The sequence below is a fragment of the Leisingera sp. ANG-M1 genome (genome assembly GCF_000813745.1).
Lineage (GTDB): Bacteria > Pseudomonadota > Alphaproteobacteria > Rhodobacterales > Rhodobacteraceae > Leisingera.
The window spans coordinates 170,347-228,017 of sequence record NZ_JWLC01000021.1 but is presented as its reverse complement, the minus strand read 5'-3'; the positions used below and the strand labels follow the sequence as shown (position 1 = coordinate 228,017).

Sequence of the window (57,671 nt, the reverse complement as noted above, 5' to 3'; positions counted from 1 at the left end):
AGGGGAGGTGGCTGAGGATTTGACACGCCAACCGGTGGTGAAGCTCTTCACGCCTTGGGGGGCCGCAACTTGGTTGCTGAGCGAGATTGATCCGGAAGACCGGGATATCGCATTTGGTTTGTGTGACTTGGGAATGGGCTGCCCGGAGCTGGGGAGTGTTTACATCCCGGAGCTGCTGGCCATTCGCGGGCCTTTCGGCTTGCGGATCGAACGTGACCTTCACTGGGGACCGAACAAGCCTCTGGTCGACTATGCGAAGGAGGCGCGCAAGCACGGGGCTATTCAAGCCTAAGATAAACCTGAACTTGCAAGGGGATAAGGCCTGCCCTAACCGTGTAGCCAATACCCCCCTGATCTTTAGGGCAGCTGACCGGCCAGCGCTGGTCAGCTGAGCCTGCAATATTGAATTGACAGCGGCGGAGCTGGCGCTCGGATTACTGAGCCCAGAGGCCGGATAAGTTGAGGACCATTTTTCCAATGAGTGAGATTATGAACACCTTGCGCCAGACCTGGCGTTCTGCCCAACTCTACATTGGCTTTCACCGGGATCAGAAGGGCGCCCGGCGTTCGCAACCGAAAGTGTGGCCGCCGAAGAATGCCAATGCCAGCATTCATAGCGATCCCAGCGAACAGGAAGCCTTTGTTGTGGTCAAAAGCGCGCAAGGGGATCCGGAGCAGGATGTTCAGATCAAACTGCGCTCGGACAAGATAGTGCTCCGCCGCGATTTCCAGGACGCTTGGAACGGGGTTCTTGTAACGGAAGACTTTGTAACCGTTGCGGTGGCAGGGATTTCCATCCGGATCAATCATGACGGCTCAATCACCCGCGAAAGCGGGACAGATACCACATGGGTTGAAGCGGATGGATCCGTTCTGAAGAAAACCGAGTTTGCTGAGGCCAGCATTTCGGCCGATGGAATAGATCTGAAGCGCCGCACATCCGACAGCATCGCCGCCGTTGGCAAAGACGGGGTGATTGCAAAGCCGCGGTAGGGCAGGGGGAAACGAGTTGTTTCTAAAGATCCCCTATCGGCTTAACCGGGTTCACTTCGCAAAGCACCCGGGCTTCCTCCTGAAGCAACTGTGTGAGGATCGGCTTACAGGCGTCTTTGGCAATGCCAAGACCGAACGGGTCGAACCACTGATTGAGAACCCGCGCAATGTCGCCTGTGTAGGTGGCTGTGTGCCTGATGTAGAGCCCACCTGAATCCGGTGCGGGAACAACGGGTTTGACCTGTCCGGCGGCCAGAGATTTGAAGCGATCAGCCGCCTTGATCCGCAGTCCCTTCAAGATCGGCTCTAATGGCTGCCCATGTGCTTCAGCCAGCTGCTGAAGCCGCTTGGACAGGTCTTTGCCGAGGTTCAGGCGGAAATTGACCTGAATGGCCTTGCCTGTTCCTGGATGGAGCCGCCGCGCGCCAGGTAGCGGGTCAGTTGCCGGTGTCTGTTCTGACGTAACCGGCAATGAAGTGACGGTTTCAATCTCCTCAACCGGGATGTCCGGCTGCGGGCTGGTTTCTTTGCTGGAATCCGATAGCGGACGTTCAATCAACGCTTCCTTCTTGGCATAGAGATCATCGGTGCCGGTCAAAACCAAACGGCGCTTGTCCTTCTTCATGGTCTCGGTCCTTTCATGAGCTCAAGACAAGCCGAGAGCAATTCCTCAGCTTCAGCGACCGCATTCAGAATGTGCTTTGGGTTCTTCGCGAATGCTTCCGACTGGTCGTTGTGGCGGGTCAAGATCCGGCCCAGCAACCCTTCGCGATCCATCATCTTGTACGCTTCCCGTTCCTGCAGGCTGGCCGAAAGGAGCTTCAGATGCTCCTCCGGCTCGCTGTGGCTGACGCCAACAAGCGGGGATGAATGGACTGTTCGAACCAGCCTGGCATCCCCAGCTGACGGCCGCGACGGCAGCCGGTTCAGCACAACCCTGAACTCTGGCAGAAGATGAGGAGAGACAGTCCTGCTTCGCATGCGGAACAAATAATTTGCGGTGCCGCGGGCCGTCTCCAGGTCTGATTGTGACAGCAGCATTGGGCAGAGGATCAGATCTGCCAGTGTAGCGTAGGCATCATGATCACGGCTGGCATCTCCAGCTGTGTCTATCAGCAGGAGATCAATTGCACCTTCAGCCGCAAGTTCCCCTGCGATTTCCTCTGCTTCCTGTGCATCGTGGGTCTGATAGGCTTCGAATGCCGGCGCCCACAATCCGGCTTCCGCCGAGCGCATTGCCCAGTCTGCCAGGTTGCCGGTCTGGTCCGCATCTATGAATGCGCAACGCAATCCAGTTGCATCGCCGGCGCTGAGCAGGGTTCTGGCGGCTGTGGATTTCCCCGCACCGCCTTTCTGGTTCATGAGAGTGATGGTGTGCATTCGTGCTCTTCAATGTCTTGTATTGGTAGCGGTCTAGGGTGGTGCTGGCGGGCTGTTTTTTTTGCCAGCTGTCATCGTGTCATCGTGTCATCGTGTCATCGTGTCATCGTGTCATCGTGTCAGTTTGCTTGTTTGCTTCTTTGGCGTTCTGACAGTCTGCCGTTTGTCACTTTGTCTTCTTGCTGCATTGTCAGATTGGCATCCTTCCCATCCTGCGCTTTGTCATTCTGTTAGCTTGTCACTTTGTAATTTTTGATTTTAGTTCAATTGTTTAACTGCCATATGTCCGCATGTCAGAGTGCCAGAATGGCCCCATGGTATGTGCAATGACAGAAATTGAGCAATATTCAATATTGCAGTTGATCACACCTGAATTGGTTGCTAGCGAAGGGTTGAGAGGAAGAGTGACGCTGGCAGGATATGCCTAATGTCCACACATTTTGTCAGTCGGGGTCCATGCGGAAGCCAAAGCGAAAAAGATTGACGATCGAGCAGCGCCAGGAGCTGGCACAGCGCCATGCTGCTGGAGAGGATGTTCGGGTGCTGTCCGAAGCCTTTGGCGTGTCGGACCGGCAGGTCTATCGGGTGGCTGCAGAGGGTCAGGGCGACACGCGGGGCAGGGTGCTGGTGTCGAAACACGTGACCTTCCGGGCCCCCAAAGAAGAGATTGATGCCTTTCTGGCCAGTGCGGGTGCAGTTGGGATCACCGGCAAGAGCCAGGCCTTCCGGGCTTTGGTGCGGATGGCATCAGGCCTCTTTGAGCTGTTTCCGGATCAGTTGGAGCGGTTCAACCGTTCTGCCTGGCTGATCGGCAAAGAAGGCCAGCTGCTCAACCAGCTTGCCAGAAGCGTTCACCGGGGCAAGCTGCGGCTCACAGATGAGGACCGGGTCTTGCTGGCAAAATGCCTGGATGCGAACACAAGGCTCTACAGTGAGCTGCGCGCAATTGTCGACGAGGCCAAGTCGCGACGTGGCTATGCTCTCTCGCAGCTGTCTGAAGTGAAAGGGCAGGGGGATGGGTAACCAGGACCGTTTGAGCCTCTACCATTCCGTCATGGGAGAGCTCTGGGAGGAGGAGCATCGGCGGGCCGGATCCGCCCGGGAGAAGGCGGCTGCACGCCAGGTCCGCAGCTACAGAAAATCGGGGCAACCCTCCGTGCGCAATATCGCCAAGGCAGCACGGGGCTCCCGGGCGGCTGTGTTCAAGCGGATCCGCAATGGCGGATGCAAGACCCGCCGCTCACTGGGCAGCCAGCTCGACTATGTGAATGACAAGGCGGTCTTCACCTTCTCCACCTCAACCAATCTGCTGACCAGCGGCGCCACGCTGAACGCGGAGCAGAAGGAGCAGATCGTCGAGCAATGGAGCGGGACCTGGCGGGGTACAGCAAAGCTCGGGTTCACCAGCCATATGCTGCTGAGCTTTCCAAAGGATGTCACTGCCGATCAGGTCCGCGACATCGCCATGGACTGGTGCGAGCATTTCTTTGAAAGCGGCTACTATGGCGACGAATGGGATTATGTCGCGGCCATTCACACCGACAGGGAACATCCACATGCGCATATCCTGCTGAACAACCGGGGCAGGGATCAGGGGCTGTGGTTCTCCTGCTGGGCAGGGGGCGTCATGTCTCCCCAACTGATGCGGGAGAAACAGGCGGAGATTGCAGAGCAGTACGGCGTTTCGCTGGACGCCACCACCCGGCTGGAGCGGGGGATTTTTGCCAGGCCTGCGGGGCTGGAGGAGATCTATGCGGCCAAAGCAGAGGGGCGCAGTGCCAGGGAGATTGCGCTGACACCGCAGGAGGAAGCTATGGCGCAGGCCGCCGTCACCGACTTTGCTAAAGAATACCGGAACGTGGCGGACCTGCTGAACCGGGGCGATCGCTCGGAGCTGGCCTCTTCAGTGCGCCAGATGGCTGCAACGCTCGATGCGGGGCAGGCATGGGATTTGGAACAGGGTGATTTTGACATGAGCGGGATACAGACCGTAGGCGAGGCTATTGAGTATGCGGAACGGCGGATTGATGAGATCCGGACGCATGCCGAAGGCCTCGCGCAGCCGGAACGCACAGCGTTTGAGCTCAGGGCCGCTCCGGTGATTGCCAGCCTGTCGAAGATGGTGCCGGATCCGGATCTGCGCGTCAGCTACAATCAGGAGCTGGCGGACCCCTATCCGCCAGGAGCGGGCGTCATTGGCCTGGCAGATGCCCTTGCCGACCGGGAGAATAGCAAAGAGCTGTCTCAAATCCTGCAGGACGGCCAGGAGCTGGGGCTGAATACGGATGAGACTCTCGCCCGTCTGGAGGCGGGCGGGACCCGGAACCACGGGCTTGCCAAGGAATGGGTGGATCGGGATCTCTCCGCCATCCTCAGCAGGCAGGGACTTCGCCTTGAAGAGGCCACTGAAGAGCAGCTGGATGCGGCGTTCGGCACACTCGACCATTTCCAGATGCGTCTTGCCAATGCACTTGGTGCGGAAATGAAGAGCGCCTTCGCAGCGCTGGAAGGGGAAGATCTTGTCCGGAGTGCCGGGAGTGCTGCCGCGGAGGACAGCCGCACCGGCAGTGCCTATATCCGCCAGTTGGCTGAAGAGCTGCGCAGCGGTGATCTTGAAAGCAGCCGGGAAGAGGCGCTGCAGAAAACACTGCTGGGAGAACTGCACAGGGAGTTGGGAGACAAAGGGCTGGCGGAGCTTGACCGGGGCAATTGGCAAGTCCTGGAAGAGGTGCTGCCGGGCAAGGGGGATCAGATTGCAGTGACCCAGGCCTATCTGGAAGCAGCAGCTGAAGAGCGCGGGGAACCGGAACTGGCAGAGACCGCTGCAGAGCTTCAGCAGGTTAAGAGTTCAGAGCGGGCAAAGGAAATCGCAGCCGGATTGCAACGCGATTGCGGGCTGGACGATGAGTTGGACCTCTGAGGGGGCTTCCATGAACAGCCCTCTGAAACTTGGTCTCCTTGTCCTGTTCGGCGCCGCTTGCGGCGCCATGGCTGGAACAATCCTGGGCAGCGCTTATCTGGCCCTTGCCCTTCGGCAGGGCACTGACGGTTTTGACATGTTCAGCCTGTGGGCGGCGCCTGGTTCTCTGTGGGTGCTGCATCCCGATGCCTACAAAACCGCCTTTGGGATGGTTGGTCTTTTTGCACTTGGCATGGGGCTGCTCGCCTTTGTCTGGACGTATCGTAAACAAAGGGACGACTACGGCTCTGCCCATTGGCAGACAAAGAGCGAGCTTAAGAAGAATGGGATGCTACGCCCATTGGGGGCCGGTTTTGTCTGTGGAAAATTTGGTTCGCCGAAGTCATCTGCGCCTTTCGTGTCCTCAACTGACATCCCGCATGTGATGATGGTGGCGCCAACCCGGGCCGGGAAAGGGGTGGGCTTTGTGATCCCCAACATTCTTTCGTTTGGCGGCAGTGCGGTAGTGCTCGACGTGAAAGGGGAGAACTTCGAAAAAACCGCCCGCTACCGGATGGCAAACGGCGATGAGATCTACCGGTTCTCCCCCTTTGACTGGGCCAACGGCACCCATCGCTACAACCCCTTGGAGCGGATTGCCAAGTCCGGGTCTTTTGCGGAGCAATTCACCGAGGTCAGTATTCTCGCCGATTTGTTCCTGGACAAGGACAACAAGCAGTCGGACACATTCTCGGAAGCCGGGAAAACCATCTTTGTGGCGGCTTGCCTTCTGGCTTTGCAGCGCGGCAAGGCCACTCTCGGTGAGGTATGCCGGATTGTCTCTGATGGCTCCGACAAGAACTCGCAATACCTGGCCTATGCGGAAGAGGCCAACGAGCCCACGCTGGAAATGCTCTGGACAAATGCAGCCAGTGCATCGGACCGTCTTTTGACAAGCAATATACAGGCGCTGAAAACCGCCGGTCTCAAACAATGGGACAATCCAGCAGTAGTGGCTGCCACCAGCGAAAACGACTTCGACTTTTTGACCTTCCGCAAGAAACCGCAATCGCTTTACATCGTGGTGACCGAAGACCATATCCCCACGTTGTCGCCGCTGCTGCGTTTGATATTTGCGGATCTCATTGCCAGCCTCCGATCACACGAGCCTGCACGGGATGAGCCCTGGCCGGTCATGATCATGATTGACGAATTCCAGCAAATGGGAGCGATGCCATACATCGAGCGGGCAATCCATACATTGGCCAGCTATGGCGGCCGTGTCGCAATGATTGCTCAATCCCTATCTGCTCTTGATAAGATTTACGGGCAGGAAGGCCGGGAGAGCCTGGAGAATGGAGCTGGTCTCAAACTGTACATCACGCCACGCGATGCTCGAACGGTCAGAGAAGTCTCGGCTGCAGTTGGGAAAACCACGCGGGAAGCTGTTACCGCCTCCTACGGCAGAGACAAATGGTTTCTGGGAGCGCAGTCGACTGCCAGTCGGCTTGAGGAGCGCCCGCTTCTGTCGGAAACCGAGGCTAGGTTCATGGATCCGGATGAGGTAGTCATTCTTGCCCTACCTCAGCATCCCATCAAAGTCCGGCGGATCAAGTACTTCGAAGATCCGGTGCTCAGTGAGATGATGAATGCGCAAGTAGGTTGGGAGCTGCCGTATCCGCCGTCGCAGAGGATCGTGGTAGAGGAAAGTACTTCCTCGGAAGACGCACAAGGGAAATTGGTTAGGAATACCATGCCCAAGAAGAAACTGCGGGTTGGCAGAAGGTTGCAGCTGACAGCTGGCACGAAGGTTGCTAGAGAACAAGGTCCTTCCAGTTTGGACAAGAATGGTGATGTCCCTGAAAGCTGGCAGTTGCTGATCGCTGAGGGACAGGAGTTGTTGACTGTCACTGAGAACTGACCCGGTATCCCCCAAAATTGTCACTGAGAATTGACCCATGCGAACACACTGTCCCGACGTTTTGGTGCGGGGAGATTTGGAGTGATCGACTTGGGATTTTTGAGTGTCATACGAGGTTGGGCATTGCGAGACAAAATGCCAATCAGAGAGATTGCCCGACGCACTGGCCTGTCTCGTAACATCATCAAAAGTATCTGCGTGAAACCGGGGAGAAGCGCTATGCGTCATGACCCGGCAGGAGCTTCGATTGTGATCATGCTGCGGAGCCTCAGGAAATCGGAAGTTCGCTGCGCGTGCGGCGTTTGCCTCCCCGAAAGGCAGATTGTCTCATTTTAAGTGTAAAAAAATCGCCCTGCTTCTGCAGGGCGACTAAGTGGGCCGGAGACACAGGGAGAAAAATTTCCGACCGGGAAGTATCAGCTACTTTAAGGTAATCATTCGTTTGCTCACATTTACTCCGCGGCGACCTTGATGACCGGAGCCATCCGCTCAAGCACTTCGTCGCTGAGGTGGCACTTGATCTGGTGGCCGTCCTCTAGCTGGCGCACCGGCGGCACTTCGCGCTCGCACAGGCAGCCAGGCACTTCGGACTTCCAGCGGCAGCGGGTCTGGAAGGGGCAGCCTGGGGGCGGGTTCATCGCCGAGGGGATATCGCCTTCGAGAACGATGTGCTCCTTCTCTACCGAGGTGTCGGCAATCGGAACTGCCGAGAGCAGCGCTTCAGTGTAGGGGTGGTAGGGCGGCGAGAACACCTGGTCGGTATCGCCCAGCTCCACCACATGGCCCAGATACATCACCATCACCCGGTCGGACAGGTAACGCACGATCGACAGGTCGTGGGAGATGAACAGCAGTGTGGTCTTCTCGTTGCGCTGGATCTCCATCAAGAGGTCGGTGACCGCTGCCTGCACTGACACGTCAAGCGCTGAGACGGGTTCGTCCGCGACCACAATCCGAGCGCCGCCGGCAAAGGCGCGGGCAATGCCAACACGCTGCTTCTGGCCGCCCGACAGCTGCCGCGGCATCCGGTCGGCAAAGGCGCGGGGCAGTTTCACCAGGTCCAGAAGTTCCAGCATCCGCTGTTTACGCTCGGCCTCGGAATTGCCGATGCCAAAGATTTCCAGGGCCCGCATGATCTGGCGGCCGACGGTCATCGACGGGTTCAGCGTGTCAAACGGGTTCTGGAACACCATCTGAACGTCGGAGACGGTCTTGGTGTCGCGTTCCTCGATCGGCACCTGTTCGATGTTCTGATTGTCGAGCAGGATTTGGCCTTCGGTGGCGGTCTCCAGCCCCATCAGCACCTTGGCAAATGTGGACTTGCCACAGCCGCTCTCGCCGACGATGGCGAGGGTCTCAGATTCCCGGGCCTCGAAGCTGAGGGTCTCGTTCGCCTTGACCACCTTCTTCTCGCCGCCGCCGAACAGGGCGTTGGCGGCAACCTCGTAGTATTTCTTGAGGTTGTCCATCTTGAGGACGACTTTGCCGGGCGCGGTTTTTTCCTTCTGCTCGCCCACTTCCAGCGGTGCGTTCCAGTCGATCTCCTGGAACTTGAGGCAGCGGGTCTCATGCCGGTCATTGCCATGAACCGGCGACATCGGGATCACCATGTCCTGGTCGCAGCGGCCTTCCTCGAAATAGTCGCAGCGCGGGCCGAAGTTACAGCCGGGCGGACGCTCGTGGGGCAGGGGGAAGTTGCCGGGGATCGCCACCAGCGGCCGCGAGTTCTTGTCGGCGCCGGGCAGCGGGATCGAGCGGAACAGCGCCTGGGTATAGGGGTGCTGCATCTCGTCGAACACATCCTTGATCGAGCCGCGCTCAACCGCTTCGCCGGAATACATCACGCAAAGACGGTCGCAGGTTTCCAGAACCAGGCCCAGATTGTGCGAGATGAACAGCATCGAGGTGCCGTATTTCTTGCCCAGATCCTTGACCAGTTCGACCACCGCGGCCTCGACGGTCACGTCGAGCGCGGTGGTGGGTTCGTCCAGGATCAGCAGTGCGGGCTTGGACATCAGCGCCATCGCAATCACGATCCGCTGCTGCTGGCCGCCCGACAGCTGGTGCGGGAAGGAGTTCAGCATCCGCTCCGGGTCGGGCAGACGCACATCGGTGACCACTTCCAGCGCGCGGGCATAGGCCTCTTTCTCGCTGACGCCTTCGTGGATCATCGGCACTTCCATCAGCTGTTTGCCGATTTTCATCGCCGGGTTCAGCGAGGCCATCGGCTCCTGATAGATCATCGCGATCTCATTGCCGCGGATGTCGCGCAGCTCTTCGGCGCTCATCTCGGCCAGGTCGCGGCCCTTAAACTTGATCGAGCCGCCAACGACGCGGCCGTTCTTACCCAAGTCCTGCATGACGCCAAGTGCCACGGTGGACTTGCCGCAGCCGGATTCGCCAACCAGGCCCACAGCCTCGCCGGGCTGCACGGTGACCGAGAAATCCATCACCGCGGGAATTTCGCGCAGGCGGGTGAAGAAGGAGATCGACAGCTTGTTGATCTCGAGGATCGGGCCGTCATAATCTGCCATTTTGCTCATTTTTTGTCTCCCTGTTGAGGCTGGAAGGGACCGGATCCCTTTCATCTGGCCTCAAATATCCCGGGGGGCTGCCAACTGTGGCGCCACTGGTTCAAGCCCAGTTGGCGGCGGGGCTGGCCCCCCGGATTTCTTGGATCAATCCTTCAGGCTCTCTTCGCGCAGGCCGTCAGCCAGCAGGTTCAGACCAAGAACCAGCGTCAGCAGGGCAAAGGCAGGCGGCAGAGCCGGGTGCAGGTAGATCGACAGCAGCTTGCGGCCGTCATTGATGGTCGATCCCCAGTCCGGGCTTTCCGGCGGCAGGCCGAGACCGAAGAAGCCCAGGGTGCCGAGAAGGATGGTGGTGTAGCCGATGCGCAGGCAGAAATCGACAATCAGCGGCCCGCGTGCGTTGGGCAGGATTTCCCACAGCATGATGTACCAGGGGCCTTCACCGCGGGTCTGGGCAGCGGCCACATAGTCGCGGGTTTTGATGTCCAGCGTCAGGCCGCGCACGATGCGGAACACCGTGGGCGAATTGACGAAGACCACCGAGACGAAGACCACCAGGATGCCGCCGGGAATGTCGAACAGGTCCATTGCCTTGGGCAGGCCCGGGATCGAGTAGACCGGGGTGTTAATCAGGTAGCCGCCGTTGGAGACCAGCTGCAGGTAGAACCAGATGATCGTGCCCAGAACCACCGGCAGCAGCCAGTTGCGCACTTTGGGGCGGGTGTAGAACCGGGAGTTCAGCAGTACGCCGACAAAGATGATCGGGAACACGAACAGCACGATCGCCATATAGTTCGGAACGCCGGTGGCGACGATTTCCGGAGTCACCAGCAGGTAGAACAGCAGGATAACCGGGAAGGCCAGGATCAGGTTGGCTGCGAAGGACAGGATGGTGTCCAGGCGGCCGCCGTAATAGCCTGCAGGCAGGCCCAGGGTGATGCCGACCATGAACGCGAACACAGCGGCCATCGGGGCGATCTTGATGACTTCCCAGGCACCTTTGACCAGGCGGCTGAAGACGTCGCGGGCGAGGTTGTCGCCGCCCAGCAGGTAGTAAGCGTAATCGCCTTCCTCAGCACCTCGCATCGGGGTGCCGGGGACCTTGTTCTTCATACCTGATACCTGGGTCAGAGCGTCGTGGGTCACGATCATGTCCATGGCTCCGTAGATGCCGGTGAACACCCAGAACATCACCAGGCCAAAGCCGATCATGCCGATGGGGCTGTCGAACAGCTTGCCGTAGAGGCCCAGCTTGCGTTTGAAGCCGATGGAGAAACCGTAGAGGATCACCAGCGAAATCCAGACCGGAGACAGCTGGTAAATGATACGCCCAGCAATTTCGAGTGTGCTAAGAGGTTCCATACTCTGCTGCCTTCCTTAAGAGATCCGGATACGCGGGTTCAGGTACACATAGCCGATATCGGAGATCAGCTGAGTGACCAGCACCACGACAACTGAGACCACGGAGACGGCCAGCAGCAGTTCGATGTCATTATTGCCGGCAGCTTCCACCAGCACCCAGCCGAAGCCCTTGTAGTTGAACAGGGTCTCGACGATCACCACGCCGTTCAGCAGCCAGGGGAACTGCAGCATGATGACGGTGAAAGGGGCGATCAGCGCGTTGCGCAGGGCATGCTTGATCACGATGTTGTGGAAGCTGACGCCTTTCAGACGCGCGGTACGGATGTATTGCGCGGTCATCACCTCGGTCATCGAGGCGCGGGTCATGCGGGCGATATAGCCCATGCCGTAGAGCGCAATGGTCAGTACCGGCAGGAAGAAGTTTTCAAAGGTCGGGTTGTCCATCGCCGAGGTGGCGGTGCCTTTGAACCATTTCAGGCCGACAGTGGAGGATGTGAAAACGGCGATGAAGATAACGCCGGACACATATTCCGGGGTTGCCGTGGTCAGGATCGAGGCGGTCGACAGGCTGCGGTCGGTGGCAGAGCCTTCGCGCATGCCGGCCAGAACGCCGATGAGCAGCGCCGACGGCACCATGATCAGGAGCACGCAAAGCATCAGGAAGCCGGTGTTGCCCAGGCGTTCCGAAACGATCACGGAGACTTCGTCCTTGAAGCGGGTCGAATAGCCCCAGTCGCCTTGCAGAATGCCGCAGAAAGTCGATGCGTTTGCAGCCTCTTCCGCGGTCACGGTGCCGGTGATGCAGCGCCCTGTGAAGCCCTCCTCGGTCTCCCGGGTCCAGCCCGGCAGAACACCCAGCCACTGGCCGTATTTCGAGACCATGGGGCCGCCATAGCCGTTGGCATCCAGCCAGCTGGCCACAGCTTCGTCCGACATCCGGAAGTTGCCCTGGGTTTTGGCGAGTTTCTCAAGGTTCGGGTATAGGTTCGTCAGAAAGAACACGATGAACGTCAGGCACAAGGCCGTCAGCAGCATCACGCCCGATCGGCGGAGAATAAAAAGTCCCATGGGGTCCCCTGTCAGTCTGGCGCATCGGACCCGGCTGGTGGTGCGGGTCTCTTATCATCTAAGCTGGGTTGCACCGCCCCTGATGGGGCGGCGCTGGTGTTTGCAGTTTTGCGGAAGGGTGCTTACGCAGCCCAGCCCCACTTGTAGTGGTGATGCTCGAAGGACAGATGCATCTCGGCGTTCAGGATGCCCTCGCGCATATGGCGGTACACCGAGCGCCAGTAGGGCTGGATGATCACCGCTTCCTCCTGCATCAGGGCTTCGCCCCGGGCGACAATCTCGCGGCGCTTGTCGGCGTCGGAAATCGCCAGCGCCTGGCTCAGAATCGCGTCGAACTCCGGGTTGTTGAACCCGGTTTCGTTCCAGGCTTCGCCGGAGCGGTAGGCCAGTGCCCAGACCTGAACCCCCAGCGGGCGGTGGTTCCAGTTGGTCGAGGAATAGGGGTATTTCGACCAATCATTCCAGAAGGTCGAGCCGGGCAGAACCGTCCGTTTCACCTTGATGCCGGCATCGCGCAGCTGCGCGGCCACGGCATCGGTGGTGTTGCGGCGCCAGTCGTCGTCGATCGAGAACAGCTCATGCTCGAAATCCGCCAGACCGGCCTCCGCCATCAGCTCGCGCGCTGCTGCCGGGTCCACCTTCTGGGGCGGCAGTTCGGCATAATCCGGGTGGATCGGACCAACATGGTGATTTTCGGCCGGCTCACCGCGGCCGCCTAGCCCCAGCTCAAGGCAGACGGAATTGTCCACCGCCATCTGCAGCGCCTGGCGGACGCGCTTGTCGGCATAGACCTTCTTGCCCTCGACCTCAGCTTCCTGATTGGTGCGGATGACAATGGTGTTCATCGTGACCACTTCGGATTTCTGGTAGCCCAGCCCGTCCATCACATCGATGAATTCACCAACCGATTCAAACAGCATGTCGACTTCGTCGGATTCCAGCGCTGCGAGCCAGGAGGAGGGGTCGGTGCCGAAATCAATGTATTCGATGGTGTCCAGCGCCGGTTTGTCAAAGACCGCCTCTCCCCACCAGGTATGATTTTCATTGCGCGTCAAGGTTGAGCGAACGCCCACTTCCAGCGTGCTCATGAGATAGGGACCGGTGCCCACGTTGCTGAGCATGTCGCTCGTCTGGAACGAAGAATGCACAATAGCGGCCGGGTAATCCGCCATGCCCGCAATCAGCGTGATGTCCGGGCCGGGCAGATTGAGGCGCAGAGTATGGCTGTCGACAACTTCGATCGCGCCTTCCACGGCCTGGCCGCTGTCAGCATCCACCAGAGTGCTGAAACGGCCGGCCATCGAGTTGCCCTCAACCGATTTGTCGCACCAGCCGGCGATGTTGCGGGCCACGTCGTCGGCGGTGAAATCATCACCGTTGTTCCACTTGACGCCCTGGCGGACATTCAGGGTGTAAACGGTAGCGTCTTCATTGACTTCCCAGCTTTCCAGCAGCATGCCGGTGAAGGTGCCGTCGTTATTGTATTCCACTAGGTATTCAAGCGTGCCGCGGGTGAAGTTGGCGATCTGAGGCCAGTCGTAAGTGCGTGGGTCCTTGAGAGACCGGACTTCCTGTTGCACGCGGATGGTTCCGCCTTGCTTCATGTCGCCGGCAGCTTTTGCCGGAGCTGCCATACCAATCATGCCATAGGCCGCGGTTGCGGTAACGCCAAGCGCGGTAGCGCGGGTCAGGAACTCCCGGCGATGAAGCTTGCCGTCCAGCACTTCTCTCGCGTGCATCTTGGCAGCCCAATGGATCGTGGGTTCATTGATTGCGTTTTTACTCATTTGAGTCTCCCTGGTTGATTTTCGCTATGCGATCATGAATGATCTATTAGTGGCTAGAGGTTTGATTTTTCGTATTTTTATTGCGCAATATCAGCTAGATTCTGATAAGTTTCTGCGTTGCGTTGGCGCGAGCAGCTTGATCTTTCTCGGCCCGTTCGAAAGCTCCCTTTCACGTTTTCGGACATTGCTTTTCTTATGGTGCAGGTAAACTTATTCGACCCCAAACGGTAAAACCTTTGCCATTGCAAAAGAAATTCTTATGAGAAGCCTGCTGCTACGTTCAAATGGAAGTGGGACGGCAGGAGATCGGGCTGGACTCCTAGCAACTTCTGTGGTTGCCGCCCGTAACCTCCAGACTTGGCCCCCAGACACTACCGTTGCTTAGTACGACCAAGCTGGACAATAGAGACTAACGGCAAGCAAGGGTTAGGTCCAAAATCCCTCATTTGATGCGTAGGGCGTGGTTCTGAAACCGGTGTACACAGCACTTCGGTTACAACAACACAATCTTGTTTGAACGGGTCGGTTCATGTTTTGAACGCCTCGGTCGAGTTGCCGGTTATAACACTGTGCGTATTGGTTGTTACGCCGGTTCGTTGCATCAATTCCGCAGTGTTTCAGCCTCAAGCCTTTCTGTGTAGGCCCCGAACGGTGTCCTTCAGGTCGCGGGATTTGTCTCGGGTCCGGCGGGTCTCGGCGCCAAAGGGCGAGGCTGCGAGCATCTCCATCACGCGCGCCGCACCCCGGTGGAAATGTCCGGGCAGGGCGATGTCGTCAAAGCTGCGGGCGATCTGGTACATCTCGTCCTGCCAGCGCGCCGCGTCGCAGGGCAGGCGCGGGATGTTGACGCGGGCCCGGTCGGCCAGCGCGCTTTGGCTGGTATCGACCTCGGACAGGAACGTGTCCAGTATCCCATGCGCCTGCGCCGCCATCATAACGTTGGCCAGCAGCGCATTGCTCCCCTTGGTCATCGCGGCATAGGTTGTCCAGCCCCATTTCTATGTGCCAATTCGAAGTAGAGTTTCGGGGGCTGGGGGGCGCATGTTAAGTGCCTGATGCGGGCGGGTTTGATTGTATTGTCTGAGCCAGCAATTGATGACGGCCTGGGCCTGTTTCGTTGTTGTGAACCATTCAGCATTGAGAACCTCGTGGCGGAGAGTGCCATTGAACCGCTCGTTGTACCCGTTCTCCCAAGGTGACCCCGGATTGATCCGGATCGGGTTCACGCCAACTTTCTCGAGCCAGCTCTGGGTCGCCTGAGACGCGAACTCCGGGCCGTTGTCGCTGCGGACGAACTCAGGCTTCCCGTGGCGAAGAAACAGGCTGTAGAGCACCTCCAGGACGTCTTCGGAACGCATCCGGGTTCGGACTGTCACCGCGAGCGCCTGGCGGGTGTATTCGTCCAGAACTGTCAGCATTTTGTAGCTTCTGCCATTGCTGAGCTTGTCGTGAACAAAGTCCACGCTCCAGACGTGATTAGGATGCTTCGGCCGGAGCCGGATGATTGAACTGTCCTTGTGGTAGAGGCGTCGCTTCCTCTTATGCCGCCGCGGAAGTTGCAGCCCTTCCTCGCGCCAGAGGCGCTCTACCTTCTTGTGGTTGACCTGCCAGCCCTCGATCCGCAGCAGTTCGGCTATCTTGCGGTAGCCGTACCGGCCATAGTTCTTGGCCAGGCGGATCACGGCAAGCCGCAGGTCGTCATCGTTCTTTTCGACGGCCTGATACTGCATGGAGCTGCGTGCGAGGCCGACCACTTTGCAGGTCCGGCGCTCTGAAGTGGCAAGCTTCTGGCGCGTGTGAATGACAGCCTGACGAAGCTGACTTGCCGTCAGGCCTTCGGCTTTAGGTAACTCAGGCTTTCCTTGAGGATCAGCTTGTCCAGTTCCAGCTCCGCCACAATCTTCTTCAGCCGGGCGTTCTCTTTTTCGAGGCTGCGCAGCTCCGATAGCTGAGACCTGCCCATGCCACCGAACCGGCGCCGCCAAGTGTAGTAGGTCGCATCGCTGACACCGACACCACGGCAAGCACTGCGTACGTCGCTGCCATCCGCCAGCTTCAGTTCAATCTCACGCAAAAGCTTCAGGATGTCCTCGTCCGAATACCGTTTCCGAGCCATCTTCCGTCCCCCTTTCCTAGGCAAAAGTAGTGGCACAGGTTTAGGGGGCAAAGACAGGATCACACCATCAAACCGTGGGATCAAACACCTAGTCGTAGAGAGATTAAGTCAAAAAGGTCTGCATCCGCAGGCCTTTTTGCGTTCTAAGATTACCTTCTCCAAACTGCTCAGACGCGAAAGTCGTAGAAACGGCTGGCTGTCGGCTTTGATGATTTAGCGTTCTCCGACGGGAGCAATGTGCCAAGGTGGGTCTGCAACGATCCACAAAGCCGGCCGCAGTGTTTCTGGCCCTATAAAAATTACCATAATCAAAATTATGGGTATTAACATTTCTAGTGGGGAGCGCTGTCGGAGTACGTAAATAATGAGACCGAATTAATGAGACTCACCGGCCCATGGTTTCAAAAGCTTAAGGATCTGTGGTTTTCAGCCGGTTTGCCTGTCGTAACGAGTACCGCTGTTTGCGCGCCCGAGCAATTTCAGTGCCAGGTACTTCTCCGTAGGTAATCCAGCGAGTAGCAACGGTTTCCGTGCAGCCATGTTCGGCTCCGTACACTTAGCCGGTCGATCTAGGTCAATCAGCCACTTGTCTACCTGGTCACCCACGGCCCAATGCAGACATCTGCCACTACCCAGCCGCCGCATTGCAGCGGTCGTCAGAGCGGACATTGGCAACCGGGTGCAGCATTTCATCCCAAACTATGCCTCCCGGGGGCAAAGTGCGCTTTCGCTGCAATCTGCCTGAAGGACCGCATAATGCACGTCAATCCAGACTCTGCGCTCTTTGCGAATTCCGTTTGGTGAACGCTCTCTTTTTGGCCTTGTTGCCGCAGCGGCTCATGCTGCACCACCGCCGCTTTCCTGGCCGTGAATGGTCGACAAAATACACCGAACAGCCTTCTGCTGCGCATAGTCTGACTTTTGCGAAATCACTGCAGGTGAAGAGGTCGATTGCATCCCGCGCAATGACACCGAGTACAGTTTGCGCGCTGAGATCAGTGTTTGCTTCCAATGTCCTGCCCGACACACCCAATTGCACTGCGGGAGGCGGCAAGGCCGCAAATTCATTCAGCACTTGAATATCCTGGGCAGCCGGCTCCTCGCCGGAGTAAAGCCTGTCTATCACCCCAATAAGCGCCGCCCGAAGGCTTTTGGCCGCGCGCAATTCGTCATCGCTGGGTCCGCAGGCAACCGCTTGACCGGCAACAGTTGCCAGCCATCGCCCGAGATCCGCAGTGCCGCTGATTCTTTCGAAGGGAGCCCCGGCGCGATCACCAAGCGTTGCCATCCAATCGAGAGAAAGACGACCGGTTTCTGTGTGAAAATTCATGTCTTTAGATGGCATTTCCCGGCCTCCGAAAATTGGAACTTGTATAACCGGTTCCGCATCAGTATTCAAGGAACCAGTATAACAGGTTCATCTTGCGGTCGCGGGCAACAGCATGGCGCTGCTCCTGCCCTCGGATGGCCTTACCGCCACGGAAAGGATGCGTAATGTCCTGGCTTGATCTGCAAACAATCAAAGCTGGCAAACTCGAAATCGCCTATCACGAGTTTGGCCCGCGTGACGGCGCCCCGGCCGTTCTGCTGCACGGCTTTCCCTACGATGCCCGCGCGTATGATGAGGCGGCCGCCTGGCTCGCCGAACAAGGGATTCGATGCCTGGCGCCCTATCTTCGCGGTTTTGGCCCGACCCGTTTTCTGTCGCCTGAATCCATGCGTTCCGGACAACAAGCTGCGCTTGGTGCTGACCTGCTGGCATTCATGGACGCGCTCGGGATCGAACAGGCATGCCTGGGGGGCTACGATTGGGGTGGCCGTGCTGCCTGTATCGTTGCTGCGCTCTGGCCGGAACGCGTCAGCGGCCTCGTAAGCTGCGGACAAGGCTACAACATCCAGGACATTCCCAATGCCTGGAAACCCGCAGCACCGGAGGTGGAAGCCCGCTATTGGTACATGTACTACTTCCATACCGCGCGCGGGCGGACCGGTCTGGAGCAGCAGAGACGCAAGCTGTGCCGTCATATCTGGTCGCTTTGGTCGCCAAGCTGGGCGTTTGACCACGGCACCTATTCGGCAACAGCAGATTCATTCGAAAACCCGGATTTCGTGGAGATTGTCATTCACTCCTATACCCACCGCTTTGGCGGTGTCTCCGGTGATCCGGATTACGAAGAGATCGAAGCGCGATTGGCCGAACAGCCCACCATCACGGTACCCAGTATAGTCCTTCAGGGACGTGACGATGGCCTTGACCCGCCCGCAATCGAGGATTTCGACCGTCCTCACTTTGATGGACGTTATCAGCGCCGGATCATTGAGGGGGCAGGCCATAATCTGCCCCAAGAAACCCCCCAGGCATTCGCGCAGGCCATTGCAGAATTGGCTGGCAATGTTAGGTGAAGATGGCGTGAAGCCCTCCTAATAGTAAAAGACAGCCGGTTGCCGAAAGGAATGACGGCTTGGTGTTTAACCTGGTGGCATTCAAACGCTATGCAGCGTCCGGTAAACGGGCTCACAACTGACCTCGGATGCAACGCAGCATTAGTGCAACAGGGGCAATAGCCTCCGGCCAGAACGACCGGCCCTTTGCCGCCGTTGGCCACTGCGTTCCTCCGCTGCAATGCGGCCCGTAATTGCGGACTTTCGCTGCGACGCCGAAATCTGATGCTGGGTGAATTCACACACTGCGGGACAAAGCTGCCTTTTGCTGACGCCGCTATTACTGACGCAGAAAAGTTCTGCGGATGCGGCATGTTCATCGCCGCGTTGCCAACCGTATCGCTGAATCAGTCATTGAACGCCACGACGAGATCTATTGCTCAATCTGGTCTATAGCCGTGGCCAGGATCGATCATCAAGACGCACTGGATGTGGATCTTGTGCAGTGCCCGCTCCATATTGCATTCACTGCTATGCGTTCAACGTGCCGGGGCCTCAACAGAGAAGAGCCGTTCTACGTCTTCGAAGATCTCCTCCCACTCCATACTGTCAAACGTCGTCAATTCCATGGATTGCATGGTTATGAGAGATTCAAGGACTATGAAGCGTAGGCGGGCTTGCCGCGCTTGTTCGCCTGACAGGTTAAAACGGTCTATCTTTTCAGCGATCCAGTTACGGGCCGCCTCGCGATGCTCTACGTTTTGCGACATAAGGAACATCATCGCGGCGTTTTGGCGAGGTTTTCGGCTATGCAACTTTCTTGTGGCCAGAAGAAACAGGGAAAGCGGGTCAGATGGCTCGGTCTCGCTGCTCTGCAACTCAGAAGTTTCGGCCTCCAGATCATCGGACCATCTCTCGAACAAAGCGTCAATCAGGGCCTCTTTGGTTCCGAAATTTGACTGTATTCCACCTTTCGTTACACCCGCTGCTTTGGCGACATTTCCAATCGAAAGCGCATGGGCTCCCTTCGAAATGATGACCTCGTAGGCCGCATCCAACAGATCGTCTAAGTCCAGCTTTTTGTAACGTGCCAATTCTTGCTCCACCTGACTCTCATTCCGGTACCCACCACCTTTCGCTTTACTGCGCTGCGATTTCAACGACGGTTTTTGGATCGCTCGTCGTTGTGGTCGTATTGTTTCTACTCTCTTTAGGAGAGAACAGCAGGAAGATTGATGGCAGGGCGATGAGTGTGAAGAGCGTGCCGATGCTGATCCCTGCGACGATGACAATCCCGATGCTGTTGCGAGCCTCGGCACCTGGGCCTTCGACCAGCAACAGAGGGATATGCCCGACGATGGTTGCGATTGTTGTCATCAGGATTGCCTGCAGTCGCGATTGCGCCCCTTCGTTAATTGCCGTGACCCTATCCGTGCCTTGTTCGATCAAGCTACTGGCGAACTCGGTAATTAGGATGCCGTTCTTGGCAACAAGACCCACGAGCGTGATGATTCCGATCTGGGAATAGATATTGACCGAGGTCAGTCCGAGGAACGCGATCATCACCGCCCCTGATAAGGCCAAAGGAACAGAGCCTAAAAGGATGATCAGCGGTAGCCGGAAGCTGTTGAATTGCACCACCAGCGCCAGGTAGACGATGGCAAGCGACATTGCCATCGTTACAATCAGGCTATTCCCCTCCTGCTTGATCTGGCGCGATACACCGGCGTAGTCCAGCGTGTATCCCGGCGGCAGGATGTCGATAGCAGCCGCCTCCAGAACGGCAAGCGCCTGAGCCTTGGTTGTGCCGGGCACCACGCCACCGGTAACACGGAAGGCACGCTGTTGGTCGAATTTACCCAATGCACGCGGTTGCGCCGTCACGCTGATATCAGCGAGCGCTGCAAGGGGGACAAGCGTGCCGTCGCTGAGCCTGATGCGCAGCGCCGCAAGAGCGGCCGGATCCGCGCGAGTCTCATCAGCAGCCATGGGGATCACCTCATAGGCGCGACCATCAGCGTCGAACCGGTTCACATACCGATCTGACAGTTGCGCCGACAGCTGCTCGGTGATCGAGCGGCTGGTCAAACCAAGATCTGCAAGACGCTTGTGATTGTAGTTCAACTGCACAATCGGAAGGTCGGTTTTCAGGTCGGTGTCAACGTATAGGAACTTGCCGCTTTCAAACCCGGCAGCAAGAAAGGCATAGGCCAACCCTTGCATTTCTTCATAGGTACCTGGCCCTTTCACCACCATTTCAACGTCGAACTGACCTGCGGTCGGCAGCGATGCTGAAAGGAAAGGCAGAACCTTCAACTCACCAAGACCGGCAAGCGCGCCGTACAGCTGCGGCAGAATATCCTTGATGTGCTGCTCACGCTCGAAGAAGTCTTTGAACTCGATTCCGCCGAAGCCACCCTCCTTGGTGATGATTTGCCAAAAACTGTCGCTATCGGGCAATGACATTCCCAATGCGACAAGCTTGTCCATTCCCTCGTTGACCGCCTCAATAGAGCTCCCTGGGGCGGCTTGGATCACAACGTTGATGCTGCCCTGATCCTCGACCGGTGCGAGCTCTTTTGCGGAGAACATGTAGAACGGCACCACAAGCATCGAGAAAACCAGCGAGAACGCCAGGATCTGACCCCGCCAATTCAACAATCGTCGCAGCAGTGCTCCATAGGCTCGCGCCAACCGGTCAAAGGCAGCATTCACCTTGCGAGTCAGCCAGGCTTCCTGTCCTTTGTCACTCGTCAGAGCAGCGCTCATCAGTGGAGAAATGGCGACAGCGACAATGCCGGAAACAGCGATGGCCGTTGCAATGGTAAAGGCGAACTCCCGGAAAAGCGCGCCAGAAAGGCCAGCGGTAAAACCGATGGGTATGAAAACCGCTGCCAGTGTGAAGGTCATTGCTACGATAGGTTTGAACAGCTGACGCGAGCTTATCAACGCAGCTTCGATGCCCGATTTACCCTCGCGTTTGTGGCGGGCCACGTTTTCCACCACCACAATGGCGTCGTCGACCACAAGACCCACCGACAAGACGATTGCCAGAATGGTCAACAGGTTGAGTGTAAACCCCATTGCCATCATGCCAATAACAGCCCCCAGGATTGACAAGGGGATCGCCGCCAGCGGTACAAGAGCCACACGGATCGATCCCATCATGAACAAGATCACGATTCCAACCAGAATCACCGTTTCAGCCAGGGTCTTGAAAATTTCGGTCAGGGCCGAGCGCATGTAGACGGTGCTGTCATAGACGATGGAAATTTCCAGTCCCGCCGGAAGGCCAGCGTTAATCTCGTGGAGCCGCACATAGAGCTCGTCTCCAATCGCGATTTCATTTGCACCGGGCAGAGGCCAAATCGACAAGAACACTCGCTTTTCCTGACCATCGCGGGCATCGACGGGCGCAGTGTCCTCACCCATTTCAATTCGCGCCACATCCGAAAGTTTCAACTGATATCCATCGAGATCACGCAACACCAGCGCTCGGAAATCCTCTGCTGTTTTCAAGCTGGCATTAGTCAGGATGTTTAGTGTCTGTTGATCGCCTTCCAGATTTCCTACGGCCGCCACGAGGTTATTGTTTTGAAGCGCATTCATGACGTCTCCAACAGACAGGTTGAAGGCTGCCAGGCGCGACGTATCCATCCAGACACGCAGAGCCGGTTTGCGCCCTCCTTCCAACCCTACACGCTGTACGCCATCAATAGACGATAGGACCGGCAAAACATTACGGTCCATATAGTCCGTGATCTCATGACGCTGCCAATATTCGGAAGAGGCCGCCAAGTAGAAGGCAGCTGCCGCTCGATCGGCCCTCTTCACTGAAACGGCCGGGTCGTCGGTCCCGACCGGCAGTTCCGATCTTACCTTGTTCAACTCCGCAGACAGTTGAGCAAGTGCCAGGGAGCTGTCTTCTCCAAGTCTGAGCCAGGCGGTAACAGTGCTCTGCCCCGCAACGGTAGTGGAATCCACGAAATCCAAGCCTTGAATGGCGTTGGTTGCTTTTTCGACTGGATCCGTGATGAATCCTTGCACAACCTCTGCGGACGCACCGGTGTAATGGGTTTGCACTTCGATCGCAGCGCTTTCAAGCACCGGGAACTGTACGACCGGCACCTTTGTAACTGCAAAAAAACCTCCCAGCCCGAGAATGAGCGCCACAACCATGGCGAGAACGGGCTTGCGAATGAAAATGTCCATATGTCCGCTCCTTACCAGCTGTTGTCGTTCGATGACGCGTCAGGCAGTTCATCGACCACATAGGTCAAGACACCTGGATACAATTTGAAGGAACCGTCTGTGGCGATCAGAAGCCCTTGTTCCAGACCGCCCTCGATCAAAACCCGCTCACCTTGATAGTGGACGCCATAAACATCTCGTCGCACCGCCCGATAGGTTCCTTCGGTTTCGGCTGGCTCCAACAGGTTGACAAATTGACCATAGGCATCCGATTGAAGCGCTGTGACTGGCAGATCCGCGACATTCAAGATGTCTCCTGTCGGCACGGTTACTTCGACGTAGGCACCATGTGCCAGAGCTTCGTGGGGCCCGGTGACTGAAACACGATAAAGTTGTGTCCTTGACACAGCGGCAATACCGGCATCCCGAGACACCACCTCGCCCTGTAAGGTATCATGCTGATTGGCGCTTACCGCTATGCCTGCCCCAACCGGCAAAGTGCCAAGAAACTGTGGAAGACGGAAATCGACCCATACCGTTTCGCCCTGATCAGTGATTTGCGTGACTTCGCTGCCGCTGGTTAGAAACTGCCCGACTTTCAAGTTGCCCGGGTCAGTCAAACCACCAAAGGGCGCGCGAATAGTTTTCTCCGCGATCGACTGTTCGATCACAGCAACAGCGGATGTAGCCATGTCATAAGTTGCCTGCGCTGCGTCCAGGCGCGCTCTGTTGGCGTTGCCACTCTGTAACAGCTTTTCGCTTCTCTCCAAGCCAAGCCGCGCCAGCTCAGCCTCAGCCCGGGCACCTTTCAAGCGCGCCTCTTCTTCCGAGATATCGAGCTGAACGAGCAATTGCCCGGCCTCAACTGCCTCACCTGGCTGGAATCCTACTTGCACGATTTGTCCGGAGCGTTGGCTCTGTAGAACAACCCTGTTCGGAACGACAACCTCGCCAGACATCTGCAAGGTTGGGACAAATGCAGTGAAAGCAGCAGTTATGGCCTCCACTGACTCGGAATGCTCGGGGTAGCTCTCTGCAACTGCAATGGCCGACGTGATCTGAGAGAACTTGAAAAATCCCAGACCGCCAATCACGGCGATTAGGACGACGACCACTACGGTCGAGCGCAAGAAAGACATGGTTTTACCTTGGTATGAGGGCAAGGGTCATCACCCTTGGCGTTACCGTTTAAATACGATCATAATCAAATAAAGTCAAGTGCTGTGACTTGTTATGCAGTCGCAAAAATTTCGCTGCAGTACCTATGAAATCAATTAGATTGCGGATGCGAGACTACATCCGTGCGCTGTTTTTTGAGTTTGGATTTTGAGTGAGAGAGCGTCCCACCATTCCGAACCAGATTGGCTTACTAGTCTGAAATTTCAGAAACCATTTTCTCAAGGCGCTGAAGAACACCGTCCTTTACAGCCTTCGGCAATGGCTTCGACGAAAGCGCTTCGCTGACCCAAAGCCCATCTGCCGCCAATCGGACCAGAAACAACGCCATAGCTTTGTCGTCCTGGGGATCGGGCATATCAGGTGCCCAACGATCAAGAACGTCCTGCCACAGCTTCTGAACAGCCTCATCCATGGCACTTTCCATGAGCAGAAGCATTTCAACACGATTGGCGGTCGTGGCACCTTTTGCATAGGCTAGGGTTTTTTCTTCTGCAGATGGAGGGTGTGACGCATTTTCAAGTGCATCGACCATCGTCTGGTTCCACCGCTCGCTGATCTGCTCGTGAACCGCGTAAACAAGATCATCCCGCGATGGAAAATGATAGAGCAATCCACCGCGGGTAATCTGTGTCTTCTCAGAGACGGCATCATAGGTGATCGCCTTGATGCCGCCCTCTTCGATCAAATCAACGATAGCGTCGAGAATTAACGCTCGTTTGCTACTTCGCAAGGATCAGAGCCTCCAGTCCCTAGCTTTCCCATTCTTCGTCACCCCAATCTCCGTCGCCCCAATCATGGATCGTTGACGACGACCCAACACCATAGTCCCGCAGCAGCACAGCAGTCACCAAAGCGCCAATCGCCAGAACACCTGCGATGACATAAAGCACCATTACATAAGCCTGATCGAATGCGCGAGCAGCTTCAGCAAAGATTTCCTGCCCATCTTCACCCCTTCCTTCTGCGATAGACCAGGCTGCGATGATGCTGTCACTCGCAGCAGCCGGTGTCCCCTCCGGAAATGACGCTCCGAATGAATACAATGCGGCAGTAAGGCTGCCCAATAGTGCCACTGCAAGCAACGAACCAAGCTCGTAGGAGACTTCCTCAACGGCACCCGCCATCCCAGCGCGCTCAATCGGTGCATTTCCAAGGATTGCGGTCGACGCAACGGACAAGGCGGCGCCGACACCGAAGCCCATGATGACCAGCCCGCAAATCAGCCACGGCAGGCCAATCCCAAATCCGATTGCCGTAATAACAGCTGCAACCGAGCATGTTGCCAGACCACCGGTAATCAAGATTCGCAGTCCGATACGATGCAGATAGGCACCGCCAATCAGGCTAAGTGGGATACAGGAGATGGCGATGATCGACACGAGGTATCCGGCTTGTATCGGGGTAAAGCCCTCAACGATTTGGAATCTTTGCGTCGTCGTCAACTGAATGCCCGCGATTGCGAAAAGCGCAAAGGCAGCTGCCAAAACGCCTGACATCAGAGCGGGATTTTTGAAAACCGAAAAGTCAAGAAGCGGATAGGTAAGGCGCTTCTGCCTACGGACAAAGAGTATTGCAGCAATCACCGAAACAGCTACGGCAGCCAGGCCGAATTCGATGTTCTTAGCCTGCGTGAGTTCTTTGATCGCAACAACAAATCCGGCAAGCATGACCATAGCTTGGGCAGAGGAAACAAAATCCCAAGTTTTGGACGGATCGGGTTCCACGCGAGGAGCCAATATCAATGTGCCTACAAAGGCTGCCGCAACAACCGGTATGTTGATCAGGAATACTGAACCCCACCAGAAATGGCCGAGCAACAAGCCGCCAATGATCGGACCAAGAGCGGACCCTACGATCGCCAACATTCCCCAAATTGCATAGGCGAGGTTTTGTTCACGTTGATCATCGAAAGTGACACGGATGAGCGCAAGCGTTGCTGGCATCATCATCGCGGCACCAACAGCCAAGAGTCCCCTCGCAGAAATCAAGATTTCTGGTGATGGAGAAAAGGCAGCTAGGGTGCTTGCCGTTCCGAAAACGGCCAAGCCGATGAGAAAAATTCGCCGGTGACCAACGCGGTCACCGAGTGTACCCGCGCCCAGCAAAAGTCCGGCCATTACAAGTGGGTATGCGTTAATGATCCAAAGCAACTCGCTTTGGCTCGCGCCCAGATCCTGAGCCAGAGTTGGTAGCGCAGTGTAAAGGATTGAGTTGTCGAGGGTGATCAGCAGAAGGCCGGATGAAACGACCAGCAGCAGCCACCAGCGAAGGGGATTTTTTGAAGACATAGCACGATTCCAATGTTGTGATGCCGCAGCAACTAAACAGTACGTACTGTAAAGTAAAGAAGGGGTGCGAAACTCGTGGTGTCAGCGAAACATGCACACTTTGCCAAGATTCAGCCAAAGCCCGTACCGATCTTTGAGCCGATCGCTTCTGATATGCTGCAGGCCGCCTGAACGGCAGCTTTTCCTGCCGCAGAGCGGCGCCAATCATCACGCTCTCGCAGCAAAATCTGTACTGCGTGCGAAGGTCGCTAGAAAAACAAACTCACAGTTGGGACTCGTTCCAGACCTCGGGTGCGATGCAGCACCAGGCCGAAATTCTAACTACCTGGCGGCGCGGACGGCCCTTTACGGACATTCGTCACAACCCTCCGCAGCACTGCAGCGGTCGCCAGAGCGGCCATTGGCAACCGGGTGCAGCATTTCATCCCAGGCAATGCCTCGCGGGACCTTCCGGCCATTCGCCGCACGCGCTTTATAGGCTCACCAGAGCGGCAGTTAGCGCGGATAGCGGGCCTTGCAAATTCGCCGTGGATCGTACGGCTTACCACAACGATTGAGTCTGCGGTCTAGCTTAACGACTGCAACAGCGCGCGCGCCTCCCAGAGATCTTTCGTCTCAAATCCTTCAGTAAACTTACTTAAGATCGCCGTAAGCTTATCAGCGGCTTGGTGGCGCTCTCCCTGCAAATCGAGCAGCTTTGACAGATCCCGAACTGCTCGCAACTCGAGGGCAAGCGCTTCTTGTTGCCTTGCGATTTCGATTGCGCGGTGCAGGTCCGTTTCTGCCAAGGCCCGGGCATTTGCGTCCACGGCAAGGTTGATTTGAGCGCGGGTTCGGTGCAACTCGGCGGCGGCAGAGATATCTTCGCTTTGTGCCATAGCCTCAAATGCCAGTGTCATTGCGTTCGCTGCGGCAGCGTGTTCGCCAACCTTCGCATATGCCTCTGCCGCCAGAGACCGGTGCATCGGATCAAACCGGGCCGACCCGATGCGGCGTGCCTCGTCGAAGCCAGCTTCGATATCCGCGAGACCCGAACCTTTGCCCTGTCGATGCAGTGCCGCCCCCAGATGAATCAGGGCCCACGCATGCCAGAGAGCGAGCGACATCTCCTCCGACACCCTCAGCGCTTCCCTTGCGGCTTGTTCGGCCGCGTCGTTACGACCAAGCCAGAGATTGACCAGCGTGGCCCCCATGCAGAGAGCGAGACCCGTCGTGTTAGGGTGCTGTATCTCACGTGCCCAACTCAATGTATTCTCAAGTTCTTCCGACGCCTGATCGGCAAAGCCGAGATGCCAAAGGCACCACGCGCGATAGTTACCCCCAGCAACGCGCGGATCGTGGCCAAATCTGAACTTGAGTTCGTTGTGGGCGTCGGGCTGGTACAGAGCCAGAGATTGTTCTGCCAAAGCCAGACTTTCTCGAAATCGTCCAGCGTGAAACCGTTCCAACGACAAGGCGCGCAGACTGATCAAGCGCGGACCCGTATCTGGCCGGGAATGTGCAACGGTTGAAAAACGCTCGGCCAATTCAGGTGAACCGCCAACAGCGATGTACCGCGCCGCCCAAAGACCGTAGATTGCCGGTAGCTGTAGAGTGGCATCGCCGGCCTCGTCCGCCAAGTCCATCGCTCGGCTGAATGCGGCCACGGTCGCCTGACCCTGATAGCCATCACTGGCCATCAATGCCTGACCGAGCTCCAGCTGGATAGCCTGTTCGCGGCGGCGCCAGCGCGGATCGCTCCCAAGTTCACCGCAAAGTCGGACTGCCGCATTGAAATCGGCAATGGCTTCGCGAAAAGCGGGACGCTTAACGGCCGCGCGCCCAGCCTCTTCCCAAGCATCCAGCGCGTCTTCCCGATGACCCGCGGCTTCCGCGTGTTGTGCTCGAACCTCAGGTTCTGCGCCGCCACGCGAAACCAAGACGTCGTAGAGCAGGTGATGCAACGCCACCCGGCGACTTCTCAGAAGGCTTTCATAAGCTGCGTCACGCACCAGCGCATGTTTGAAGAGATATGTTGCATGCACGCCGGTTCTACGGCGGAAAACGAGCTCGGCGTCGACAAGCCTGTCGAGTGCTCCCTGCAGCGTTGCGTCGTCCTGCTCGGATAATGCTGCCAGCGTCTGGTAGTCAAATGCGCGACCGATAACTGCTGCCGTCTGGGCGACTTCTTTCACGCCATGAAGCCTGTCAAGCCGAGCCATCAGCGAGTCATGCAGCGTCGCCGGGACAGCGACGTTATCCAGCGAAATGCCAGCGTCGTTGGTGATTCCAGTCGTTCCAAGCATGCCCGTTTCCACGATGGCCTTTGTCAGCTCCTCAACAAATAACGGAACACCATCTGTGCGTGCCGCAATCTCGTCGACCAGATTTTCCGGCAAGCTGCGTCCCTCGATGACGCGTTCGATTATTGATCGCGTAGCCGCACGAGCCAGCCTGTTGAGTGCGAGCCGGGTCATGGTGGGGTGACTAGCCAGGTGTGCCGAAAATGTTGGCCGCGCTGTGACAACGAGCAGGACCCGCAAATCAGCGAGACAATCAAGCGCCAGCACGATAAGTTCCAGCGTCGTTGGATCTATCCAATGCACATCTTCGACCAACCAAAGCACCGGTTGTTGCTGCGCAAGGCCCCGCAATTGTTCAACCATTGCCGCAAGTGTGCGATTTCGACGTTGCTGCGGCGAAAAAGTTAATTCGCCATAACGCTTGCTCCCGTCGAGATTTATCATCTCGGCGAAGAGTTGCGCCGTGTTATAGAGGCTAGCGGCGTTATCGCCACCATACGCTAGAAGCGCTTCCAACCGGTCTAGACGCTGATCAAGACTGTCTTCGGCCTCAAATCCGGCAGCCTGGGTAATCTGTTGAATCGCAGGATGCAGAGCGCTGTCAGCGTGATAGGGCGAGCACTGATACCGTAGAAGTGTGTGCGGCACCTCTTCAATGGACGCGACCAGCGCCTCAGCGATCCGGGACTTGCCAATCCCCGCTTCTCCCGTGACCAGGATCGCCTGACCTTCGCCCGCTTCAACTTGGCGCCAACGCTCTATGAGCAAGGCCAGTTCCTGATCACGCCCGACAATCGGCGACATCTCTCCATGTTGGCGGGCCGCGAACCGGCTGGACAGCGTCCGCTGGCCGAGCACGACAAAGGCCGAAATCGGAGTTGCAATACCTTTGAGCACCTGGGGCGGAAGGGCCTTGAGAACAAAGATGTCACCGATCAATCGACACGTAGCCTCGGCAACAACCACTTGCCCAGCCTCCGCGACGGATTGTAGCCGCGCTGCCAGATTGGGCGTGTCTCCAATCACGACTTCCTCCTGGGCTACTCCCTCGCCGATGAGATCGCCGACAACGACGAGCCCAGTTGCCACGCCGATACGGCAGGCCAATAGTTTTTCATCGCCAATAAGGCGGGAAACCGTTGCAATGATCGACAACGCCGCTCGTACGGCGCGTTCCGGCTCATCTTCATGGGCGCGGGGCCAACCGAAGTAGGCGAGTATCCCGTCTCCCATAAACTTGGCGACGTGGCCCTCCACGCGGGCAATCTCACCTGCAACGGCATTCTGATAAGCGCGTATCACAGCGCTCATATCCTCCGGATCAAGTCGCGCTGAAAGCTCGGTGGAGCCCACCAGATCCACGAACATAACCGTAAGCTGTCGGCGTTCGGCGTCTGAGGTGGGAGCCTGTCCCAACTCAGCGTCTGTAGGTCCAGGCGCTAACTGCGTGTCCGCCTTCTTGCCGATGCCATCAATTGCATTGAGCAACTTTCGACGATGCCCAACCGAAGACACCCCAAGTTCACGCAAATCGTCAGATGTGAGTCTTGAGACAACCTCCAAGTCAATGTCGTTCTCGCGAAACGCGGCCTCATAGCGCGACAGCCCAAGCGCGGCGAGCCAGTTGCCAACATCCCACATGCCAACTTCTCCTCTGTCTTTCCTGACGGATCACCCGGAAGCTTACATGCTGAAGGAAAGGCTGTCTCGGATAGCGGCCGGATCGCGGCAAGCTCTGGCTCAAGGTTTCATACGGCCACCGGAGCGTGCGATGTTAGTTCCCGTCGCGAACCCATAGTTAGGGCCGGGCGGCCAAACCTTCATCTTCAACTACATGAAGTATCGTCAGGCCGACTGCCGCAGGAAGCGGATCAGACACATGTGTGGTGAAGAAGAGGAAGCCGTGTGTAGGTCAGAGTCCTTTCACATATCTGCACCTTGCCCCCGAACCGTAACAAATGCGCGACCTGGTCATTCCGGCGCGGTTTCCATTGCCAGCAAGGGCTGGAAACAGGCATTGGCCGACGGCCCGAACTTGGCCAACGGTCTGAATGGTGCGTTTGGCAAGGTAACTTATGACGCTGTGGCGCGCGATCCCGGGTGTAAATTGTCGGACGTCAGCACGTTCCTGAGATGATCATGACCTTGGCGGAGTGCAGGACGTCGGCGCTCCGCTCTTCATTTTTTTGCTTCAGAGTTCCTTCATTCGAACCAGAAACCTACCGGAGCGTGGGCCCTCCGAACAGTGCATACAAACGGACGATTCGTCGGTTTCCAAACCGTACTCACACCTGTTCTCAGTTCTCAAAAACCTCAAGATTAGTAAATATAGGCTCACTTTCAGAGACTTAGCGGAAGCTCCCTTGGCGCCGCCAGAGCTCAAGAAAATTATTGAAAGTCATTATATCTTTATAATAACCTAATGTTAGAACAATCGGGAGAGAGCCATGGCTAAGGCCAAACAAACGAGCGAGCAAAAGGCGAGCGGCCCACTGTACCTGCAGTTGGCGACGACTCTCAGGCGCGAGATATCTACCGGGATTCTGAAGGCGGGCCAGAAACTGCCGACAATTTCGGCTCTGGCTGATAGCCAGGGAGTGTCGATAATCACCGTGCGCCAGGCGATAGAAGTGCTGGAGAACGAAGGTCTGGTAAAACGGTTCCAGGGAAAAGGCACTTTTGTAAGCGATGAACCAAATGTGGCGGCGACCCTCACGTTGAGATCTGACTGGGGATCCTTGCTGGAGCACCTGGAAGGAAAGAAACCTACTCTCATCACCGTTGCGGACAAGGCCGCCACGCCTTTGCTTGATCCGAAGCTTGGAAACCTTGAATCCGAGTACCGCTTCATGCGCCGGGTTCACACCTTTGACGGTCTGCCATACGCGCTGATCAACATCTACCTCAGCCAGCGGATTGCAGACCTGGCACCCAAGGCATTTGAGGAAGGTATGGTCATTTCGCAGCTGTCGCGCATGCCCGAAGCGCGCATCGCACGCATGCAGCAGCGTATCTCATTCACCACCGCAGACGTGGAGACCGCAGAGCTGCTTGGATTGCCTGTAAATGCCGCAATCGGCGACGTTCTGCGGGTCATAACCGATACCGACGGAAACGCCATCTACGTTGGTCAGACCAAGTACCGCGGCGATTTCGTCAATCTTGAATTCGACATCCAGGAGCCCCCAAAATGAGCAAGAGACCAGTCGGCGACATCCTATTCAAAGTCGCGATCATTTCGGACACGCACGTGAACGAACGCGAGGATTCCTCGGCCTCGCCCTACCCGGCAAATGCCGAAGCCAACCCGCGCGCGCGCCATGTCTTTGCACAGGTGAACGAAATCAACCCGGCTTTTGTTGTGCATCTGGGAGACATGATCAACCCGGTTCCCGAGTTGCCCAGCTATGTGGATGCTGCGGAAAATTTCCAAGGCCTGGCCGAAGATCTAAAGATGCCGCTGCATATGGTGCCTGGCAATCACGATATCGGCGACAAACCTGTCAGCTGGATGCCTGCTGGCATGGTATGCGGCGAATATATCGAGCTGTACCGCAAGCATTTTGGCAAGGACTACTATGCAATCACGCATGCAGGGTGCCACTTCATCGTCATCAACTCTCCTCTGATCAATTCGGGTGATCCGGCCGAGGAGGAGCAGAAAGCCTGGCTTGAAGGCTTTTTGGCTGCGCATCAGGGTGAGCGTATGTTCCTGTTCAGCCACTACCCGATCTATATCACCAGCGAGAATGAGCCGGAAAGCTACGACAATATTGGCGAGCCGGGCCGGAGCTGGTTGCTGAACCTGATCCGTATGTACAAGCCTGAGGCCGTTTTCACCGCCCATGTCCATAACTTCTGGTATGATCATATCGGCGACAGCGAATACTATGTGACTCCTTCGACCTGCTTTGTCCGTCATGACTACTCGGAAATGTACAGGATCGACGGCGGCGACCAGCAGGGACGCAACGACTCTGCAAAACTGGGGTATCTGACGCTGGATGTGCACGAAAAAGGTCACGTTGCGCATTACCACCGCAGCTACGGCGCAAATCTGGCAGATGGCTCTTCTCTGGAAGATTCAGTTGTTGGCCGGCCGCACGTTAAAACCAGCCGTCTGGACAACATCTATGTCGACATGCGCCATGCCTGGGCAGAAGAGATGACGGTGTCGCCTTCAGGCGCGGTGGATGAGTTTCAGCGCAAAATTGCCCGCAACGACTATCCGGTGATGGCGCTTTGGGAAATGGGGGTGCGCGGACTGCGGGTGCCGCTGCAGGACATTATGCACCCGAAAACACGACGCCGCATGGAGCTGATGGCCGCAGCGGGCAACACATTCCAAGTCTACCTTTACGGCATGCCCACTGCGGAAGAGACCCAGGTTCTTGCGGATCACGCCGTGCTGGTGGAGCAGCTGGAACTGGTGCTTGGCTGGGATGAGGTTCCGTCATTGACCGGGGAGATCCGGGCTTTGAAGGAAAAGGCTGGCCTGCGTATTGTGTTGTCCCGGGTCAACAGGAAAGACGGTGCCAAACATTCTGGCGGTAAATTCAACCACCTGATTAGCCACGGCTTCACCACCGCAGAATGCGACGAGCTGAAAGTGTTTTTGACGGCAAACCCGGACCTGGTGGACGGCATTCAGTTTACCGCAACCCGATCTGACTGCCCCTGGCAGGCTTCCGGCGCGCTGTCAGGGTTCAGCAAGGAGGCCGGTGTCAAAACAGTGCTCTATATCAAATCCACTGAGGCCAGCCCGGCCCAGACCCAGTCTGACGAAATTGCCAATACCAAACGCTTTGCCGATGCTGTCATGGCAGGTATCGGTACTGGCGTTGATGTGATCCTCGACACGCTGGATGACGCGGACCGTGGCTATTTCACCCGGACCGGCCTGGTGGACCGGCGGTTCAACCCGCGGCTTGCGTCGCAGGTTATCTCGGCGATTGCCGGGCAGACCAGCGAAGGCACTTGGAATGCAGCGGAAGCAGGGCTTCTGGTGCAGAAGGGCTCGGGCAAGACACTGCGAATTGCCCACCAATCCGAAACTGTGGGCCTCAGCGGCACATGGATCTGCCCGCGAACCGGACGTACCGGTTTGTGCGGCGATGAAACACCGGCTGCAAACGCGGAGCTGATCCTGCTGGAAGGCAGCGCGTAGGCCGGTACTGGTCTGATCCCCGGAGAGGAGACCGGGGCGCGGGCCAGGCGCATTCAAAATCAGTGAGGCGGGCAAAGGTTTGGCTGCCTCGCCATTCATCCGGGCACGAAAGTGCCCGGACCGGTCGGCTATTGCCGTCACAACACCAAAGGGAGGAAATCATGAAACTTTCAACACTCGGTCTTGCGAGCGCTTTGACCTTAGGCTTGGCTGCGGGTAGCGCCCTGGCAGAATATCCGGACCGCCCGGTCAACATGGTCATTCCCTATGGCGCAGGCGGGGCAACTGATATTTCGGCGCGCACTATTTCCGAACCGCTTGGCAAAGCGGTTGGGCAACCGCTGGTCATGTCCAATATTGCCGGCGCCGGCGGTGCGACTGGATCAGTGGCGGTGCAAAACGCAACCGGCGACGGCTACACGATGCTGTTCGCCCGCGTCGGCACGCATTCGGTCAGCCCGGCGATGAAGGCCACACTGCCCTATACGCTGGATGATTTCCGGTTTGTGGCGGTTTACGAAATCAACCCGATTGTTTGTGTCACCAGCCCGCGCAGCGGCATCACCTCAATGGAGGAACTTATCGCCAAGATTGGCGACGGCGGCATCAGCTACAGTTCGGCAGGCGTCGGGTCGCTTCATCAGCTTTCGGCCGTGATGATCATGCGGGAGTTCGGGATCCAGGATCCGCTGTCTGCTGCTACCCACATTCCACAGAAAAGCGGCGGTGCGGCAGCGACCGCAATTCTGAATGGCACCGCAACCTTCCTGTGCACCAACTCTTCGGCTGTCGCCAGCTTTGTGACCGGCGGCCAATTGATTCCCCTGATGGTGACTACCGAAAACCGCGTTGAGGGCTTCGATGCACCCTCAGCTGCAGAACTGGGCAGGCCTTCTCTGCACCAACTGGTCGGCTGGACCGGAATTGCTTCGCCCGACGACCTGCCGGACGATGTTGCTGCAAAGTGGAGCGATTGGATGGCTGATGCAACCCAGGACGCCCAGTTCCGCGAGCGCATGGAGGCGCGCGGCTCGATCATCAAGCTGATGTCGCCGGAAGAGGCAAATGCCTTCATTCGCGGTCAGTATGACACTTTCCGGACTCTGGTCGACGAGCTCGGCATGCGTATCGAAGGTTGAGCTGTGCGGATCTGCGCGCCGGCTGGAACAGGTCGGCGCGAAGATCCGCAAATCCAATCGGAGGAGGAAGCATGATCAAACTTCATCGACAATCTGTGATGGGCATATTTGCGGCCGGTCTAGGGGGAATCCTATCCTTTATTGCCATTCCAAGATGGGTCGCCACACCGGCCAACGTGCCCAATATAGTCCTTTCGCCGTTGTTCTGGCCCTACACGCTTGCCGGCTTGTGTGTACTTGCTGGGCTTGGGCTGATCTGGGTAGGGCTACATTCAAACGAACGGTTCAACGAAGACGAAGGCGAGGTGTCGGGCGCCTTTGCGCGTGTCTTTTTCTTCTCGCTGATCGCCATTGCTTATGTCTGGGCTCTGCCGGTGCTGGGCATGGTTTGGGCCTCGGTCCTGGCTTTTGCGGCGACTGCGTTTCTGTTGAAATCCGACTATCCGAAACTCGCGCTTGTGTGCGCGGTTCTGTTCCCTGTGGTGCTGTACGGCTTTTTCGCGCATGTCGCGGGTGTGGCCATACCGCAGGGTGAATTTGTGAGGCTGCCGTGAGTATCTTTGACAATCTGGTGGCGGGTTTGGGGCTCGTCGCAAATTTCGAGGCCTTTTTGTCCCTGTTTATCGGGGTCATCATTGGAACAATTGGTGGTGCCGTTCCCGGCATGTCGGTTACGATGACCGTTGCCCTGACCTTGCCGTTTACCTTTGCGATGACTCCTATCACCGGCATTCTGCTGCTGCTTGGCGTCTACAAGGGCGGCGTCTTTGGCGGCTCCATCCCCGCGATCCTGATCAAGACCCCGGGCACGCCTGCCTCCAGTGCCACCGTCATGGACGGGTATCCGATGGCAGAAAAGGGCGAGGCCGGGCGGGCCTTGGGGATGGCGCTATGGGCTTCCTGCACCGCAGATCTGATCTCCAATCTGTCGCTCATTCTGTTTGCCGGATTTCTCGCCTCATTTGCGCTGAGTTTCCGGCCGCCGGAATTTTTCACGCTCATCCTGTTCTCCCTCACCATCATCTCGGGCGTGTCCGGCAAAAGCATGCTGCGGGGCGCCTTTTCCGCTGTCATGGGCCTTTTGCTCGCCACTGTTGGGCTTGATCTGGTCTATGGCACCAACCGCTTTACCTTCGGAGACCCAAACCTGATGGGTGGGTTGAACTTCATCGCGGTTCTGATCGGCCTGTTCGCAATCCCCGAGATCCTGTCCGTTGTCTGGAAACCCGGTGACGCCCATGACAGGACCCGGGGTCTTGGCAAGAATTGGGTGACGTTTGCGGAATACAAACGCAGCTTCAAATCCATCGTGCGCGGCAGTGTCATTGGTGTTGTGCTCGGTTCCATCCCCGGGATTGGAGCGGCCCCGTCCGCCTTTCTGTCCTACAGTGAAGCGCGCCGCAAATCCCCCAAGAAGGAGAATTTCGGCAAGGGTGAGATCGAAGGGGTGGCAGCCGCGGAAGCGGGCAACAACGGCGTAGCAGGCGCTACGCTGATCCCTTTGCTCTCGTTGGGCATTCCCGGCGATGTGATCACTGCGATCATCATCGGTGCGTTTATGATCCATGGGCTTCAGCCGGGGCCTATGATGTTCGTGACTAATGCCGATTTGATCTATGGGCTGTTCATCGGGCTGATCGTCTCTTCGGTTTTCCTGTTCTTCATCGGGTCCGCTGCGATCAGAGTCTTCAAATTCGTGGCAGACGTTCCGCGCTCGATCCTCTTTCCCAGTATTCTGGTGCTGTGCGTCTACGGTGTATTTGCGGTCAATAACAACATCTTCGACGTCGGCGTGATGTTTGCTATGGGCGCCTTGGGCTTTGTCATGCTGCGCAACGACATTCCGGCGGCACCTTTCCTGATCGCTTATATCCTGGGACCGATGCTGGAGGACAATTTCCGGCAGGCGATGCTGATGTCCGGCGGATCGCCCTGGATCCTGGTTAGCAGCCCGATCACCTGGGTGTTCTGGGGGCTGACGGCACTGACGGTAACCGCAATTGTTCGCGCGGGCATAAAGGCCGGCCGGAACGCTGTCCAAAAGGCCGTGACCGAAGAGGGCTAGTGCTGAACACAGCTCTGGGCTCTCACACGCACAATGTCACAGGTATGGGCCGCTAACTTGTTGATCGGCCCATTTCATCATCACTGGACCTGGCGGAACAAGGCATGACGTAATCCCAATGACCACGGCAGGTCCGGCCTCTCACAAAAAACTTGTGCGGTAGCAGCTCCAATGCAGTTCAATACAAAGAGAAACTTGCGTACCCTATGGCCCGTCCGCTCTTGGATGCACGGGATCAGCGCTAAAACTGTAATGAGCGATGCTGTTGCGGGGTTCACCAACGCGGCAATTGTTTTGCCTCAAGGCGTGGCTTTTGCTGTGATCGCCGGGCTGCCTCCCCAATACGGGCTGTTCACAGCAATGATCACCCCGGTCATCGCAGCGATCTGGGGATCGTCGATGATCATGGTATCGGGGCCAACCACAGCAATATCTGCCGTCCTGCTCGCGACCTTGTCCGGGGCTTTCCCTCCAGGAACACCAGAATATATTTCAGCGGCTCTGGTTTTGACGATCATGGTTGGGATGTTCCAGATATGTGCGGGCCTCATGCGGCTAGGTGTGGTCATTTCCTTCATTTCGCATTCGGTCATGGTTGGCTTTACCGCCGCCGCAGCCCTGCTGATCGGAACCTCGCAAATCGGCAATATGCTTGGCATTCAGATTGCTGGGGGCGCTGGACCGCTTGGCAAGCTGGTTGAAGCTGTCCACCTGCGCAGTGATGTCAACATGATGGCGGTGTTCCTCGCGGCCTTTACCTTCGCAAGCATTTTTGTGTTCTCGAAAATCAGCCGGAAACTGCCCGCTTACTTTCTGGCACTGCTTTTCGGGTCCGTGCTGGGCTGGGTTTTGAACGCGGGCTCATTTGGGATCCGCATGTTCGATGAACTTCCATCAATTGCTCCGGCACTGTCCGTACCCAGTATAAACCTTTCCCTGATTTCCGATCTGTCTCCCGGTGCGGCCACGGTTGCCTTTATCGGTCTTCTGGAAGCGGTCTCGATTGGCCGGGCGTTTGCAATTCGCAGGAAGGAAAAATATGATGCAAATCAGGAAATTGTAGGCCAGGGCCTGTCCAACTTCGCCGCAGGATTCTTCCAGGCCTATGCCGGATCCGGATCCTTTACCAGGTCGGCTCTAAACGCGGATTCGGGGGCCAAAAGCCCGATGTCGGCAGTATTCGCGGCGATCTTTCTTTTTCTCCTTTTGCTGCTGCTGTCACCCTTCGTCACCTATGTTCCTGTACCGGTGATGGCAGGCATCATCATCTATGTCGCCGTAAAACTGGTGAATGCCGATGAAATCAAGCACATCATCTACAACAGCCCCAGCGATACTTTCATCCTGATCCTGACATTCCTGACCGGGGTTTTGACCCATCTTGATACCGCAGTGGTCGCCGGTGTTATCGCGTCCTTAGTCGTATTCTTGCGGCAAAGTTCCGCCCCCTTTCTGGCGGCTTTGGCTCCGGCAATGGACAGCGGCAAGCGCAGTTTGCGAAACGCCAGGCTCTATGGGCTGCCGGAATGCCCGCAGATCCGGGTTCAACGGATGGAAGGCCCATTGTTTTTCGGGTCTGTGGAACAGCTTGAGGCGGAGTTCGAGAAGGTGGACGAGTTCGCGCCTGCTCAAAAGATCAAAGTATTCTCCTTGAAAGGGGTTGGGCGGCTAGACCTGTCCGGCGCCGATTTCCTGATCCGGCAAATCCAGGCTGCCCGCCAAAGCGGCGGCGATTTCCACGTGGTTGCGATGTACACTAAGGTTCTTCGAGCACTCCGCAGGATGCATGTGATCGACGAATTAGGCGAAAAACACTTGCACATCACCAAAGGCCACGCGATTTCCGCAGCAGTCCATCAAGCAGATCCCGCTATATGCGCCAAGTGCAAGCTTCGGGTTTTTGACGAATGCCGCAAAAAGCCGGCCCCGGAGGGATATTCCGGAAACTGTACCCCCACAGCCATTACGGTAATAGACTTTTAGGCCATGGCTCCGGTAAATTCTGCCCAACTGACAGAAAGCTCTTCACCTTCCGACGTAGCCACGAGGTTGGTACAGTTTGGTCCTCTCCATTTTCACCAGTCCGCTCCAAGCACACCGCGGCCAATAATAGGCGCGGTATTTGGTAAATAGGGATCAGACCAGCCGAGCACCGCGACGTTGCGGTTTCGCACGCAGCTATTTGTTTAGTGACCAGGGCGGCCCATTCCGGACCTTCGCCCTACCTTCACGTTGCTGCAGGCGCGCCCGCTTTCCGGTCATTCGCCGCGCGAGCAAAATCTGGAGATGATCGTACTCACAGACTGCCGGACGAAGCGCCAATTCGCCGCGGTTGTGCCAAAGTCCGCTTTTGCCAAGAGTCTGCCACTTGTACGACCCAGCAAAGTCAGTTGTGGCGTCTGGTCCGGCAATGAAGTCGTAAAGCAGGCATCCCAAACGTAGAAGGGATGCCTGCATGTGGATCCGTGTTAGCTTCGAACCCTGACCAAGCCTAGAGCTTGAACGCCAAGCAAGGCAGCGAGCGTTCCGAACCCAATCAGTGGAGCACTCGAGCTGATTGCGCCAATGGACAGAGGACCAAGCACATAGCCCGCAGACCAGAAGAAATAGTAGCTTCCCGATATGGCCCCTTTGAGTGTGTCGGGGGCTTCCTCGTTCAACTCGGCGATGGAAGCGACGCAGAACATGCCCAATCCAATGCTGGAAAATCCAAGTGGAATATAGGCCCAGTGCCCGAAAAAGAGCGGGAATGTGGCGAGTCCGACAGCAGCCAACGCCATGCCCCAGATTAAAAATCCCGTCTGCCCGAACCGATCAGAGAGCATTCCTGCAACGATCTGCGACACGCTGATAGCCGCATAGAACACCACGAACAGCAGGCTAATGGCCGTTGCGCCAAACCCATGTGTGGATGCCAAAGAAACGGGCAAAACCGTTAGGAAGACACCGTATCCAGCGCCGTACAGAAGGACGCCCAACAAAAGGATCAACGTCTTCCTTTGGCGTAACAAGCTGACAAATTGCGCAAAGCTTGGCCGAGACTGTCCAAGAGGAACGGCGACGGGTTTCAGAAAGAAAAAGACACACAGCCCTGCGAATAAGCACAGCACGGCAAAAATCAGAAACGGCAGACTGCCTTGGCCGTTCGACGCGACAAGCAAACCCAACAACGGACCCGCCGTCAGGCCAATGTGAATTGCCGCGTTGTAGGTGCCAATGACACGCCCCTTGGTTGACGGATAGGCCAGTGAAAGAATAGCTGGCCCGAGCGCCCAGATCGGAGCTTCGCCGATGCCTTGAACAGCGCGGCCGAAGAAGATGCCTCCGGCGGTTTCGGTGAAAAAGAAAACAACACCAGACACCGCGCACAGCATATAGCCAATGACTAGGAAACGCTTCGCGCCCAAGCGGTCGGAAAGAGCGCTGATCGGCAGTTGCGCGAGCAGATAGGCAAACGCAAAAACCGAGGCGACGAGACCGACGCTTTCAAGTGATCCGGTCTTTGCATGAACCTGTTGAGGAAGAAGTGCGACGATCATGCCGACACCGACCATCAGCAGTGTTGCTGACAAACTGAGGATGAAGAGTGGAGTAGGTTTTTTCATGTGAATTGGCCTCCAGACAGCCAGACGGCCATGATGCTGCTACGGCCCCAAAAGGCGTTTGCATCACGGTTGGAAATTTCGAGATTTGGAGGCGAAAAGGCGCACGCAACCTAAACCCTGCTTGCCTAACAGGGATGGCCGCGTTTTAGACGACCTCTCGCGCCAGCGTCAGTCTTGCACGCACACGCGCGCAGCAAATGACGGGCTTAGGCGCGTGGCGGGGGGGAAACAGCAAAAATGTAGCTTGTCACGGGCATAATTAGCGAACTTCTCGTCGGTCTTATTAGAGTGGACCGTAGTTCTCGACATGTTCAAAGTAAACTCGGAACTTAGGCCACCACCCGAGATCAATCGCTCACCGGGAATTGACGTTGCCCAACAAAGCGGACTTTAGCTGCGAAACAGAAACCAGGACCTATGGGCTCTTCACGGTCATCGGAGGCAGCGCAGCATCCAGCCGATTAGGTTCCGGCTAGGCGTTGAGGACGGCCCAAAGTGGACTCTCAGCACAGCATCTCGATGCCGCGATTGCGGCCCGCGCTGCGGACATTCGCTGCAAGCGCGAAAATCTTGACCTTCTTGTATTTATAGAACGCGGAGCAAATCAACTCCAAGTGCGCCAATCTGTAGATCGGTGTACGATCTCCCGCACCTCATCCTCAAACCGCACTGAATTCCTAAAGTCCTCGGGCATACGCTCGAAACCACGCTCTGCCACAAGATCATAAAGTGCGTCGGGCATATAGTGATGCATCTCGTGCAGGCTTTGAACACCCGTTATTATTCCCAGGGCCTTTTTCTGTCTAAGCGAGACCATCACATGGTTGTCATAACTGGCTTTGATCGTTTTCGTTCCAGCCTGTGTCATTGCCCAAAGCACACAAAGCTCGTCGAGGTTCAGGGAATAAAATACCTTTTCGATGAGCTCTTGGTAAGCCTTCTCACGTGCTCGCCTCTGGAATGGCGAACGGATCGTGGAAACCGCCCATGTGACTAACTCTAGAATAAGAATTGCCGACGCCAAAAAGAAAACCAACAGAATTTGAGTTTGGTACTCGCTAGTGAATTCAGGCCGATCGAGGCCTAGCCGGTCAATGGGAACGAATAACAGAGCACCGCTGAACAAAAAAAGTACGAGCGCCGTTTTCGGTGATTTCAAAGCATGAAAGAACTGGGTAATGAACTCCATTGCAAACCTCTTTATACTCCTGCGAACGGAGCTGAATCCAGTCGATCCTGACCAAGGACGATGACAGTACAATGGCTCTTCGCGCGCGTCATGGCGTTGTATAGCAAACGCCGCTTATGCTCGTCACTTCCAGTTGCTGATTGAGGCCAAAGGACGATAACCCTGTCGAACTCTCTGTTTTTTGCTGCATGAATGGACATGGCCTTGATTTTCGCACTTTTCTTGAAACCAAGGCGTGTGTTGGCTCTGACTGCATCGGAGACAAAAGAAACCAGTTGATCTTTTTCGAATTCGCTTTGCGCAATGATGATGGACACGTCTGACCACTTCATGCGTCTCAGAAATCTTTGCGTCATCTGTGGGCACGACCCCAACAAACCTCGCAAACTTCGATTGTTCGTCTTCAGGCGAATTCCAACTTTGCCTAAGCTCCAAAGCAGTTTGGAGCGTCTCTAGCCAAGCGACATCACTGATGCCTTCTGGGATCAAAACACGCTGATGCATCAGCGCGGCAATCAACTTTTGCCGCCAAGCAAAAAAGAGGTGTTGCTTGTGATTGGTCGGACCAGCGGGTGCTGTCTTTGACAATGGCGAAACGGACATTTGCCCATCTTTGTTATCGACAAAGTAAGTTGCTTCGACAGGGAACATTGCCGCGACAACCGCCGCCTGCTCGAGCCCATCGGGAAAATCCCGAAGGCGGAAGCTGAGGCCAATTTCTATGCGGCTATGGAAACTGAGGAGCGAGCCGCTTAACTAACTGAAATCAGCCTCCGGCAAAGCCGGTGCGGTTCAATCCAGGGGCTCAGGTCAGACCCTGACACGGCACCAAACCTGACCTTCGCTGTACGAAAATCGAACTGGTGAGATGCGGACAGAGTCGCCTATTGCTCATGTAGCAATCACTCGCACCCGCGGCAGCAAATTATCAGTGTTGCAGCGATTTTCGCGAGACTTTTCCGTCATTTTTGGGCGTTTTCTGAAGCAGCATTTGTTCACACATGGGCACTCCCGTTGGCTGCCCCACAGCGTAGATAGCTATAACAGCCATTCACCGTCGTCGAAATAGCCGGAGCCAGACTGATCTTTCCTCGCGCCCTATTCGAGCAGATTAGACGCGAGACAAATCCGCCCTTTGGTCGTGCCGTCAATGCTGATGCAAAAATGGCTTGATATGGTGTCGATCGATTATTTGCGGTGCAGTGGGTTTCAACTAACCAACCTTTAACTCGTACTGATCTGTCTGAATTTCAGAACGTGTTGTCTCTGCGTGACTTAGATACCGGTCAGGGTTCAGACGTGTTTTCCCAAAGATCCGTGCTCAAGTATTTCAGTCCGCTGTCACAGACGACAAAGGCCACACATCCACCTTCAAGATCGCCCTGTAGTAACTGAATAGCTGCCCGGAGGTTTGCTCCCGCTGAAAACCCACCGAAGATCCCTTCGTAACGCGCCAGCATCCGGGCACCCTGTCTGGCCTCTTCGCCTGTGACACTTAGAGACCCCACCAGCGGAGCACCTTCAAGATGAACCAAGTCGGGCATCATATAACCACCACCCTGTATAGGATGGGCTGGGCAAGACGTGTCCCCATTGGCCAGCACTTCGGCGCCGACGGGTTCAACCGCGTAGCTTGGCACGCCTTTTGTTGCCAGATAACGCGCAACGCCTCCTAAGGTGCCGCCTGATCCCACAAAATCGCAAAACCCTGTCACCATATGGCAAGATTGATCCCAAATTTCCGGGCCGGTTGTATCAAAATGCGCTTTCCAATTGCTGTCGCGGCAAAACTGATCGGCACGAAACGCCATGCGCTCTAGCGTCACTTGCTGCGCGGCCTTTTCGACCAAGGCAAGATCCTCGCCCGACACCTCACCCGGCTTAGAACCATTGGCTTGAGGGACGCGCACAACTTCGGCTCCCAAAGCTTCCATCATCCGTGCGCGCTCTTCCGAGTTGCCTTCGCTCATCACCGCCACGAACGGATGGCCGTAAATGGAGCAGACGATCGCTAACCCGGTACCCATATTGCCTGATGTTAACTCAACCACTGTTTGACCTTTGACCAAATCTCCGCAGGCGCGCGCATCCTCGATGGTGCGCCGCGCTGCGCGATCCTTTTTGGAAAACCCCGGCATCAGCAGGTCAAGCTTGGCTAACAATCTGCCATGCAGGCCAAGATGATCACGCAGTCGGTCCAGTGCGATTAACGGCGTGCGCTCCATGGCGTGAAGAACTGACGGCATGGGCGTGGTCATCGGTGCCTCCGTTTGAGTTTTCATGACAGATTTGCCAGCGCGTCCAGCAGCTTTTCCTCTTCTCCGGGACGCATGTGCACGTTTTGGCTGGCGAAGGGAAACTCGCCCCTGGCCGAGGCTTGCCGGAATTCTCTCAGTGCAGCAACGCGTTCGCGATAGATCTGGTCGTGCAGGGGTTTAAGGTTGCGGAACGCGTGCGCGTGTTTGGGCGGGTTTTCCGTTTCGCCGCACAGGTCGGACATGAACTGGAAGGTGATGTCACCTGCACGGCCCGACCCTAGCGAGATCGTGATGATCGAGGTCTGCATGTTCAGATGGCGCATGCATTCTTCGGCCACACATTCGACCTCGGCCGCCAGAGCGCCCGCTGTCTCGTAATCTTTCATGGTGCGATAGATTTCCATTGCTTCATCGGCGGTACGGCCATAAGCGCGCAGTCCGCCGCCCTTGATCGAAAAGCTCGGCACCAGACCCAGATGCACCTGAACCGGCACCTGCTCATTCGCTAGCATTTCGACCACCTCGGGGCTGCGATTGGTCAGATACATATCGGCACCCTTTTCCATGCAGGTCATGGCATGGCGCAGGATATCGTCTTTGGTCTTGTTCTGGCTCCAGGCCATCGACGTGGCCATGAACGTCGTCGGTGCGCGCTCCCGGAATTCAACCAGATCGCTATCCAGAACCGTCAGCGTCTCGATCCCGGCCTCAACGCAAGCATCCAGTTCCGAGGCATTGCCGGGAAAGCACATGGTTAGGGGGCTGTTTGTGCCCTTCAGGGCCTGCAGATCAGGAATGGTCAGATTGCGTTGCGCTGGCTTACGACCGTAGGTGTAGATGTTTTTCATGGCAGGGTCTTTTGGTGAGGTTGAAAACTCACGAGGCCGGGCATGTTCTGCCCGACCTCGTCTGGTGGCGGAGGAAACCGCTCAGGAATACATCTGCTTTTTGCGTTCCCGTGCCTCGGCAGTCGCCTCGGGGCTGCCATCATGGTAGGAGCCGAACCAGTTGTCCCAGGGCATTTCCGGGTTGCCGTAGTTGCACTCGAAGTAGCGGTGATGAAGCTGATGGTGGAACGACCCGATCCTGAGTCTGGCGCTCTCGCCTAACACCAGATTTTCAAACCCGGCGTGGGAGGTTGCGGTGGCCAGAGCCAGCCAGTAGCCCATGAAAATCAGGTGCACCGGATGGGCCGGAACGACAAAGAACATCAGCAGCAGCCCCATGTAGCCGAGGTGTTCAACCGGGTGCATCGAAAAGCCCGACCATGGCGCGACTGAGACACTGCGGTGGTGAACGGAATGCACACGCCTATACAGAAAGGGAATGTGCAGAGCGCGGTGCAGCCAGTAGAAATGGAAGGACTGGATCACCGGCATCAGCAGGAACAGCGCCACGAACCAGACCGGGTTGCTTTCAAATGTGATCAGTGGTGTCCAGCCATTGGCTATTGCATACCACATCAGCACGTCAAAGCCTGTCCAGATCGTCACCCCAGAAACCAGCGCATAGAACACGTTGTCCCAGTATTGGTCGTTGAACTTGAAAACCCGGTTGTTGCGGGCAAGACCGCGACGATCGTATTTGAAATCGTCGCCCTGTCTTTTCCAGCCATAGAGCCAGACATGCAAACCCTGGGCAAACAGGGTCATAAGGATAAGATTACGCGCCCAGATCTGCAGAATCCAGGACCAGTGCAGCTCCTGCGTTTCGGCCAGCGACGGCGGCAGCCAAGCCCAGGTGGCAAACGCCATGAGCGCATAAATCAGGTACTCGGTGATCGGCAGCCAATTGCCTGCGAACCATTTCAGGGTCGCGATTGGGCGCGGCGGCCAGGAAAAGGCCGGGGTGACGGCCACCGGCAGGTCCGGGTGCCAGTTCCATTCGCGGCTGCTGCCGGCCTTAAGAGGATCTTCCTGGGTCGTCATCTTTGCCTCAGAGATTTGCGTTTCGTTCGCGCATCCTAAGGCTATTGCCCAGGGTAAAAAATCTGGAAAAAAGTCCTGCATACCTATAACCATTGGTAATGGATAGCTTTCGGAACAACCTGCCGCCCCTGGACGCTCTGATCTTCTTTCAGGCAGCGGCGCGCTGTGGCAGTTTTTCCGCTGCCGCGCGCGAAATGCGGGTCACGCAGGCCGCTGTCAGCAAACGGGTGCAGAGGCTGGAAGAATGGTTGGGAACCTGCGTCTTCGAGCGCAAGGGCCGCAGTATCACTTTGACCGAAGGCGGGCAGGCATTTGCCAATGACGTGCATCTGGCGCTGGAATTTCTGGAACGTGCGGTCAGCCGGTTCAAAGCGGAAGAAGAGGGGCTGATCCGCGTGGCTTCGACCAGTTCGATGTCGGTTTTCTGGCTTCAGGACCGGCTCAAAGGCTTCGCGCTCAGCGAAGCCGCCAGCCCGGTCAATGTCACCACCAGCGACGATATGAACGCGCTGACCGCGCCTGAGCTGGATTTGACGATTGTTTACAGCGACGGGCCTGCACCGGGCTGGTCCGGTGTGCAGGTGATGGCCGGGGAGCTGGCACCGGCTGCTGCGCCGGATGTCGCTGCAAAGGCCGTGGAGGCCGGCGCCTTTGGCGATCACTGGCAGCCCGGGAGCTGCCCGCCTTTGCTGGAGTATGCCAATTTGACGCCGGATTGGATCAACTGGTCGATCTGGTTGCGCAGGCTGGGCCTGCCTGCACTTGCCGAATGGCCTGTCATGCCGTGCTCCAGCTTTGGCCAGTCGGTGGGCCGGGCGATGTCCGGACGCGGCATTCTACTGGCCAATCTGGACATGCTGCGCAGCGAGTTTGCGGCGGGGCATTTGATCAGGATAGGCAGTCGCACCCTATCGCCGCGCAAATCCTATTATTTGTGCCACCGGGCGGACAAACCACTGTCTTCCGCCGCCCGGAGATTGTTTGACTTTCTGATCTCAGCCGCGGATCAGTAGGGCGCCTCGACATCATTCATCGAAACATAGACGGTCTTCATTTCGCTGAAATGATTGATCGCCAGTTTCGAGTTCTCGCGGCCGACGCCGGACATCTTCGACCCGCCGAACGGGGCTTCGACCGGAGCGAGGTTGTAGGTGTTGATATAGCAGGTGCCCGCCTCGAAGCCCGCGACGATGCGGTGCGCACGGGTCAGATCTGCGGTGAAAACACCCGCGGCAAGACCGAACTCGGTGGCGTTTGCGCGGGCCATCACCTCTTCCTCGGTGTCGAAATCCAGAACCGACATGACCGGACCAAAGATCTCTTCGCGCGCGATGATCATTTCGTCGGTGACGTCTGCAAACACTGTGGGCTGCATATAGAAACCGTCGCCGTCGATCCGGTCGCCGCCGCAGACCAGCCGGGCGCCCTCGGCCTTGCCTTTTGCGACATAGCCCAACGCGATGTTCAGCTGGTTTTCGCTGACCATCGGGCCAAAGCTGACGTCTTCATCCATCGGATCGCCGATTTTGGCGTTGGCCAGGCGTTCGGACAGGCGCGACAGGAAGGCCTCTTTGATATTTTTTTGCACGAAAACGCGGGTGCCATTGGAGCAGACCTGGCCCGAAGAATAGAAATTGCCCAGGATCGCGCCGGAGACGGCGTTTTCAATGTCGGCATCATCAAACACGATCATCGGGGACTTGCCGCCCAGTTCCATCGTGACATGTTTCATGCCTGCTGCCGCCGCGGCATAGACCTTTTTGCCGGTCGGCACAGAGCCTGTCAGCGAAACCTTGGCCACGCGGCTGTCGGTCACAAGCGCCGCGCCGACATCGCCATAGCCCTGCACCACATTGTAAATGCCTTTGGGGGCGCCCGCCTCGATCAGGATTTCGGCCACTTTCAGCGCCGACAGCGGGGTGGTCTCGGATGGTTTGAACACCATGGTGTTGCCGCATGCCAATGCCGGAGCGCCCTTCCAGCATGCGATCTGGGTGGGGTAATTCCAGGCTCCGATGCCGACGCAGACACCCAGCGCTTCCCGGATGGTATAAACAAAATCGCCGCCCGCCAGCGGGATATGCTCCCCTGTCAGACTGCCGGCCAGGCCGCCAAAATACTCCAGCGCGTCCGCGCCGGAGGTGGCGTCTGCCACGGTGGTTTCCTGAATCGGCTTGCCGGTGTCATGGGTTTCCAGAACGGACAGGTCGTAGTTGCGCGCGCGCATGATGTCGGCCGCGCGGCGCAGAATACGGCCACGTTCCGTACCCGACAGAGCCGCCCATTCAGCTTTAGCCGCCTCAGCACTTTTCAGCGCCATGTCCACAATGGCCGGAGTGGCGGAATGCAACTGCGCAATTACCTCGCCGGTGGCAGGGTAGATCACGTCGATCAGCTTGCCTTCGCTGTCTTCGACATAGGCGCCATCGATGAAATGGCTGGCTTGGGGTTGAAACTTCATCGTGCAGTCCTCAGTCGTTATGTAGTTCATAACTGTTCTGAATGCCATCAGGGATGGTCCAATCGGCAGAAATGCCTTTGCGGATGGTCAGCACATCTCCTTGAAGCAGATCAACACTGCTCCCATCGGAAAATGCCAGCGTTGCGGCACCCTGGTTCACATGCAAAGTCACGCTTTGGTCATAGGTGTAGGAAAAGTCTGGCTCCTTGCATTCCCAAATCTCCCAATTTGAAAGCTGTGCGCGGATTTCCGCATCTGCCGCGCGGCGGGTAAAGTGAGGGCCTTCGGCCAGTCGTGAATCGGTCATGGTCTCAGATTGCCTTGTAATAGGGTACATGTTCAGGTGTCAGGGGCGCATTGCCCAGGATGATGTCAGCCGCTTTCTCAGCGATCATGAATGTGGCGGCATTGATATTGGCGCTTGGCACCGCTGGGATAACAGAGGCGTCCACCACTCGCAGCCCCTCGATGCCGCGCAGGCGCAGATCCAGGTCGACCACCGCGCGCTCATCACCGTCTGCCCCCATACGTGCGGTACCACAGGGATGATAAGCCGAAGTTGCATCTTCGCGGATGAAATCATCCAGTTCGGAATCGCTTTGCACATTCAGCCCTGGCAGATCTTCGCGCCGGTGGTAGCGTTTGAACGCTTCCTGTGCCAGCAGCTCGCGGCCCAGCTTCAGCCCTTCCCGCATCTCATAGCGGTCGCGGTCGGTCGCCAGGTAGTTCGGATCAATCAGCAGGCTGTCACTGGGATCGGCCGACTTGAGCCGCACAGTGCCCCGGCTTTCGGGGCGCATCGGACCCGCGCCCAGACGGTACCCGTTCTTGGACGGGTTCGGAATCCAGTTGGCGCCAAAGAACACAGGGAAGAAATGGAACTGGATATTGGGATGTGTGACATCCGCATCCGTGCGCAGAAACGCCCCCACATTACATTGGTTGATGGAGGCAACACCACCTTTCCAGCCAAACCACTGCATTCCGGCCCAGACCATCAGATGCGGTTTCAGATATTTGTTCAGCGACACCGGCTGATCCGTTTCCACCTGGATATGCGCTTCAAGATGGTCATGCAGGTTATCCCCCAGCATCGGCGCGGCAAGGCGCACATCAATGCCATGATCGCGAAGATGCGCCTCGGGACCAATGCCCGACAGCATCAGAAGCTGCGGAGTGCCGAACACACCGGCAGACAGGATCACCTCGCGTTTGCTTTCGATGCGCAGCACTTCCCTGCCACGGGCCAGCTCAACCCCGGTTGCGCGCCCCTGATCCAGCAGCACCCGCAGCACCTTCGCGCCGGTCACAACCTCCAGATTGTCCCGCGCGGGCTGGCTGTGCAGATAGGCGCGCGCCGAACTGCTGCGGTAACCGTTTTCGACTGACATCTCAAACCGGCTGACGCCTTCCTGCTGATAGCCGTTCACATCCTCGGTCAGGTCATGGCCCGCCTGCTGCCCGGCCTCCAGAAAGGCCGCATTCAGGGGGTTGAGATCCTGCTGCGCCTTGACCCCGACCATGCCATCGGTGCTGCGAAACGCATCTGCGGCCCCGTCCCGGCGTTCCAGCTTCTTGAAATAGGGCAGGCAGTCGGCAAAGGACCAGCCCGCACAGCCTTCTTCAGTGGCCCAATTGTCATAATCCAGCGGGTTGCCGCGCAGATAGGTCATGCCATTGATCGACGATGATCCCCCCAATGCCTTGCCGCGGGGCTGGTCGATTTCGCGGTTGTTGAGATGCTTTTGGGGTGTCGTTTTGAACCAGTAGTTATACTTGCTGCTTGGCTTAAACGCCGATCGCAGCCCCGCAGGCATCTGCAAAATCCAGTTGCGATCATCGGGGCCGTGTTCCAGCAGCAAAACCCGGTAGCGGCTATCTGTACTAAGCCGGTGGGCCAACGTGCATCCTGCTGTGCCAGCACCAACGATGATATAGTCATAAGCTTTCTGCATGGTCTGAATGTCCGCGCATGTTGTTCCGTCCGCGGTTTACTGACAGAGATTTTCAGGTTGGAAAACTGGACTTCTGCTTTTGATATACCCTAACCTAGGGTTATGAATTACTTCCAACGCACCCTGCCGTCTCTGGATGCTCTTGTCTATTTTGAAGCGGCAGCGAGACATTTGAATTTTACCCATGCTGCAGCTGAGCTGAACGTCTCTCAGGTGGCCGTCAGCAAGCGCATTCGCGCGCTGGAGCAACATCTGGGGATCAAACTTTTTGACCGGCTGGGCCGCTCGCTCACGCTAACTGAGAAAGGCCGGAGACTGGCGGCAAAAATCACGCCCAGCCTGTCCTTTTTGGAAGAAGCAATTGATAATGTCAGAGACCGGTCAGGCACAGAAAGGCAGGTGGTTACAATCGCTGCCAACGAGAACGTGAACTTTTTCTGGCTGGCCCCCTTGATGCGGGAGTTTCAACTTTCTGGCAAAGACACGCTGGTTTCGGTGGTGACCGCCAACAACGTCACGGATGTGATCGACCATAAAACCGATCTTGCGGTTTTCCACGGCCGGTCTGCGCCCAAAGGCTGGCAGGTTCATGTTTCGCTCCCCGAACAGCTGCTTGCCGTCACCGGACCATCCTGTAGCCGGGCTGATGAGTTCACGCTTTTGGAATACACGAAGGAGTCACCGGATTGGGTGAACTGGTCCAGCTTGACCGAGGGGCAGATCGCAAATTGGTTTACCAATGTCAAATTTCGCTACTGTACCTCTTATATTCAATCGATCACCCTGGCGGCGGCTGGACATGGGGTTGCCCTTGGCGTTCTGCCTTTGCTGCAGCGTGAACTTAGGCTTGGGGAGCTGCAGCAGTTGCGTTCTCAAATTCTGACAAGTGACCGGCGCTATTTCGTTGCGACACCCAATGGGCGTACACCATCGGCTGCAACCAGAGAGATTGTCGAATTGTTAGGGGAGAATAGCACCTCAACAATTTCATACTGAGGAAGATGCCTTGAGTGCTCCTTCCTGGCATTTGTGGATTGAAACTGGAGGTAACGGTCTGGGTGTGGCGTTCCACAAAAATGTTCTGCTACGGCTTTCTGGGCTGGATGTATGACAGGGTAATAGGGCTAATTGCATGTCTGTTCGGAACGGACCTAGGTTGATACCGGACGCGGCCAAATCCAAGAAAACCCGGCCCTGCATCTCAGGGCCGGGTTCACTGTGTCCCGACTGATCTTTTACCGATCAGCTGGCCCTTCCGTCAGACTGGCAGCACCAGTGCATTCGGAACTAGCAGCGTGTCATAAACCGCAATCCGAGAGGCCAGAAGCAGGCTGCCGTCTTTCTGCGATCGAAAACGGTCGATCATCCGCCCTGCTTGATGCAACCGGCCTTCGGGCAGCTCCGAGAGGGTTTCGATCAGCAGGTAGTTGCACCCGGCCAGGATGGCGCCATCCTCTTCGATACCCATGACTCTCTCATTTGTGATATAGTGCCTGAGGTAACGTGGTCCGAACATCGAGGTCTCACTGATCGCCAGGGCGCGATCGGCAATCATCCCGTGCCCTTCACAGTAGACCGGGCCGACAGGCAGATCGTGATCGAAATTCTTGCGGCTGGGGATGTTGTAGAAGGCATCCTCTGTGAAGAAGCCTGGCCAGTCCCTCAGATCACCGTCATCCAACACCGCGCAGTACTCTGTGTTGAATTCTGAAACGGCTACTCGTGCCTCGCGCCGCGCGGCAAGGGTATCCTTGGCGGAAAGCGGCTTAAACTGAGTGTGCATTGTGATCACAGTCCCATTTCCTTCCGCCAGTACTGATACATGGAACGGATTGCGGATTCAGAGATCAGCGTGTCGGAGGTGCCGGTCGGCAAGCAGGCGATACACAGATCACGATATGAAGGTGATCTGCGACCGCCTCAACAACACGCCCCGCAAATGCCTCGGATGGAAGACGCCAGCCGAAGTCTTCCGCAAAAAGAAGATGGAAGAGATGAACCGATCCCCCTACCCTAGAGGGCGTGCTGAGCAAGCCGCGCGAGACACTGGAGCACGGTGACGGGCATAACGCAGACCGGGATTGCGGCGACGAGGGGGAAAAACGTACGCGAAATCGACGGAGAGATAGATCGTGATCCGGGCCTCAGTCATTGAAATGGCGTGTTCACGAATTCACAAAACCTGTCACCAAAGCTATGAGCGCGCCGACATGAACCACCATGATGGCACGGTCTTTCCACATGACGCCCACGAGGAACCACAGGATGATGCCCACAAAGAACGCATAGACATTCCAGGGGGCAACATTCATCCCAGTTAGGCCATAGCCAACCAGTTGGATCGCCGTTGCAATCCATTTGACAATATCAACGGTCTTCAATTTCTTCTCCAGGGGATTGGCGGCCGAGAGGCTTTGTTCAGGATTTGCTCAATCGGGTGGACAAAACGTCCAGCCCAGCGACAAGGCTGTCATAGGTGCCTTTCTCGCCCATGATCTCGCGTAGTTGACGGTTCAGGCCGCCCGGTGTGTTCAGGGAATCCACGAGGTTGGACATTACATTGGGCGCAGTGATCGGCTCGGCCATGATTGAACCACCGACCAAAAGGCGCAGGAACTGTTCCGCACCGGCTTGATCGCCTGTTTTGTCGCCCAGCCAGTCCACACCAACCGCCATAAGCTTCGCAACCACCGACAGCAGCGCCTGAGCTGCGAGGAACTCGTTGAAATCGGCCTCGGACCCCAAGGTGATCACGGTGTTTGCTTCGCCGTAAAGGGCTTCGGTGACGGGCGATTGCGGATAGGTCAGCAGCGGCGACCCACCTTGCGCGACAGACGGGAACGGAATGACGATGGCCTCGAATGTCGCCGGGGCCACCAGGGTGCGAAGCTGTTCAGCAGACATGCCCACCATGAAGGACAGAACCTTTTGGCCTTCGCGGAAAGTCAGGGGGCCAAGCATCGCCTCGGCCGCTTCGGCCGTTGATCCGATGAAGATCACATCGCTTGCATCCACCACGCCCTGGTTGTCGGCGACCCGCACATTTGCGTGACGGTCAGACATCATCGCGGCATTGGCTTTGTTTCTTTCGCTGACGGTAATGTCGTGCCCGTCCTGAACCAGACCCTGAGCGCAAGCCAGGGCAATGGTTCCAAAGCCCAAGTATCCAATCTTCATGTCTCATCCCCTGTTATCAGTTCCGTGTTTTCCAATGCTCAATTGACTTTTTCCGCAAAACTCGCAAAGTAAAAATATTCTTAGACGTTAGAAAAAGTATGGTGTCGATGATTGATCTGCCTTCCTTGAACGCGCTGCGCGCCCTTGCTGTGCTGTCAGAGACCGGAAGCTATGCGCTGGCCGCGCGATCCCTGAACGTGACACCTGCTGCCGTATCGCATCAGGTCAAGGCGCTAGAGGCCCATTTCAGTGTGGCTCTGGTGACGCGACAGGGGCGCGGGGTGGAATTGACAGATGAAGGCCGCATGTTGGCGCGGCAGGTGCGCAAGGGGCTGGCCGTCCTTCAGGACGGCGTGGACCAGCTGAACCACCGCGCCGAACAGCAGCCAGTGCGGATCACGACCTCGGCCACTTTTGCGACCTACTGGCTTTTGCCAAGGTTGCCTGATTTCCAGAAACGCCATCCCGGCATTGATGTGCTGATCAACCCGTCCAGCGATGTGGTGGACATTGAACATTCGGATTATGACCTTGCCATCCGGTTCTGCGGACAAGGGGGGCTGCCGCAGGGGCGGGACGCTTTTCTGGATGTTAGCCTGAACGTATTTGGCACGCCTGCTCTTGCGCAGGGCTGTGCAAATGATCTGCAAGCGCTCTCTGAACAGCCCTGGCTGCAAGAGATCGGCACAAAGTCGGCAGAGAAATGGTTTCTGCGAAAAGGATACAGGCCAGAGCACCGGCTCAATGTGACCGAAATGCCAGGGAACATGGTCTTGCGGTCCTTGAAGCAGGGGCTGGGCGTCGGAGTGGCAAGCTGCGACTGGGTCCGCGAAGAGGCTGCGGAGGACAGCCTCGTCGAGCTTTGGCACAGCCGCGAGCATGGGCATTATTATCTGGTTCCCAAACAGGTACTGAAATCGCGCAATGCCGAGGTTTTTATGAAATGGTTGCTGAGATCCAAAGGTGCCTAGCGTCAAGTGACGCTTGCACCGCTGGATTTCACCGCCCCATGCAGCCAATCCAGAAACAGCGTGGTTTCGTCACTGACTCCGCCGGGCGCGGTCAGAGCATAGTAGACGCCTCGACTACGCTCAGGCCAAAGATCAAGCAGGCGACCGCTGTCAATGTCATCCTGCACCCAATCGCAAACCGTGTAGGCCACGGCTTCGCCCCGGCGCAGGGCTTCGATGATCAGGTTTCCCGGCATTTCAGACAGGCGCTTCAGCTCATTTCCCTGCCCCCCCTTGCCGGCAAACCAATCCTGCGCATCCGTTGTTCCCGCCTCTTGCAGCCAGTTGAGCGTGGCCAGTTCCTGAAGTGCCGGAGGAAACGACTGAAGCAACTCGGGCGCGCCCAGCACATTCAGCGAGACACCCATCAGAGGCGTCGTGCTCTCTGGCAGCGCGTCCAGATGGCAAAACCGGATGGCGATGTCGAAATCAAACTGTTCCAAGGGAACCATGGCACTGGACAGGTCCAGCTGGAAGGAAATGCCTGCGTGCAGGGCCTGAAACTCGGCCAGTTTATGAACCAGCCAATGCGATGCAAAACTGGGGGAGGTGGTGATCCTGATCGTATGTGGGCGATTATGCCTTTCCACCCGCTCGACCCCCTGCCGGATCTTTCTGAAACCTTCGTGCAGCGCTTTTGCCAGAATCTGCCCTTCCTCCGTCAACAGAACGCCGCGGCCGTGTTTTTGCACCAGCGCCTTGTTGAGGTGTTGTTCCAGTTTTCTGATTTGCTGAGACACAGCCGCCGGGGTGACATTTAGATGGCGCGCCGCCTCTGCAACGCTGCCGGTTTCCGCCAGTTGCGCAAAAGCTTTGAGCATGTTGAGCGGGGGAAGCTGTTTCATTCGTAAGCAAAACTAAACAGTGGGCGATTTTATTTTTCTAGGAGAGCGGGCTGGTTCAGTCAATAAGAAGCTCCAAATCCAATATGAGGGCATGTGATGAGCGCGCTATTTTCCAACCTCAACATCAAGAATGTTAAGTTCAAGAACCGGGTCGGCATGTCCCCGATGTGCCAGTATTCGTCGGTTGACGGAGTGGCATCCGATTGGCACATGGTGCATCTGGGCGCACGCGCCGTGGGTGGTGCGGGTCTGATCATGGCGGAATGCACGGCTGTATCACCGACCGGTCGGATCTCGAATGGTTGTGCGGGGCTTTGGAATGAACAACAGGCCGAGCGACTGGCCCCGATTGTCGCCTTTCAAAAGTCTTTTGGGGCCGTCGCAGGAACACAGATTTCGCATTCGGGACGCAAAGGCAGCGCCGCAACCGCGCTGGAAGGCGGCAGCCACATTGCCGAAAGCGATGGCGGTTGGGCAACAGTTTCCCCTACAGGCGAAGCGTTTGATCCCGATGGAACGCGGCTTTGGAAAGCGCCCCGCGCCCTGACAACAGATGAGGTCAGCGAGATTCAAGGCCAGTTCGTCGCCTCTGCCAAACTGGCCGACCAGGTTGGCTATGACCTATTGGAAGTGCATTGCGCCCATGGGTATCTACTGCACTCCTTCCTGACGCCCTTGGTCAACCAGCGGGCCGATGCATATGGCGGTGACCTGCGCGCCCGGGCGCGGATGCTGTTGGAAACAGTGGAAAAGGTTCGCGCAGTCTGGCCCGAGGGCAAGGTTCTTGCGGTGCGGCTGTCGGTGGATGATTTTGCCGAGGGCGGCCTGACGACGCAGGATATTGCGCAGGTCGGGCAATGGCTGAAAGAACGCGGGGTGGATATTCTTGATTGTTCCGCCGGTGGCGCGGTCCCTGCCGCGCGCGGTGCCATCGGCAACCGCACGGCCGAACAACCCCGGCTGGCAGGTGAGGTCCGTCAGGGCTCGGGCCTTCCGGTCATGGCGGTCGGCGGCATCACCGACCCGCATCACGCCGAAGAGCTGGTGGCCAGCGAAACGGCGGATATTGTGCTGCTTGGACGCGAGATGATGCGTGATCCGCACTGGCCCTTCCGTGCAGCCAAAACCCTTGAAGCCGAAACGCGGCACGTTTTGGCCGAACAGTACGGCTTCTTCGTTGGCGGTTAGTGGCTTGTACCAATCCTTTTCTCCTGCAACCGGAAGCGGAGTAAAGGGAGTGAGGATTCCCGGCTGGTGGGCAGACCGGGATGCTTAGCTCCTTTCCCGCGGCAACGTGCAAAAGCCGCCCTGATGATAGACCAGCGGGGCATGATCCGAAGCGGTTGTATCAAGGACCGTGCCAACAATGATCTGATGGGATCCAAAGCTCTGCGTTTTTTTGTAAGCGCATTGAAAAGTTGCAGCCGCGTTCCGCAGTACCGGCAAGGCGTTTGGGTTTTCCTGATTCCAGTCGGGCGTTGTAAACTTGCGGGGGGTCGTGCGGGGCGCACCGGCGAAAGCCATGGCAACGTCGTCTTGACCCTCTGCAATCACGTTCACGCAAAAGGCACCATTCTCCTCGATCATGGCCAGTATCCGACTCTGGCGGTTCAGGCAAATCAGCAGGGAGGCCGGGTCTGCAGAGAGTGAGCACATCGCACTGACAGTCGCGCCATGGGATCCCGTTGCGCCGTTTGTCGTAACAATTGTCACCGGCGTCGCGACATTGCGCATCGCAGAGATAAACAGATTTCGGTCTTGCATGTTTGCTTCCTTTTCCCTGAGCACTGGCCCAGGAGATCCCTTGCTTGCAAGACGTTATTACTTACCCTATGGCAAAGAGATTCTTATGCGAGGGTATCCTATGGCCAAATCTCTCAAAGCAAAGCTGGCTGGATTGAGCGAGCGGCAAATTTCTCAGCTGGAACACCTTGGCTTTGACAGCAACCGTCAGCGGCGCCCGCTTCCGCCTTTGCAGACGCTTGTTGCCTTTGAATCTGCGGCCCGTTCCCTCAGCTTCACGCAGGCGGCAACCGAGCTGAATCTGACTCAGCCAGCCATTAGCCAGCAGGTCAAAATACTTGAAGGGCGGCTGGATGTCGCGCTGTTTCAACGCAGCAACAACCGCATCCGCCTGACCGAGGCCGGAGAGAGTTTTGCCGCCATCGTCGCCGGTCTTCTCGACCAGCTCAGCGAAAGTGTCGAAGAGATTTCACGCGCCGGAAACCGCACGACGCTGACCGTCAGCCTGCTGCCGTCCTTTGCATCGACATGGTTTTCAGCTCGGATCGGAAGGTTTCAGTCCCTTCACCCGGAAATAGATCTCATCATCCTGTCAACCATTGCGAAAACCGGATTCGGGCAAGAAGAAGCCGATGTCGCTGTTCGATGGGGGGCGGGCGGCGCGGCCGGACTATTTGAAGAAAAACTGCTGGACGAAGAACATATTCTCGCAGCCTCGCCGGCGGTAGCTGCGCAGATTGCCCCGGACAG

General features: G+C 57.0%; 47 protein-coding genes (2 of these 47 only partly in view). 17 read left to right on the top strand and 30 right to left on the bottom strand.

Annotation, left to right across the window (positions count from 1 at the left end):
- Positions 1-292, top strand: partial view of a DUF2958 domain-containing protein gene (locus RA19_RS18705; protein WP_039165377.1) — the 3' portion only. Its footprint begins 71 nt before the window's first position; only the last 292 of its 363 coding nucleotides appear in the window; the start codon falls outside the window, past its left edge; the stop codon is at positions 290-292.
- A 185-nt stretch (positions 293-477) separates the two neighbouring features.
- Entirely contained in the window at positions 478-993 is a 516-nt protein-coding gene (locus RA19_RS18700; protein WP_152615817.1) for a hypothetical protein, read from the top strand.
- Between the two features lie 22 nt (positions 994-1,015).
- Here RA19_RS18700 and RA19_RS18695 read toward each other — a convergent pair whose 3' ends face one another.
- Positions 1,016-1,618, bottom strand: coding sequence for a hypothetical protein (locus RA19_RS18695; protein WP_039165375.1), 603 nt, complete (start codon positions 1,616-1,618; stop codon positions 1,016-1,018).
- On the bottom strand, positions 1,615-2,373 hold the full coding sequence (locus tag RA19_RS18690; RefSeq protein ID WP_039165374.1) for a ParA family protein: 759 nt from the start codon (positions 2,371-2,373) through the stop codon (positions 1,615-1,617). Before RA19_RS18690 ends, RA19_RS18695 begins: the two co-directional genes overlap by 4 nt.
- 480 nt (positions 2,374-2,853) lie before the next feature.
- Here RA19_RS18690 and RA19_RS18685 point away from each other — a divergent pair, with 480 nt between their 5' ends.
- Genes RA19_RS18685 through RA19_RS18675 form a run of 3 tightly spaced genes read left to right on the top strand, consistent with a single transcriptional unit; the run spans position 2,854 to position 7,193 of the window.
- Positions 2,854-3,396: a hypothetical protein gene (locus RA19_RS18685; RefSeq protein ID WP_039165372.1), complete on the top strand. Its 543-nt coding sequence runs from the start codon at positions 2,854-2,856 to the stop codon at positions 3,394-3,396.
- Entirely contained in the window at positions 3,389-5,293 is a 1,905-nt protein-coding gene (locus RA19_RS18680) for a relaxase/mobilization nuclease domain-containing protein (RefSeq protein WP_039165371.1), read from the top strand. Before RA19_RS18685 ends, RA19_RS18680 begins: the two co-directional genes overlap by 8 nt.
- A 10-nt stretch (positions 5,294-5,303) precedes the next feature.
- Complete coding sequence (locus tag RA19_RS18675) at positions 5,304-7,193, top strand: type IV secretory system conjugative DNA transfer family protein (RefSeq protein ID WP_039165369.1); 1,890 nt, start codon at positions 5,304-5,306, stop codon at positions 7,191-7,193.
- A 452-nt stretch (positions 7,194-7,645) separates the two neighbouring features.
- Here the strand turns inward: RA19_RS18675 and RA19_RS18670 are convergent, their stop codons facing one another.
- From RA19_RS18670 to RA19_RS18630, 8 genes are all read right to left on the bottom strand, one after another.
- A complete protein-coding gene (locus RA19_RS18670) occupies positions 7,646-9,736 on the bottom strand; it encodes a dipeptide ABC transporter ATP-binding protein (protein ID WP_039165367.1) in 2,091 nt (696 codons plus the stop codon).
- A 135-nt stretch (positions 9,737-9,871) separates the two neighbouring features.
- Positions 9,872-11,086 carry an ABC transporter permease gene (locus RA19_RS18665; RefSeq protein ID WP_039165365.1) on the bottom strand — a complete coding sequence of 405 codons (1,215 nt, stop codon included), beginning with the start codon at positions 11,084-11,086 and terminating at the stop codon, positions 9,872-9,874.
- Positions 11,087-11,101: 15 nt separating this feature from the next.
- Positions 11,102-12,154: an ABC transporter permease gene (locus tag RA19_RS18660; RefSeq protein WP_039161255.1), complete on the bottom strand. Its 1,053-nt coding sequence runs from the start codon at positions 12,152-12,154 to the stop codon at positions 11,102-11,104.
- 122 nt (positions 12,155-12,276) lie between these two features.
- The gene (locus RA19_RS18655; RefSeq protein ID WP_039165363.1) at positions 12,277-13,941 is read right to left on the bottom strand and encodes an ABC transporter substrate-binding protein; all 1,665 of its coding nucleotides are present in this window, start codon (positions 13,939-13,941) and stop codon (positions 12,277-12,279) included.
- Between the two features lie 623 nt (positions 13,942-14,564).
- Positions 14,565-14,912, bottom strand: coding sequence for a DUF1932 domain-containing protein (locus tag RA19_RS18650; RefSeq protein WP_039165361.1), 348 nt, complete (start codon positions 14,910-14,912; stop codon positions 14,565-14,567).
- 27 nt (positions 14,913-14,939) lie between these two features.
- A complete protein-coding gene (locus RA19_RS18645) occupies positions 14,940-15,743 on the bottom strand; it encodes an IS3 family transposase (protein ID WP_039165490.1) in 804 nt (267 codons plus the stop codon).
- Between the two features lie 26 nt (positions 15,744-15,769).
- Positions 15,770-16,057: a transposase gene (locus RA19_RS18640; RefSeq protein ID WP_039165359.1), complete on the bottom strand. Its 288-nt coding sequence runs from the start codon at positions 16,055-16,057 to the stop codon at positions 15,770-15,772.
- Between the two features lie 763 nt (positions 16,058-16,820).
- A complete protein-coding gene (locus tag RA19_RS18630; RefSeq protein WP_039165355.1) occupies positions 16,821-17,402 on the bottom strand; it encodes a CGNR zinc finger domain-containing protein in 582 nt (193 codons plus the stop codon).
- A 149-nt stretch (positions 17,403-17,551) separates the two neighbouring features.
- Between RA19_RS18630 and RA19_RS18625 the strand changes: the two genes are divergently transcribed.
- Complete coding sequence (locus RA19_RS18625) at positions 17,552-18,460, top strand: alpha/beta fold hydrolase (RefSeq protein WP_241479104.1); 909 nt, start codon at positions 17,552-17,554, stop codon at positions 18,458-18,460.
- Positions 18,461-18,978: 518 nt separating this feature from the next.
- Here RA19_RS18625 and RA19_RS18620 read toward each other — a convergent pair.
- The 6 genes from RA19_RS18620 to RA19_RS18595 form a co-directional block, all read right to left on the bottom strand.
- Positions 18,979-19,533, bottom strand: a complete 555-nt coding sequence (locus RA19_RS18620) for a TetR/AcrR family transcriptional regulator (RefSeq protein WP_039165486.1) — start codon at positions 19,531-19,533, stop codon at positions 18,979-18,981.
- A gap of 46 nt (positions 19,534-19,579) precedes the next feature.
- The gene (locus RA19_RS18615) at positions 19,580-22,651 is read right to left on the bottom strand and encodes an efflux RND transporter permease subunit (RefSeq protein ID WP_052261923.1); all 3,072 of its coding nucleotides are present in this window, start codon (positions 22,649-22,651) and stop codon (positions 19,580-19,582) included.
- A gap of 11 nt (positions 22,652-22,662) precedes the next feature.
- The gene (locus tag RA19_RS18610; protein ID WP_039165352.1) at positions 22,663-23,769 is read right to left on the bottom strand and encodes an efflux RND transporter periplasmic adaptor subunit; all 1,107 of its coding nucleotides are present in this window, start codon (positions 23,767-23,769) and stop codon (positions 22,663-22,665) included.
- Positions 23,770-23,999: 230 nt separating this feature from the next.
- The gene (locus RA19_RS18605; RefSeq protein WP_039165350.1) at positions 24,000-24,539 is read right to left on the bottom strand and encodes a TetR/AcrR family transcriptional regulator; all 540 of its coding nucleotides are present in this window, start codon (positions 24,537-24,539) and stop codon (positions 24,000-24,002) included.
- Positions 24,540-24,558: 19 nt separating this feature from the next.
- Positions 24,559-26,097 (bottom strand): MFS transporter, encoded by a 1,539-nt coding sequence (locus RA19_RS18600; RefSeq protein WP_052261921.1) that lies wholly within the window; start codon positions 26,095-26,097, stop codon positions 24,559-24,561.
- Positions 26,098-26,663: 566 nt separating this feature from the next.
- Entirely contained in the window at positions 26,664-30,020 is a 3,357-nt protein-coding gene (locus RA19_RS18595; protein ID WP_039165347.1) for an AAA family ATPase, read from the bottom strand.
- A gap of 806 nt (positions 30,021-30,826) precedes the next feature.
- Between RA19_RS18595 and RA19_RS18590 the strand changes: the two genes are divergently transcribed.
- From RA19_RS18590 to RA19_RS18565, 6 genes are all read left to right on the top strand, one after another.
- Positions 30,827-31,573 (top strand): GntR family transcriptional regulator, encoded by a 747-nt coding sequence (locus RA19_RS18590; RefSeq protein ID WP_052261920.1) that lies wholly within the window; start codon positions 30,827-30,829, stop codon positions 31,571-31,573.
- Positions 31,570-33,546 (top strand): metallophosphoesterase family protein, encoded by a 1,977-nt coding sequence (locus RA19_RS18585; RefSeq protein WP_052261919.1) that lies wholly within the window; start codon positions 31,570-31,572, stop codon positions 33,544-33,546. The genes RA19_RS18590 and RA19_RS18585 overlap by 4 nt, the downstream gene beginning before the upstream one ends.
- 161 nt (positions 33,547-33,707) lie before the next feature.
- Positions 33,708-34,685 carry a Bug family tripartite tricarboxylate transporter substrate binding protein gene (locus tag RA19_RS18580; protein ID WP_039165346.1) on the top strand — a complete coding sequence of 326 codons (978 nt, stop codon included), beginning with the start codon at positions 33,708-33,710 and terminating at the stop codon, positions 34,683-34,685.
- Between the two features lie 71 nt (positions 34,686-34,756).
- Positions 34,757-35,239, top strand: a complete 483-nt coding sequence (locus tag RA19_RS18575; RefSeq protein ID WP_039165343.1) for a tripartite tricarboxylate transporter TctB family protein — start codon at positions 34,757-34,759, stop codon at positions 35,237-35,239.
- Entirely contained in the window at positions 35,236-36,750 is a 1,515-nt protein-coding gene (locus RA19_RS18570) for a tripartite tricarboxylate transporter permease (RefSeq protein WP_039165341.1), read from the top strand. Before RA19_RS18575 ends, RA19_RS18570 begins: the two co-directional genes overlap by 4 nt.
- 252 nt (positions 36,751-37,002) lie before the next feature.
- On the top strand, positions 37,003-38,733 hold the full coding sequence (locus tag RA19_RS18565; protein WP_241479103.1) for a SulP family inorganic anion transporter: 1,731 nt from the start codon (positions 37,003-37,005) through the stop codon (positions 38,731-38,733).
- Positions 38,734-39,218: 485 nt separating this feature from the next.
- Here RA19_RS18565 and RA19_RS18560 read toward each other — a convergent pair whose 3' ends face one another.
- The 6 genes from RA19_RS18560 to RA19_RS18535 all read right to left on the bottom strand — a co-directional run bounded on the left by RA19_RS18560 (position 39,219) and on the right by RA19_RS18535 (position 45,730).
- Positions 39,219-40,355, bottom strand: a complete 1,137-nt coding sequence (locus RA19_RS18560; protein WP_039165338.1) for an MFS transporter — start codon at positions 40,353-40,355, stop codon at positions 39,219-39,221.
- 604 nt (positions 40,356-40,959) lie between these two features.
- Complete coding sequence (locus RA19_RS18555) at positions 40,960-41,544, bottom strand: super-infection exclusion protein B (RefSeq protein ID WP_039165336.1); 585 nt, start codon at positions 41,542-41,544, stop codon at positions 40,960-40,962.
- 11 nt (positions 41,545-41,555) lie between these two features.
- Complete coding sequence (locus RA19_RS18550) at positions 41,556-41,861, bottom strand: ATP-binding domain-containing protein (RefSeq protein WP_241479102.1); 306 nt, start codon at positions 41,859-41,861, stop codon at positions 41,556-41,558.
- Between the two features lie 969 nt (positions 41,862-42,830).
- Positions 42,831-43,802, bottom strand: a complete 972-nt coding sequence (locus RA19_RS18545) for a PLP-dependent cysteine synthase family protein (protein WP_039165476.1) — start codon at positions 43,800-43,802, stop codon at positions 42,831-42,833.
- A 20-nt stretch (positions 43,803-43,822) separates the two neighbouring features.
- Positions 43,823-44,650, bottom strand: coding sequence for a 3-methyl-2-oxobutanoate hydroxymethyltransferase (locus tag RA19_RS18540; protein ID WP_039165333.1), 828 nt, complete (start codon positions 44,648-44,650; stop codon positions 43,823-43,825).
- 81 nt (positions 44,651-44,731) lie between these two features.
- Positions 44,732-45,730 (bottom strand): sterol desaturase family protein, encoded by a 999-nt coding sequence (locus RA19_RS18535; protein WP_039165331.1) that lies wholly within the window; start codon positions 45,728-45,730, stop codon positions 44,732-44,734.
- Positions 45,731-45,828: 98 nt separating this feature from the next.
- On the opposite strand from RA19_RS18535, the gene RA19_RS18530 reads away from it, so the two are divergent.
- Positions 45,829-46,743 carry a LysR family transcriptional regulator gene (locus tag RA19_RS18530; protein WP_039165329.1) on the top strand — a complete coding sequence of 305 codons (915 nt, stop codon included), beginning with the start codon at positions 45,829-45,831 and terminating at the stop codon, positions 46,741-46,743.
- Here the strand turns inward: RA19_RS18530 and betB are convergent.
- From betB to RA19_RS18515, 3 genes are read right to left on the bottom strand one after another with little or no spacing between them, the layout of a single operon-like run.
- Positions 46,737-48,191: a betaine-aldehyde dehydrogenase gene (gene betB / locus RA19_RS18525; protein WP_039165327.1), complete on the bottom strand. Its 1,455-nt coding sequence runs from the start codon at positions 48,189-48,191 to the stop codon at positions 46,737-46,739. The two genes, RA19_RS18530 and betB, sit on opposite strands and share 7 nt — an antisense overlap.
- 10 nt (positions 48,192-48,201) lie before the next feature.
- Positions 48,202-48,498: a cupin domain-containing protein gene (locus RA19_RS18520; protein ID WP_039165326.1), complete on the bottom strand. Its 297-nt coding sequence runs from the start codon at positions 48,496-48,498 to the stop codon at positions 48,202-48,204.
- 4 nt (positions 48,499-48,502) lie between these two features.
- The gene (locus RA19_RS18515; RefSeq protein WP_039165325.1) at positions 48,503-50,146 is read right to left on the bottom strand and encodes a choline dehydrogenase; all 1,644 of its coding nucleotides are present in this window, start codon (positions 50,144-50,146) and stop codon (positions 48,503-48,505) included.
- Between the two features lie 102 nt (positions 50,147-50,248).
- On the opposite strand from RA19_RS18515, the gene RA19_RS18510 reads away from it, so the two are divergent.
- Positions 50,249-51,142, top strand: a complete 894-nt coding sequence (locus RA19_RS18510) for a LysR family transcriptional regulator (protein ID WP_039165323.1) — start codon at positions 50,249-50,251, stop codon at positions 51,140-51,142.
- A 262-nt stretch (positions 51,143-51,404) separates the two neighbouring features.
- On the opposite strand, the gene RA19_RS18505 is transcribed toward RA19_RS18510, so the two are convergent.
- The 3 genes from RA19_RS18505 to RA19_RS18495 all read right to left on the bottom strand — a co-directional run bounded on the left by RA19_RS18505 (position 51,405) and on the right by RA19_RS18495 (position 53,323).
- Positions 51,405-51,929, bottom strand: coding sequence for an aromatic-ring-hydroxylating dioxygenase subunit beta (locus RA19_RS18505; RefSeq protein ID WP_039165322.1), 525 nt, complete (start codon positions 51,927-51,929; stop codon positions 51,405-51,407).
- 382 nt (positions 51,930-52,311) lie between these two features.
- Complete coding sequence (locus RA19_RS18500; protein ID WP_052261917.1) at positions 52,312-52,527, bottom strand: DUF6552 family protein; 216 nt, start codon at positions 52,525-52,527, stop codon at positions 52,312-52,314.
- 37 nt (positions 52,528-52,564) lie between these two features.
- Positions 52,565-53,323, bottom strand: a complete 759-nt coding sequence (locus RA19_RS18495) for an NAD(P)-binding domain-containing protein (protein ID WP_039165319.1) — start codon at positions 53,321-53,323, stop codon at positions 52,565-52,567.
- 107 nt (positions 53,324-53,430) lie between these two features.
- Between RA19_RS18495 and RA19_RS18490 the strand changes: the two genes are divergently transcribed.
- Positions 53,431-54,294, top strand: coding sequence for a LysR substrate-binding domain-containing protein (locus tag RA19_RS18490; protein WP_193748302.1), 864 nt, complete (start codon positions 53,431-53,433; stop codon positions 54,292-54,294).
- Positions 54,295-54,296: 2 nt separating this feature from the next.
- Here RA19_RS18490 and RA19_RS18485 read toward each other — a convergent pair whose 3' ends face one another.
- On the bottom strand, positions 54,297-55,178 hold the full coding sequence (locus tag RA19_RS18485; protein ID WP_082020611.1) for a LysR family transcriptional regulator: 882 nt from the start codon (positions 55,176-55,178) through the stop codon (positions 54,297-54,299).
- A gap of 96 nt (positions 55,179-55,274) precedes the next feature.
- Between RA19_RS18485 and RA19_RS18480 the strand changes: the two genes are divergently transcribed.
- Positions 55,275-56,366, top strand: coding sequence for an NADH:flavin oxidoreductase/NADH oxidase (locus tag RA19_RS18480; RefSeq protein WP_039165316.1), 1,092 nt, complete (start codon positions 55,275-55,277; stop codon positions 56,364-56,366).
- A gap of 84 nt (positions 56,367-56,450) precedes the next feature.
- Here RA19_RS18480 and RA19_RS18475 read toward each other — a convergent pair whose 3' ends face one another.
- The gene (locus RA19_RS18475) at positions 56,451-56,942 is read right to left on the bottom strand and encodes a flavin reductase family protein (protein WP_039165314.1); all 492 of its coding nucleotides are present in this window, start codon (positions 56,940-56,942) and stop codon (positions 56,451-56,453) included.
- 100 nt (positions 56,943-57,042) lie between these two features.
- On the opposite strand from RA19_RS18475, the gene RA19_RS18470 reads away from it, so the two are divergent.
- A protein-coding gene (locus tag RA19_RS18470; protein WP_052261914.1) for a LysR substrate-binding domain-containing protein crosses the window boundary here: on the top strand, positions 57,043-57,671 show its 5' portion. The gene runs 346 nt beyond the window's last position; 629 of the gene's 975 nt are visible here — the first part of the coding sequence; its start codon is at positions 57,043-57,045; its stop codon lies off the right edge, out of view.

Coding starts and splice junctions, on each gene's coding strand:
- RA19_RS18700 (WP_152615817.1), top strand. CDS start 478: ATGAGTGAGATTATGAACACCTTGCGCCAGACCTGGCGTTCTGCCCAA.
- RA19_RS18695 (WP_039165375.1), bottom strand. CDS start 1,618: ATGAAGAAGGACAAGCGCCGTTTGGTTTTGACCGGCACCGATGATCTC.
- RA19_RS18690 (WP_039165374.1), bottom strand. CDS start 2,373: ATGCACACCATCACTCTCATGAACCAGAAAGGCGGTGCGGGGAAATCC.
- RA19_RS18680 (WP_039165371.1), top strand. CDS start 3,389: ATGGGTAACCAGGACCGTTTGAGCCTCTACCATTCCGTCATGGGAGAG.
- RA19_RS18675 (WP_039165369.1), top strand. CDS start 5,304: ATGAACAGCCCTCTGAAACTTGGTCTCCTTGTCCTGTTCGGCGCCGCT.
- RA19_RS18670 (WP_039165367.1), bottom strand. CDS start 9,736: ATGAGCAAAATGGCAGATTATGACGGCCCGATCCTCGAGATCAACAAG.
- RA19_RS18665 (WP_039165365.1), bottom strand. CDS start 11,086: ATGGAACCTCTTAGCACACTCGAAATTGCTGGGCGTATCATTTACCAG.
- RA19_RS18660 (WP_039161255.1), bottom strand. CDS start 12,154: ATGGGACTTTTTATTCTCCGCCGATCGGGCGTGATGCTGCTGACGGCC.
- RA19_RS18655 (WP_039165363.1), bottom strand. CDS start 13,941: ATGAGTAAAAACGCAATCAATGAACCCACGATCCATTGGGCTGCCAAG.
- RA19_RS18650 (WP_039165361.1), bottom strand. CDS start 14,912: ATGACCAAGGGGAGCAATGCGCTGCTGGCCAACGTTATGATGGCGGCG.
- RA19_RS18640 (WP_039165359.1), bottom strand. CDS start 16,057: ATGGCTCGGAAACGGTATTCGGACGAGGACATCCTGAAGCTTTTGCGT.
- RA19_RS18630 (WP_039165355.1), bottom strand. CDS start 17,402: ATGCCATCTAAAGACATGAATTTTCACACAGAAACCGGTCGTCTTTCT.
- RA19_RS18625 (WP_241479104.1), top strand. CDS start 17,552: ATGTCCTGGCTTGATCTGCAAACAATCAAAGCTGGCAAACTCGAAATC.
- RA19_RS18615 (WP_052261923.1), bottom strand. CDS start 22,651: ATGGACATTTTCATTCGCAAGCCCGTTCTCGCCATGGTTGTGGCGCTC.
- RA19_RS18610 (WP_039165352.1), bottom strand. CDS start 23,769: ATGTCTTTCTTGCGCTCGACCGTAGTGGTCGTCGTCCTAATCGCCGTG.
- RA19_RS18600 (WP_052261921.1), bottom strand. CDS start 26,097: ATGTCTTCAAAAAATCCCCTTCGCTGGTGGCTGCTGCTGGTCGTTTCA.
- RA19_RS18595 (WP_039165347.1), bottom strand. CDS start 30,020: ATGTGGGATGTTGGCAACTGGCTCGCCGCGCTTGGGCTGTCGCGCTAT.
- RA19_RS18590 (WP_052261920.1), top strand. CDS start 30,827: ATGGCTAAGGCCAAACAAACGAGCGAGCAAAAGGCGAGCGGCCCACTG.
- RA19_RS18585 (WP_052261919.1), top strand. CDS start 31,570: ATGAGCAAGAGACCAGTCGGCGACATCCTATTCAAAGTCGCGATCATT.
- RA19_RS18580 (WP_039165346.1), top strand. CDS start 33,708: ATGAAACTTTCAACACTCGGTCTTGCGAGCGCTTTGACCTTAGGCTTG.
- RA19_RS18575 (WP_039165343.1), top strand. CDS start 34,757: ATGATCAAACTTCATCGACAATCTGTGATGGGCATATTTGCGGCCGGT.
- RA19_RS18565 (WP_241479103.1), top strand. CDS start 37,003: ATGAGCGATGCTGTTGCGGGGTTCACCAACGCGGCAATTGTTTTGCCT.
- RA19_RS18560 (WP_039165338.1), bottom strand. CDS start 40,355: ATGAAAAAACCTACTCCACTCTTCATCCTCAGTTTGTCAGCAACACTG.
- RA19_RS18555 (WP_039165336.1), bottom strand. CDS start 41,544: ATGGAGTTCATTACCCAGTTCTTTCATGCTTTGAAATCACCGAAAACG.
- RA19_RS18545 (WP_039165476.1), bottom strand. CDS start 43,802: ATGACCACGCCCATGCCGTCAGTTCTTCACGCCATGGAGCGCACGCCG.
- RA19_RS18540 (WP_039165333.1), bottom strand. CDS start 44,650: ATGAAAAACATCTACACCTACGGTCGTAAGCCAGCGCAACGCAATCTG.
- RA19_RS18535 (WP_039165331.1), bottom strand. CDS start 45,730: ATGACGACCCAGGAAGATCCTCTTAAGGCCGGCAGCAGCCGCGAATGG.
- RA19_RS18530 (WP_039165329.1), top strand. CDS start 45,829: ATGGATAGCTTTCGGAACAACCTGCCGCCCCTGGACGCTCTGATCTTC.
- betB (WP_039165327.1), bottom strand. CDS start 48,191: ATGAAGTTTCAACCCCAAGCCAGCCATTTCATCGATGGCGCCTATGTC.
- RA19_RS18520 (WP_039165326.1), bottom strand. CDS start 48,498: ATGACCGATTCACGACTGGCCGAAGGCCCTCACTTTACCCGCCGCGCG.
- RA19_RS18515 (WP_039165325.1), bottom strand. CDS start 50,146: ATGCAGAAAGCTTATGACTATATCATCGTTGGTGCTGGCACAGCAGGA.
- RA19_RS18510 (WP_039165323.1), top strand. CDS start 50,249: ATGAATTACTTCCAACGCACCCTGCCGTCTCTGGATGCTCTTGTCTAT.
- RA19_RS18505 (WP_039165322.1), bottom strand. CDS start 51,929: ATGCACACTCAGTTTAAGCCGCTTTCCGCCAAGGATACCCTTGCCGCG.
- RA19_RS18495 (WP_039165319.1), bottom strand. CDS start 53,323: ATGAAGATTGGATACTTGGGCTTTGGAACCATTGCCCTGGCTTGCGCT.
- RA19_RS18490 (WP_193748302.1), top strand. CDS start 53,431: ATGATTGATCTGCCTTCCTTGAACGCGCTGCGCGCCCTTGCTGTGCTG.
- RA19_RS18485 (WP_082020611.1), bottom strand. CDS start 55,178: ATGAAACAGCTTCCCCCGCTCAACATGCTCAAAGCTTTTGCGCAACTG.
- RA19_RS18480 (WP_039165316.1), top strand. CDS start 55,275: ATGAGCGCGCTATTTTCCAACCTCAACATCAAGAATGTTAAGTTCAAG.
- RA19_RS18475 (WP_039165314.1), bottom strand. CDS start 56,942: ATGCAAGACCGAAATCTGTTTATCTCTGCGATGCGCAATGTCGCGACG.